53 protein-coding genes (1 of these 53 running past the window's edge) are annotated in these 57,524 nt (G+C 63.0%); 27 read left to right on the forward strand and 26 right to left on the reverse strand.

The features are described 5' to 3' along the window. Positions 1–198 (reverse strand): hypothetical protein (locus L1075_RS07535; protein ID WP_246895658.1); only part of this gene is annotated, 198 nt, incomplete at its 3' end. Between the two features lie 743 nt (positions 199–941). Then, complete coding sequence (locus L1075_RS07540) at positions 942–1,589, reverse strand: TetR/AcrR family transcriptional regulator (RefSeq protein ID WP_040242998.1); 648 nt, start codon at positions 1,587–1,589, stop codon at positions 942–944. A 113-nt stretch (positions 1,590–1,702) separates the two neighbouring features. On the opposite strand from L1075_RS07540, the gene fabF reads away from it, so the two are divergent. Further along, a complete protein-coding gene (fabF, locus tag L1075_RS07545; RefSeq protein ID WP_178999210.1) occupies positions 1,703–2,968 on the forward strand; it encodes a beta-ketoacyl-ACP synthase II in 1,266 nt (421 codons plus the stop codon). A gap of 129 nt (positions 2,969–3,097) precedes the next feature. Here the strand turns inward: fabF and adhP are convergent, their stop codons facing one another. Both adhP and exaC read right to left on the reverse strand, forming a co-directional pair. Next, a complete protein-coding gene (gene adhP / locus L1075_RS07550; RefSeq protein ID WP_178999209.1) occupies positions 3,098–4,126 on the reverse strand; it encodes an alcohol dehydrogenase AdhP in 1,029 nt (342 codons plus the stop codon). Positions 4,127–4,259: 133 nt separating this feature from the next. Then, positions 4,260–5,780 carry an acetaldehyde dehydrogenase ExaC gene (exaC, locus tag L1075_RS07555; RefSeq protein WP_040242999.1) on the reverse strand — a complete coding sequence of 507 codons (1,521 nt, stop codon included), beginning with the start codon at positions 5,778–5,780 and terminating at the stop codon, positions 4,260–4,262. A 225-nt stretch (positions 5,781–6,005) separates the two neighbouring features. On the opposite strand from exaC, the gene L1075_RS07560 reads away from it, so the two are divergent. Further along, positions 6,006–6,968 (forward strand): AraC family transcriptional regulator, encoded by a 963-nt coding sequence (locus tag L1075_RS07560; protein WP_178999208.1) that lies wholly within the window; start codon positions 6,006–6,008, stop codon positions 6,966–6,968. A 272-nt stretch (positions 6,969–7,240) separates the two neighbouring features. Beyond that, positions 7,241–8,047 carry a hypothetical protein gene (locus L1075_RS07565; protein WP_246941234.1) on the forward strand — a complete coding sequence of 269 codons (807 nt, stop codon included), beginning with the start codon at positions 7,241–7,243 and terminating at the stop codon, positions 8,045–8,047. A gap of 110 nt (positions 8,048–8,157) precedes the next feature. Here L1075_RS07565 and lptG read toward each other — a convergent pair whose 3' ends face one another. Both lptG and lptF read right to left on the reverse strand, forming a co-directional pair. Next, on the reverse strand, positions 8,158–9,222 hold the full coding sequence (gene lptG / locus L1075_RS07570) for an LPS export ABC transporter permease LptG (RefSeq protein WP_246894422.1): 1,065 nt from the start codon (positions 9,220–9,222) through the stop codon (positions 8,158–8,160). Further along, positions 9,219–10,301 carry an LPS export ABC transporter permease LptF gene (gene lptF / locus L1075_RS07575; protein ID WP_040243003.1) on the reverse strand — a complete coding sequence of 361 codons (1,083 nt, stop codon included), beginning with the start codon at positions 10,299–10,301 and terminating at the stop codon, positions 9,219–9,221. Before lptF ends, lptG begins: the two co-directional genes overlap by 4 nt. Positions 10,302–10,509: 208 nt before the next feature. Here lptF and L1075_RS07580 point away from each other — a divergent pair, with 208 nt between their 5' ends. From L1075_RS07580 to L1075_RS07600, 5 genes are all read left to right on the forward strand, one after another. After that, positions 10,510–12,033 carry a leucyl aminopeptidase gene (locus L1075_RS07580; RefSeq protein WP_246941236.1) on the forward strand — a complete coding sequence of 508 codons (1,524 nt, stop codon included), beginning with the start codon at positions 10,510–10,512 and terminating at the stop codon, positions 12,031–12,033. A 121-nt stretch (positions 12,034–12,154) separates the two neighbouring features. Then, complete coding sequence (locus L1075_RS07585) at positions 12,155–13,255, forward strand: branched-chain amino acid aminotransferase (RefSeq protein ID WP_040243005.1); 1,101 nt, start codon at positions 12,155–12,157, stop codon at positions 13,253–13,255. A gap of 108 nt (positions 13,256–13,363) precedes the next feature. Next, positions 13,364–14,104, forward strand: a complete 741-nt coding sequence (locus L1075_RS07590; protein ID WP_040243007.1) for an SDR family oxidoreductase — start codon at positions 13,364–13,366, stop codon at positions 14,102–14,104. Between the two features lie 97 nt (positions 14,105–14,201). Further along, entirely contained in the window at positions 14,202–14,642 is a 441-nt protein-coding gene (locus tag L1075_RS07595; RefSeq protein WP_246894425.1) for a DNA polymerase III subunit chi, read from the forward strand. 102 nt (positions 14,643–14,744) lie between these two features. Next, entirely contained in the window at positions 14,745–17,588 is a 2,844-nt protein-coding gene (locus L1075_RS07600; RefSeq protein ID WP_246941239.1) for a valine--tRNA ligase, read from the forward strand. A gap of 295 nt (positions 17,589–17,883) precedes the next feature. Here the strand turns inward: L1075_RS07600 and L1075_RS07605 are convergent, their stop codons facing one another. The 6 genes from L1075_RS07605 to L1075_RS07630 form a co-directional block, all read right to left on the reverse strand. Then, positions 17,884–19,701 (reverse strand): aminopeptidase P family protein, encoded by a 1,818-nt coding sequence (locus tag L1075_RS07605; RefSeq protein ID WP_246941241.1) that lies wholly within the window; start codon positions 19,699–19,701, stop codon positions 17,884–17,886. A 3-nt stretch (positions 19,702–19,704) separates the two neighbouring features. Further along, positions 19,705–21,288: a peptide MFS transporter gene (locus L1075_RS07610; protein WP_246894428.1), complete on the reverse strand. Its 1,584-nt coding sequence runs from the start codon at positions 21,286–21,288 to the stop codon at positions 19,705–19,707. Positions 21,289–21,502: 214 nt separating this feature from the next. After that, positions 21,503–24,547, reverse strand: a complete 3,045-nt coding sequence (gene glnE, locus L1075_RS07615; protein ID WP_246941243.1) for a bifunctional [glutamate--ammonia ligase]-adenylyl-L-tyrosine phosphorylase/[glutamate--ammonia-ligase] adenylyltransferase — start codon at positions 24,545–24,547, stop codon at positions 21,503–21,505. A gap of 100 nt (positions 24,548–24,647) precedes the next feature. Further along, positions 24,648–26,123: a sodium:solute symporter family protein gene (locus tag L1075_RS07620; RefSeq protein WP_246941245.1), complete on the reverse strand. Its 1,476-nt coding sequence runs from the start codon at positions 26,121–26,123 to the stop codon at positions 24,648–24,650. 2 nt (positions 26,124–26,125) lie between these two features. Next, entirely contained in the window at positions 26,126–26,305 is a 180-nt protein-coding gene (locus L1075_RS07625; protein WP_246894431.1) for a hypothetical protein, read from the reverse strand. Between the two features lie 67 nt (positions 26,306–26,372). Then, positions 26,373–26,744 (reverse strand): diacylglycerol kinase, encoded by a 372-nt coding sequence (locus tag L1075_RS07630; RefSeq protein ID WP_246894432.1) that lies wholly within the window; start codon positions 26,742–26,744, stop codon positions 26,373–26,375. A gap of 224 nt (positions 26,745–26,968) precedes the next feature. Here L1075_RS07630 and L1075_RS07635 point away from each other — a divergent pair, with 224 nt between their 5' ends. Then, on the forward strand, positions 26,969–27,946 hold the full coding sequence (locus L1075_RS07635) for an MDR family oxidoreductase (protein WP_246894433.1): 978 nt from the start codon (positions 26,969–26,971) through the stop codon (positions 27,944–27,946). 13 nt (positions 27,947–27,959) lie between these two features. Here L1075_RS07635 and dacB read toward each other — a convergent pair whose 3' ends face one another. The 3 genes from dacB to trmB all read right to left on the reverse strand — a co-directional run bounded on the left by dacB (position 27,960) and on the right by trmB (position 30,609). Then, positions 27,960–29,438 carry a D-alanyl-D-alanine carboxypeptidase/D-alanyl-D-alanine endopeptidase gene (gene dacB, locus L1075_RS07640; RefSeq protein WP_040243021.1) on the reverse strand — a complete coding sequence of 493 codons (1,479 nt, stop codon included), beginning with the start codon at positions 29,436–29,438 and terminating at the stop codon, positions 27,960–27,962. 109 nt (positions 29,439–29,547) lie between these two features. Continuing rightward, positions 29,548–29,880, reverse strand: a complete 333-nt coding sequence (locus L1075_RS07645) for a DMT family transporter (RefSeq protein ID WP_175575822.1) — start codon at positions 29,878–29,880, stop codon at positions 29,548–29,550. Between the two features lie 45 nt (positions 29,881–29,925). After that, the gene (gene trmB / locus L1075_RS07650; protein ID WP_040243025.1) at positions 29,926–30,609 is read right to left on the reverse strand and encodes a tRNA (guanine(46)-N(7))-methyltransferase TrmB; all 684 of its coding nucleotides are present in this window, start codon (positions 30,607–30,609) and stop codon (positions 29,926–29,928) included. A 318-nt stretch (positions 30,610–30,927) separates the two neighbouring features. Between trmB and L1075_RS07655 the strand changes: the two genes are divergently transcribed. The 8 genes from L1075_RS07655 to L1075_RS07690 all read left to right on the forward strand — a co-directional run bounded on the left by L1075_RS07655 (position 30,928) and on the right by L1075_RS07690 (position 38,845). Further along, on the forward strand, positions 30,928–32,805 hold the full coding sequence (locus tag L1075_RS07655) for a beta-ketoacyl synthase (protein WP_040243356.1): 1,878 nt from the start codon (positions 30,928–30,930) through the stop codon (positions 32,803–32,805). A 79-nt stretch (positions 32,806–32,884) separates the two neighbouring features. After that, the gene (gene coaD / locus L1075_RS07660) at positions 32,885–33,388 is read left to right on the forward strand and encodes a pantetheine-phosphate adenylyltransferase (RefSeq protein WP_040243026.1); all 504 of its coding nucleotides are present in this window, start codon (positions 32,885–32,887) and stop codon (positions 33,386–33,388) included. 11 nt (positions 33,389–33,399) lie between these two features. Further along, complete coding sequence (locus L1075_RS07665; protein WP_011508227.1) at positions 33,400–33,648, forward strand: YfhL family 4Fe-4S dicluster ferredoxin; 249 nt, start codon at positions 33,400–33,402, stop codon at positions 33,646–33,648. Positions 33,649–33,772: 124 nt separating this feature from the next. Next, entirely contained in the window at positions 33,773–35,128 is a 1,356-nt protein-coding gene (locus tag L1075_RS07670; RefSeq protein ID WP_246941247.1) for an MATE family efflux transporter, read from the forward strand. 66 nt (positions 35,129–35,194) lie between these two features. Further along, positions 35,195–36,505, forward strand: coding sequence for a short-chain fatty acid transporter (locus tag L1075_RS07675; protein WP_040243030.1), 1,311 nt, complete (start codon positions 35,195–35,197; stop codon positions 36,503–36,505). A gap of 108 nt (positions 36,506–36,613) precedes the next feature. Beyond that, positions 36,614–37,129 (forward strand): acyl-CoA thioesterase, encoded by a 516-nt coding sequence (locus L1075_RS07680; protein WP_040243032.1) that lies wholly within the window; start codon positions 36,614–36,616, stop codon positions 37,127–37,129. A gap of 82 nt (positions 37,130–37,211) precedes the next feature. Continuing rightward, positions 37,212–38,216 (forward strand): ion transporter, encoded by a 1,005-nt coding sequence (locus tag L1075_RS07685; protein WP_246941249.1) that lies wholly within the window; start codon positions 37,212–37,214, stop codon positions 38,214–38,216. A gap of 23 nt (positions 38,217–38,239) precedes the next feature. Beyond that, positions 38,240–38,845 (forward strand): LysE family translocator, encoded by a 606-nt coding sequence (locus L1075_RS07690; protein ID WP_040243034.1) that lies wholly within the window; start codon positions 38,240–38,242, stop codon positions 38,843–38,845. Positions 38,846–38,856: 11 nt separating this feature from the next. Here L1075_RS07690 and L1075_RS07695 read toward each other — a convergent pair whose 3' ends face one another. Continuing rightward, complete coding sequence (locus L1075_RS07695) at positions 38,857–39,168, reverse strand: I78 family peptidase inhibitor (RefSeq protein WP_246941250.1); 312 nt, start codon at positions 39,166–39,168, stop codon at positions 38,857–38,859. 153 nt (positions 39,169–39,321) lie between these two features. Between L1075_RS07695 and osmF the strand changes: the two genes are divergently transcribed. The 4 genes from osmF to L1075_RS07715 are packed head-to-tail and all read left to right on the forward strand — an operon-like array spanning position 39,322 to position 43,301. After that, positions 39,322–40,254, forward strand: coding sequence for a glycine betaine ABC transporter substrate-binding protein OsmF (osmF, locus tag L1075_RS07700; RefSeq protein ID WP_246941252.1), 933 nt, complete (start codon positions 39,322–39,324; stop codon positions 40,252–40,254). A gap of 9 nt (positions 40,255–40,263) precedes the next feature. After that, positions 40,264–41,475, forward strand: coding sequence for an ABC transporter permease (locus L1075_RS07705; protein WP_052445050.1), 1,212 nt, complete (start codon positions 40,264–40,266; stop codon positions 41,473–41,475). 9 nt (positions 41,476–41,484) lie between these two features. After that, positions 41,485–42,534, forward strand: coding sequence for an ABC transporter ATP-binding protein (locus L1075_RS07710; protein WP_040243039.1), 1,050 nt, complete (start codon positions 41,485–41,487; stop codon positions 42,532–42,534). Continuing rightward, positions 42,531–43,301, forward strand: coding sequence for an ABC transporter permease (locus L1075_RS07715; RefSeq protein WP_052445051.1), 771 nt, complete (start codon positions 42,531–42,533; stop codon positions 43,299–43,301). The genes L1075_RS07710 and L1075_RS07715 overlap by 4 nt, the downstream gene beginning before the upstream one ends. A gap of 135 nt (positions 43,302–43,436) precedes the next feature. Here the strand turns inward: L1075_RS07715 and L1075_RS07720 are convergent, their stop codons facing one another. Both L1075_RS07720 and L1075_RS07725 read right to left on the reverse strand, forming a co-directional pair. Beyond that, positions 43,437–43,568 (reverse strand): entericidin A/B family lipoprotein, encoded by a 132-nt coding sequence (locus L1075_RS07720; RefSeq protein WP_040243041.1) that lies wholly within the window; start codon positions 43,566–43,568, stop codon positions 43,437–43,439. A gap of 138 nt (positions 43,569–43,706) precedes the next feature. Next, the gene (locus L1075_RS07725) at positions 43,707–43,838 is read right to left on the reverse strand and encodes an entericidin A/B family lipoprotein (protein ID WP_052445052.1); all 132 of its coding nucleotides are present in this window, start codon (positions 43,836–43,838) and stop codon (positions 43,707–43,709) included. 111 nt (positions 43,839–43,949) lie between these two features. Here L1075_RS07725 and L1075_RS07730 point away from each other — a divergent pair, with 111 nt between their 5' ends. Then, a complete protein-coding gene (locus L1075_RS07730) occupies positions 43,950–44,360 on the forward strand; it encodes an HIT domain-containing protein (protein WP_040243042.1) in 411 nt (136 codons plus the stop codon). Between the two features lie 8 nt (positions 44,361–44,368). Here the strand turns inward: L1075_RS07730 and L1075_RS07735 are convergent, their stop codons facing one another. Further along, positions 44,369–44,740, reverse strand: coding sequence for a hypothetical protein (locus tag L1075_RS07735; RefSeq protein ID WP_040243043.1), 372 nt, complete (start codon positions 44,738–44,740; stop codon positions 44,369–44,371). Beyond that, positions 44,737–45,279 (reverse strand): hypothetical protein, encoded by a 543-nt coding sequence (locus L1075_RS07740; protein WP_040243044.1) that lies wholly within the window; start codon positions 45,277–45,279, stop codon positions 44,737–44,739. Before L1075_RS07740 ends, L1075_RS07735 begins: the two co-directional genes overlap by 4 nt. Positions 45,280–45,507: 228 nt before the next feature. On the opposite strand from L1075_RS07740, the gene L1075_RS07745 reads away from it, so the two are divergent. After that, positions 45,508–46,656: a glycerate kinase gene (locus tag L1075_RS07745; protein ID WP_040243045.1), complete on the forward strand. Its 1,149-nt coding sequence runs from the start codon at positions 45,508–45,510 to the stop codon at positions 46,654–46,656. Between the two features lie 217 nt (positions 46,657–46,873). Continuing rightward, positions 46,874–47,347, forward strand: coding sequence for a Dps family protein (locus tag L1075_RS07750; RefSeq protein ID WP_040243047.1), 474 nt, complete (start codon positions 46,874–46,876; stop codon positions 47,345–47,347). A 57-nt stretch (positions 47,348–47,404) separates the two neighbouring features. Here the strand turns inward: L1075_RS07750 and L1075_RS07755 are convergent, their stop codons facing one another. Beyond that, the gene (locus L1075_RS07755) at positions 47,405–48,883 is read right to left on the reverse strand and encodes a DNA recombination protein RmuC (protein ID WP_040243048.1); all 1,479 of its coding nucleotides are present in this window, start codon (positions 48,881–48,883) and stop codon (positions 47,405–47,407) included. A 240-nt stretch (positions 48,884–49,123) separates the two neighbouring features. Between L1075_RS07755 and L1075_RS07760 the strand changes: the two genes are divergently transcribed. Next, positions 49,124–49,687 (forward strand): type 1 glutamine amidotransferase domain-containing protein, encoded by a 564-nt coding sequence (locus tag L1075_RS07760; RefSeq protein ID WP_246941254.1) that lies wholly within the window; start codon positions 49,124–49,126, stop codon positions 49,685–49,687. 92 nt (positions 49,688–49,779) lie between these two features. Further along, positions 49,780–50,874, forward strand: a complete 1,095-nt coding sequence (locus L1075_RS07765) for an App1 family protein phosphatidate phosphatase (protein WP_040243363.1) — start codon at positions 49,780–49,782, stop codon at positions 50,872–50,874. A 1-nt stretch (position 50,875) separates the two neighbouring features. On the opposite strand, the gene L1075_RS07770 is transcribed toward L1075_RS07765, so the two are convergent. The 5 genes from L1075_RS07770 to L1075_RS07790 form a co-directional block, all read right to left on the reverse strand. Beyond that, complete coding sequence (locus L1075_RS07770) at positions 50,876–52,339, reverse strand: aminoacyl-histidine dipeptidase (RefSeq protein ID WP_246941256.1); 1,464 nt, start codon at positions 52,337–52,339, stop codon at positions 50,876–50,878. A gap of 149 nt (positions 52,340–52,488) precedes the next feature. Next, positions 52,489–54,711: a tRNA(Met) cytidine acetyltransferase TmcA gene (locus L1075_RS07775; protein ID WP_246941258.1), complete on the reverse strand. Its 2,223-nt coding sequence runs from the start codon at positions 54,709–54,711 to the stop codon at positions 52,489–52,491. 150 nt (positions 54,712–54,861) lie between these two features. Then, positions 54,862–55,815 (reverse strand): thioredoxin-disulfide reductase, encoded by a 954-nt coding sequence (gene trxB, locus L1075_RS07780; protein WP_075367726.1) that lies wholly within the window; start codon positions 55,813–55,815, stop codon positions 54,862–54,864. Positions 55,816–55,977: 162 nt separating this feature from the next. Then, positions 55,978–56,580 (reverse strand): peroxiredoxin, encoded by a 603-nt coding sequence (locus L1075_RS07785; protein WP_246941260.1) that lies wholly within the window; start codon positions 56,578–56,580, stop codon positions 55,978–55,980. A gap of 165 nt (positions 56,581–56,745) precedes the next feature. After that, the gene (locus L1075_RS07790) at positions 56,746–56,955 is read right to left on the reverse strand and encodes a zinc ribbon domain-containing protein (RefSeq protein ID WP_246941262.1); all 210 of its coding nucleotides are present in this window, start codon (positions 56,953–56,955) and stop codon (positions 56,746–56,748) included. Positions 56,956–57,294: 339 nt separating this feature from the next. Here L1075_RS07790 and acnA point away from each other — a divergent pair, with 339 nt between their 5' ends. Further along, positions 57,295–57,524, forward strand: partial view of an aconitate hydratase AcnA gene (gene acnA, locus L1075_RS07795; protein ID WP_246941264.1) — the start only. It continues 2,503 nt past the right edge of the window; the window shows 230 of its 2,733 coding nt (coding positions 1–230); its start codon is at positions 57,295–57,297; its stop codon lies off the right edge, out of view.

The raw sequence follows: 57,524 nt of genomic DNA on the forward strand, positions 1-57,524 counted from the left end.
GCCGAACAAAAACGCCAATATGTTGAATGAAACCTTACTCCTCTCTCTGAAACTAAGATCTTTGTATTCAGCAGACCCCATAGCTTTATAGATGAATTGTTCGTCCGCACCAATCCTTTGGAGGATATCGAACTTTTTCTTCCAGGCTTCGCTCACGCTTGGCGTGCTACTGTTTTCCGTAGAAACGGCTTCACTCATTTTAGCTCTCCATTCATTTCGTTGCTGCACCCATGTATGTCTGCTAGTGGCGTGGGTGAGACGCACCTAACAGGTATTAGATAGCACGCTTGTTTTGCCCCTTGAACGAGCGCGCGCACTCAATAATCTTATCCAGCCCCACCATTTCGCACCTAACCCTTTTATTTTTAATCATACTTAGAACAATTCGGCGCGTTATGCAGGATTCGTACGCTTGCAAACTTGGTTGGAGCTAAGAGTGAGGGGTTACCGCCCATGCGCCGCGCAGATCGCCTGCCTACTGGCTACGTTACTTCATTCGTTTCTGTGGTCACGCGGCATCAGGCCCTGGAAGCTCTTGTTTCCTCTATCGGCATGTACTGGGAAAAGCTTTATAGGAGTGGGGGATATATCGAAATGAGGGCCAGAACCTTCAGAAACGCTACCGCCCCTACCTGTGCATGCGGCGATGAGCGACTGTCATCCATGCGGTAGTCCCATCATCATGATTTATCACCGGCTTTCTTAAGTAGCCTTTGCTGTACCGTAACTAGCCGTTACGTGGAGAGCAATGCCCACGAAAGCATTACGCTTTGCCTGAAAAATGCCTGCGCTCGCCTATACGGCGTTAAAAATCGCCTCAAAATGCTCATTTACACCGTGTAAACTCTGCTTTCTCACCGATTTTTGCCTTGTCTAGCCATCGCTCGCCGATTTTTCAGACAAAGCTTGGGGGAAAACATTTCACGCTGGGGGTACTAGAGCTACTGGCTGACGTCGCCCAGCATGCTGTCCAGTTCGTCCTGGTCGACGCCGAGCATCTGCAGGATGTTGCGCTGGGCGGCTTCGAGGATGTGCTGGCGTTCTTGCTCGCCAGGCAGGCTCTTGGCAAGGGCCACGGCGCCCACCAGGGAGGCGAGAATGACGCGGGACTTGTCGGCGATGACGTCGCGGTCGGGTTCGAAGGGGAGTTTTTTGAGGCGGCTGAGAGCGATGAGGCGGGTTTCCAGCATCTTCTTCATGCGCAGATAGGAGGCTTCGAAGAGCGTGCGGATCTCGGCGTTCTCGTTGCCGATCTCGTTGAACAGCACGGTCTCCGGCCCGGGCTGGTGCTTGCGTTCCAGCTCCTGGAGATTCCAGCAGTTGGAGACCAACTCCGTGAGGTGCTTCACCGAAAGCGGCCCCTTGACCAACCTGGCCGCGCGACTGCTTTCCAGGGTGTCTCGCACCGAGGCGTGGTAGAGCGCTTCTTTGGAGGCGAAGTGGGCATAGAAGGCGCCGTGGGTCATCTTGGCCAGTTTCATGATCTGGCCGATGGAGACCTTCTCGAATCCTTGGCGGCTGAACAGTTCAACGGCCGATTTAAGGATTCGCTCGCGCGATCTGGCCTTGCGATTCGTCGAGTCGGACATGGCGACCTCACGCTGCTACTCAGAATAGGTGCTGAATACACGCTGAATATTATCTTGATCATATCAAGCCCGGTGCTAGCGTGGCGTAAATTCCAACAGTTCAGGACACTCGCATGTCATCACCGCTCGTTATCACCGGCATGGGCATGGTCAGTCCCCTTGGTTGCGGCGTCAATGCCAGTTGGGAGCGCCTTCTGGCGGGCCGCTCCGGCGTTTCCTCGATCACGCGCTTCGAGACCGGCGAGCTGCCGATCAAGGTCGCGGGCTCGGTTCCCGGCATGGAGAGCGACCCAGAGGCGGGCTTCGACCCCGACCGCGTGGCCGATGCCAAGGAACGCCGCAAGATGGAGCTGTTCAGCCTCTATGCCATGGCCGCCGCCGACGAGGCGCTGACCCAGGCGAACTGGTTCCCCTCGAGCGATGAGGACCGGCTGGCAACCGCCACCATCGTGGGCTCCGGCATCGGTGGCTTCCCGACCATCACCCAGGCGCAGAACACGCTCACGACGCGCGGCCATCGCCGACTCTCGCCGTTTACCGTGCCGGCCTTTTTGGCCAACTTGGCGGCGGGCAATGTGTCGATTCGCTATGGTTTACGCGGGCCGTTGGGCTGCCCGGTCACGGCCTGCGCGGCGGGTGTGCAGGCCATCGGTGACGGCATGCGCCTGATCCGCAGCGGCGAGGCTGAGGTGGCCCTGGTGGGTGGCGCCGAGGCCTGTATCGACCCGCTCTCGCTGGCCAGCTTCCATGCCATGAAGGCGCTCTCCACCGAGCAGGAGGCGCCCGCCAAGGCATCGCGTCCTTTCGATCAGGCCCGCAACGGCTTCGTCATGGGCGAAGGCGCGGGGTTATTGGTGATCGAGACCCTGGCCCACGCCGAGGCGCGCGGGGCGACGCCACTGGCTTTTCTCAGCGGCTATGGCACCAGCGCGGACGCTCACCACATCACGGCCGGGCCGGAAGATGGCGCCGGTGCCGCGGCGGCCATTCGGGCCGCGCTGAGGATGGCGGGGCTCGCACCCGAGGCCATCGATCACATCAACGCCCACGCCACCTCGACGCCGGTCGGCGACCGGGCGGAGATCGCATCATTACGCAATGCGTTTGGTGACGCTCTGCCCGGCATTCCGATCTCCGCCACCAAGTCGGCCACCGGCCACCTGCTCGGCGCCGCCGGCGGCGTAGAGAGCATCTTCTCGGCCCTGGCGGCCATCCAGGATCGCCTGCCCCCGACCCTGAATCTGGAACACGTCGACGCGGACCTGAGCGATCTGAACTTCGTCTCGGGCGAGGCACGCGAGCACCGCTGCCGGCACGTGCTTTGCAATGGGTTCGGCTTCGGTGGGGTGAATGCCGCGCTGATCGTCAGCAAGGCCTGAGCGCTTTTCGGACTCGGTCCAGGCACTTCGGATCAGGCTCAGCCATCACCCACAAAAATGCCGCTTCCGGGGAAGCGGCAAAGCATGAGTCGGACGCGACTCAGTACGTGGAAGCGAAGGCATGGCGGCTCAGCCCGTCATGTCCAACACGATCCGCCCTTCGATCTTGCCATCGATCATGCGCTGGAAGACGTCGTTGATATTTTCCAGCTTCTCGGTGGCGATGGTGGCCTCGACCTTGCCTTCACCGGCGAAATCGACCGCTTCCTGAAGGTCTTGTCGAGTGCCGACGATGGAGCCGCGTACGGTGATGCCGTTGAGCACCGTATCGAAGATCGGCAACGGGAAGTCGCCCGGCGGCAGGCCATTGAGCACCAGGGTGCCTCCGCGACGCAGCATGCGTTGGGCCTGATCGAAGGCCTTGGGTGACACCGCGGTGACCAGCGCGCCATGAGCACCGCCGACCTCGCGTTTGAGGGTCTCGGCCGGATCGGCCTTCAAGGCATTGACGACAACGGTGGCCCCCAGGCGCTCGGCCAGCGCCAGCTTGCCGTCGTCGATATCCACCGCGGCCACGTTAAAGCCCATGGCCTTGGCATATTGCACCGCCATGTGACCGAGACCGCCGATACCCGAGATCACCACCCACTGGCCAGGACGGGCATCGGTCATCTTGAGTCCCTTGTAGACCGTCACGCCGGCACACAGCACCGGCGCGATCTCCAGGAAGTCGACGTTGTCGGGCAGCCGCCCCACGTAGCCGGCATCGGCCAGGGTGTAGTCGGCGAAACCGCCGTTCACCGAGTAGCCGGTGTTCTGCTGTGACTCGCACAGGGTCTCCCAGCCCCCTAGACAGTGTTCGCAATGGCCGCAGGTAGAATAGAGCCACGGCACGCCGACACGGTCACCCTCCTTGACGTGCTTGACCCCCTCGCCCACCGCCACGATATGGCCGACGCCCTCGTGACCGGGTATGAAGGGTGGGCTGGGCTTGACTGGCCAGTCGCCGTGGGCGGCATGCAGATCAGTGTGGCACACGCCCGAGGCGGCTATCTTGACCAGGATCTCACCCTGCTGCGGTCGCGGGGTCGCGACCTCCTCGAGCGCCAGCGGTTCGCCGAACTGGCGTACCACGGCAGCTTTCATCGTCTTGTCCATTGTCATTTCTCCTCGGTTGGCGGGCAGCCGAACGCTGCGCGCCTTTGAGTGCGCCGAAGCCGTGATGGAGCGGTGACTCCACTATTGATGAAACGGGAATGCCGTTCGGGGCAGTGCCCCGAACGGCCCAGGCTCAATAAAGCCCCATCGGGTCGTCGCTGTAGGAGACCAGCACACACTTCACTTGCTGGTAGTGGTCGAGCATAAGTTTGTGGGTCTCACGGCCGATGCCTGATTTCTTGTAGCCACCGAAGGCGGCGTGCGCGGGGTATTGGTGGTAGCAGTTGGTCCACACGCGTCCGGCTTGAATGCCCCGGCCCATGCGGTAGGCGCGGTTCATGTCGCGGGTCCAGACCCCGGCGCCCAGGCCAAACTCGGTATCGTTGGCGATGGCCAGCGCTTCTTCTTCGTCACGGAAGGTGGTGATGGCAAGCGTGGGGCCGAAGATTTCCTCCTGGAAGACGCGCATGTCGTTGCGGCCCTTGAGAATGGTGGGCTGCACGTAGAAACCACCGGCCAGCTCGCCCTCGAGCGTGGTCTTGCCGCCGCCCAGCAGGCATTCGGCGCCCTCCTCGCGGCCGATGTCCATGTACGAGAGGATCTTGTCGTACTGCTCCTTGGAGACTTGCGCGCCGATCTGCGTTTCGGTGTCCAGCGGATCGCCCTGGCGGATGGTCTTGGCGCGTTCGATGGCGCGGGCCATGAACTCGTCGTAGATCGACTCGTGGACCAGCGCGCGGGAGGGGCAAGTACACACTTCGCCCTGGTTGAAGAAGGTCATCAGCAGGCCTTCGATGCACTTCTCGGCGAAGGCGTCGCCATGCGAGAGCACGTCCTCGAAGTAGACGTTGGGCGACTTGCCGCCCAGTTCCAGCGTGGCCGGGACGATGCGCTTGGCGGCATTGGCCATGATATGGCTGCCTACCGGCGTGGAACCGGTGAAGGCGATCTTGGCGACACCTTCATGCGTGGTCAGCGCCTCGCCGGCTTCTTCACCGAGGCCATGCACGACGTTGATCACGCCCGGCGGCACCAGGTCGGCGATGAGTTCGAGGAAGATGTTGATCGAGGCCGGGGTCTGCTCGGCCGGCTTGAGCACCGAGCAGTTGCCGGCAGCAAGCGCGGGCGCCAGCTTCCAGGTCGCCATGAGGATGGGGAAGTTCCAGGGAATGATCTGGCCCACCACGCCGTAGGGCTCGTGGTAGTGATAAGCGACGGTGTTCTCATCGACTTCGCTGATGGTGCCTTCCTGGGCACGCAAGCAACCGGCGAAATAGCGGAAGTGATCCGCCACCAACGGGATGTCGGCACCGCTGGTTTCGCGGATCGGCTTGCCGTTGTCCCAGGTTTCGGCCACGGCGAGCTTGTCGATGTTCTGCTCGACACGGTCAGCGATCTGGAGCAGCACCTTGGCGCGCTCGGCGGGTGGCATCTTGCCCCAGGCCGGAGCGGCTTTCTGTGCCGCCTTCACCGCACGGTCGATATCCGCTGCCGATGAACGCGGCACCTGACAGAAGACTTCACCGGTGACCGGGGTGATGTTGTCCAGATAGCGACCATCAGCGGGCGCCACCCACTCGCCGCCGATGAAATTCTCGTAACGCGACTTGAAGTCGACGACGGCACCCGGGGTGCCGGGACGTGCATGAATCATGGCGTGTCTCCTTGGGTGAATGCGCCGGGGCGAATCGTCTGGTGTGCGACCCTGCCCCTTGGAAAATGAGTACGCATCGCCCTCAGCATGGCCTGTCAGCCAGGCGTCGGTTTGCCTGCCAGTCTCCGACGTTTGTCTGCCAGTCTCAGATACTGAATTTGCCTACACTGCAAGGTAACGGGCGTCATCCACGCCCATACCGTCGGTACCGCTGAGGAGTTCGCCATGCACGCTGTCACGCCTCCCGATTCGCGCTCCCGGGCATCCCAAGTGGACAACGCCAGCGCGCTCGAGCAACTGGCGGACACGCCCCGCACACGGCGCTTGATCGAGAATCGCATCTGTTATGCCGGCCCGCATGCGGAGCTTTCGATCTACGACACCTGGTGGCCCGCGCAGGATGTCGCCCTGAGCGCCGAGCGGGTGCTCTACTGCGGCATGCTGCAAGGGCGCAAGGTCATGAATGGCGCCACCGAAGGACCGGAAACTTTCTTGCCAGGCGAGAGCTTCGTACTGGCGCCGCACCAGGAAGTGCGCATCGACTTCCCCGATGCGCACCCCGATGCGCCCACTACCTGCCTGACCATCGATCTCGATCCCGCGCGCATTCACGCCCTTAGCGAACGCCTCAACCAGACCCAGCCACGCGAGCGGGAGCTCGGCGAGTGGCACTATCATCCCCAGGCACTGCACGTACCGCACAGTCCAACCACCCAGGCGCTTATCGAACGCTTGATGGGGCTCTTCCGCGAGAATCACCCCGACCGCGACGCGCTGATCGGGCTGGGCATCGACGAGTTGATCGTACGTTTGCTGCGGACCCAATCGCGTGAGTTGCTGCTCGCCGACGCCCGCCAGGCGCCGCCGCGTCACGGGCTCGCGGCGGCGCTTTCCTGGCTGGAACGCCACCCCGAGCTGCCTCTGGATGGGGCGCAATTGGCCCGCGAGGCCTGCATGAGCAAAGCGCGCCTGTACCGGCTGTTTCAGCGCGAGGTCGGCTATACCCCCGGCGAGTACCAGCAGCGCCTGCGCCTGGCACGCGCCCGGCAGTGGCTGCGCGAGGCCGACGCCCCCATCACCGAAATCTGCTACTCGCTGGGCTATCGCAGCCTCAGCCACTTCACGCGGCGCTTCAAGGCAGCCTATGGGCTCACACCGGGCGACTATCGCCGTCTACTCATCGCCTGAGCGCGCGGCGCCCCAAAGACGCTTAAAACGCATCTTCTATCAGCGCCTCCTCAAGGAGTGTGCTTGCATTTCAGCGTCAATCCGATAAAGTAGATAACGAAATTTTATTCTACCCGCGCAAGGCAAGAATTCCTCGTGATGCACGTTCATAGTACTAAGCCATAAGTACTAGGCAATATGAGTGTCACGCGGAATTCGTGACCGGGGTAGGCATTTCCTGCATCGCGCCGCGATGCACATAGACAATGCCTAGTGTTCACAAGAGAGACATCATGACATTACGTCACGCCGAAAGCGGCGACGCTCCGCGATTGCACCTCGACCTCACTCCCTTTCAGGAAGACGGCCAGTGCTACGGCGACTACCACCGCCTGCCACTCAACCCGATGCTCAAGCGCCTGTGCATAGAAGCGCGCCGCGCCGGCCTCGCGGATGCATCGCTCGAGGCTCGCGACCTGATGAGCCATATGGCACTCGACGAAGACCATATCGTCACTCAAGAGATTTCCGGACGCGTGTGGCGCTATAACGTTGGCTACTCGGAAGCGCCCAGCCAGCTCGACTCGGCGCTGGACTCGCTCGGCGAGCGCATGCTCGAGGAACCACTGCCCACCGGCTTGGCACAGCTCACCGAGTCATGGGTGTACATGCCCGGCCAGCTCGATGCCGCCACGACCCAGAGCACCGACGTGCTGTGGATGGATAAGCCCGCATGGGCACGCTATCGCCTCGAACAGGTTCAGCTCTGGTTTCGCGCCCTGCGCGACGATGCCGAGCGCCTCGGCGACGGCTGGCTGGCCTGGCACTTGACCCATCTACCGCTGACACGCGCACCGGTGTTCGATAGCGTCGATGCTTTCAGCAAGCTGGCGCGCCTCGATCTCGGTGGCCGCGACGCCCTCGGAGAGCTTTCCTTCGTGCGTTATCAACATGGGGAATGCCACGAGGGCATGGGGCTGGCGATCACGCAACTACCGCACCGCATCGAGACGCTGGCGTCGTTGGACGACGCTCTGGTGGTTCCGGCACGCCAGGTCGACACCATCCTCACACGCCTGGATCGCGCGCTCGCCGACTAGGCTTTTTACGAAAGCGGCCTGTGCGACACGCGCGTCAATGAACGAAAACGCCCCCGGTGCCGAATTTACGGCGCCGGGGGCGATGCGTTGGGGCCTGCGTGTCGTTTCCGTCAGCCGGTGCGTCTGAGCAATACGATGCCCAGCACATAGCAGGCCACAGTGGGTACGAGCACCGCGAACACCGGCGAGAAGCCGAACAACATCGACGCCGGCGCCAGCAGGTCCTGCAGGTACTTGAACGAGACACCGACGATGATGCCGTAGAACACTCGCGTACCGGCGGCCACGGTGCGCAACGGGCCGAACACGAAGGAGGCAGCCACCAGCATCAGGCCCGCCAGGGTGAAAGGCAGCAGCATTTTCTGCCAGAAGTACAATAGCGGCTGCGTGGCCTCGAGCCCCTGGTTGCCCAGGTAACTGGCGTAACGCCACAAGTCGCTGGGCGACTGGCTATCCAACGGACGCAACAAGCGATTGAGCTGTTCGGGGGTAAACGTGGTCTCCCAGGTACGCTTGTCAGTGGTGTCGACGACGGTCTGGCCGCCCTCGAAACGCGTTTCCTCGATGTTTTGCCATTGCCAGCTACCGTCTTCCCAGATCGCGCGGTCGGCATGCTCGGCACTCACCAAGCGGTTGCCGTCGAAGTGATAGCGCGTGACATCGATGACCACATCATCCGCGCGGATGGTGCCGAAGCGATAGAAGTCATCGCCCTCGCGCTGCCAACCGCCACGCTCGGAGAGAATCGCGCCCTCGCCTTCGAGTTGTTCCAGACGCCAGGCCTCTGCGTATTGCTCGGTCACCGGGCTGACCCATTCGCTGACCGCCATGGTCAGGATGATCACCAAGCCCAACGGCTTCATGGCGCCCCATAGAATGCGGGCCAGCGAACGCCCGGAGGCGCGCATCACCGTCAGCTCGTTGCTCGATGCCATGCTGCCCAGGCCAATCAAGGCGCCGATCAACACGCCTACCGGCGCATACTGATAAAACCGCCACGGCAGGCGCATCAGCAGATAAACGAAGACGTCCAGCGCGCCGTAGTTACCCTCGACGTCACCGAGGTCGTTGATATAGGAAATGACCAGATCCAGCCCCAGGATCATGACCTGCACGACCAGCATGGCCGCCAGCACATTGCGCGCGATGTAGCGATCGAAACGGTCGAAAATCATGTGCGGCCCCCTCGGCGCTGATCACGGCGTGTCATCCAGACTCCCAACAGCAGGTATCCCAGGTGGATCGGCCACATGCCGATGGAGGGCGCCAGCGAGCCACGCGAGATAGCATCCTGTGCCGCCAACAATAAACTCAAGTAACTGATGTGCAGGAAAATCGCCGGCATCAGCTTGGCGAAACGCCCCTGGCGCGGATTGACGCGCGACAGCGGCAGCGCCAGCAAGGTAAGGATCGGCACCATCAAGGGCATCGATAGCCGCCACTGCAGATTGGCCCAGGCTTCGTTATCGCCGCGCTCGATGAGCTGCGGGGTCGAGGTCAGCTCGGCGGCATCGAGATCGACTCGCTCGCTGGCGCGCGATAGGCGCACCGCATAGGTGTCGAACTGCAACCGCTCGGCGACGTTATTTCCTGGCTCGACGCTGTAACGCTCGCCATCGGTCAACACCAAAAAGCGGCTGCCGGTATCCTCGTCAACCGTCTGATAGCCACCTTCGGCGCGGGTGACCACCGTCTCCGGCGTGCCATCGTTGCGTGGCTGGCGCTCGCTGATGAAGACGCTTTCCATGCGCGAGCGGTCATCGTTGAGGCTTTCGGTATAGGCGGTGCGCCCGCTGCCGAACTCCTGGAAACGCCCCGGTTGCAGCACCGAGAAATCGAGCCGGCTTTTCTGTTCCTCGAGCACCATCTCGTTGTGGCGGGCACCGCTCGGGGTCAGCCACAGGCTGCACACCGCCACCAGTATGGCCACCAGCACTGCCGGCCATAGCGTCACCCGCAACAGCCGGTTGGGGCTGATGCCACAAGCCACCAGCACCGTGATCTCGCTATTGAGATAAAGCTGACCGAACGCCAGCAGAATGCCGAGAAAAAACGACAGCGGCAGCACCAGCTCCATGAACCCGGGCAGATGAAAAAGCATCAAGGTGCCGAGAATGTTGGCAGGAATATCCCCTTGCGCGGCATCGCCAAAATAGCGAATGAAGCGACTGCCCATGATCACCAGCAATAGCACGCCGGCCACGGCAGCCATGGTGGCGAGGATCTCGCGCGTCAAATAGCGGAATACGATCAAGCGTCTTCTCCCGGGTCGGTTCCCTGGTCCACGACGGCCCCTTGCGGGCCCAATGCAGCCTTCGACCACCCTCCCCATGCATTGCGTTCCGGCTTTGCGTACACTGGAGTACGTTCAGCGCCGGCATCCTTGTCGGCATTATCCAGAATACCCGGACACTTGTCTCGCCACGAGACAAGTCATGTCAGCTCAGTCGTGTGGAGACTTCATGGAATCCCCCGTAACCAACGTCAACCCGGCCAAGGTCGAAACGGCATGCCTGATCGTGCCCGTCTTCAAGGATGGGGACCTGCTGCCGGCGGCGGACAAGCTCGACGACGCCAGTGAACGCCTGATCGGCCAGCTTCTCGACCGGGGCGACTTCGACCCCAGCCTCGGCAATGTGCAATTGATTCCCTTCGCGCCGGGGCTCGGTGCCGAGCGTCTGCTGCTCGTCGGCCTCGGCGAGCGCGCCAAGTGTGGCGAAGGCCAACTCATCAAGGCCCTCGATGCCGCCTTCGCCACCATCGTCAAGCTGCCGCTCGATGACGTGGCTGCCGCCTTCACCGACGTGCCGATCGGCGAACGCGACACCGCCTGGAAGGCGCGCGTCACACTGGAAGCCGCGCATCGTGCCTGCTACCGCTTCGACGACTTCAAGTCGCAGCCGGCCCCCGCACCGCGCCTCAAGAGCCTGACGCTGCTGGTCAGCGACCAGGACGAAACGCCTCAGGCCGAGCTAGGCGCGCGCATCGGTTCCGCCGTCGGCGAAGGGGTCTCGCTGACGCGTACCCTGGGCAACTTGCCCAGCAATGTCTGCACGCCGCGTTACCTCGCCGAGCAGGCGCAAACATTGGCAGCAGACGCCGACGGCGCGCTGAACGTCGAGATCCTCGACGAAGAGGCTTTGCAAGCGCTGGGCGCGAACGCCCTGCTCTCTGTCGGTCAGGGCAGCGAAGAACCCTCGCGCCTGATCATCATGCAGTATCGCGGCGCCGAGGACCCGGACGAAGCCCCGCACGTCCTCGTCGGCAAGGGCATCACCTTCGATTCCGGCGGCATCTCGCTCAAACCCGGGGCCGGCATGGACGAGATGAAGTTCGACATGTGCGGCGCCGCCAGCGTCTTCGGTACCATGAAGACGGTGCTCGCGCTCAAGCCCAAGATCAATATCATCGGCGTGGTGGCAAGCGCCGAGAACATGCCCGATGGCCGCGCCTTCAAGCCCGGCGACATCGTCAAGACCCTCAAGGGGCTCAACGTCGAAGTCCTCAACACCGACGCCGAAGGGCGCATGGTGCTGTGCGACGCGCTGAGCTACGTCGAGCGCTTCAAGCCCGCCAGCGCGGTGGATATCGCCACTCTGACCGGCGCTGCGATCATCGCGCTGGGCCATCATGCCTCGGGGCTACTGTCCAACGACGACGATCTCGCACTGGACCTGCTCGACGCCGGCGAGAATGCCTGGGACCGCGCCTGGCACCTGCCCTTGTGGGACGAGTACCAGAGCCAGCTCGATTCCAACTTCGCCGACTTGGCCCACATCGGCGGTCGCCCAGCCGGCACCATCACCGCGGCCTGCTTCTTGTCGCGTTTCGCCGATGCCTATCCTTGGGCGCACCTGGATATCGCCGGCACCGCCTGGAGTTCGGGTGAAAAGAAAGGCGCCAGTGGCCGCCCCGTGGGCCTGTTGACCCAATACTTGCTCGACCGCGAAACCGAGGCCAACGAGACGCGTCCCAGCGTCGAGTGACCCTTCGCAGCAAACAATTTGCATGCTAACGTAAGTAGCAGGCGCGCCGGCCTTTCCTCATCCGACGCGCCTGTGCCATTCTCGGCATCCGACCGAGCGCCAGATTTGACGGAGAACTTCAGTGACCCCTTCAGGCTTCGATATACGGCCTAACGCGCATCCCAAGGATGCCGCCCTGCGCGAGACGATTCTCGAGAACCCCGGTTTCGGTCGTCATTTCAGCGATCACATGGCTCATATCCGCTGGACGAGCGATGTCGGCTGGCATGGCCACGAAGTCCGCCCCTACGGGCCGTTGACGCTGGACCCGGCAGCGGCGGTGTTGCATTACGCTCAGGAAATCTTCGAGGGCATCAAGGCCTACCGCCATGCCGACGGTTCGGTATGGACCTTCCGTCCCGAGAAGAACGCCGAGCGTTTCCGCGCTTCCGCGCGGCGCCTGGCACTGCCCGAGCTCTCCGACGAGGACTTCATCGGCTCGCTCAAGGCACTGCTCTCTCAGGACAATGTCTGGGTACCGACGCCAGCCAGCGCCGCCGAGGAGTCGAGCCTTTACCTGCGTCCGTTCATGATCGCCAGCGAGACCTTCCTCGGCGTGCGGCCCTCCAAAGAGGTCGATTACTACGTCATCGCCTCGCCGGCGGCGGCGTACTTCAAGGGTGGGGTGAATCCGGTCTCCATCTGGCTGTCCTCGCATTACAAGCGGGCCGCATCCGGCGGTACGGGTTATGCCAAGTGCGGAGGCAACTACGCCGCCTCGTTGGCAGCCCAGAAAGAAGCCGAAGCGCACGACTGCGCCCAGGTCGCCTTCCTCGACGCCGCCGAGAACAAGTGGATCGAGGAACTCGGCGGCATGAACCTGTTTTTCGTCTACAAGGACGGGCGCATCGTCACGCCCAAGTTGACCGGCACCATCCTCGAAGGCGTCACCCGTGACTCCATCCTGGAACTCGCCCGGGATCAGGGCCTGACGCCCGAGGAACGCCACATCAGTATCGACGAGTGGCGTGCCGGTGCGGCGTCCGGCGAGATTACCGAGGTCTTCGCCTGCGGCACCGCCGCCGTCATCACTCCCGTCGGCGAGCTGCGCAGCGAAGACGAGGGCATCCGTCTCAAGGCGGATAGCGGCGGCGAAGTCGGCAAACGCCTGCGCAAGGAACTGCTCGACCTGCAATACGGGCGCAGCGAGGACACACGCAACTGGCTGACGCGTCTGGCCTGAGACGTCTAGGCTGACTGAATCGGTTCGGCTGAATCAGTCTGACAAGAGTCCCTCATACGACGACACGGCCCGGCCGTGTCGTCCGGTTTTTACGGCAAGGAGGTCACGATGACGAAAGTGATGCTGATTACCGGCGCCGGACGTGGCATCGGTGCCGCCACCGCCAAACACGCCGCGCAAGCAGGCTATGCCGTTGCCATCAACTATCGCAGCGACAAGGCATCAGCCGAGGGTGTCGTGAGTGACATCGAAGCGGCAGGCGGACGCGCTATCACCATTCAGGCCGATGTCGCCAACGAGGCGGACATCGTCGCCATGTTCGAGACCATCGACCGTGAGTTCGGGCGCCTCGACGTGCTGGTCAACAATGCCGGCATCGTCGATCAGATCAGCCGCGTCGACGAGATGAGCTTCGAGCGTGTCGACCGCATGATGCGCATCAACGTGACCGGCCCGTTCGTCTGCGCCCGTGAGGCAATCAAGCGCATGTCCACCCAGCACGGCGGACAAGGCGGCGCCATCGTCAACGTCGGCTCGGCAGCCTCGCACTTGGGCGGTGCCAGCGAATACGTCGATTACGCCGCCTCCAAGGGCGCCATCGACACCATGACCGAAGGCCTCGCCAAAGAAGTCGCCGGTGAAGGCATTCGCGTCAACGGCGTGCGCCCCGGCGTGATTCGCACCACCATTCACGCCAGTGGCGGCAACCCCGACAAGCCCGATGTCGCCGGCTCGGTGATTCCCATGGGCCGCATCGGCGAGCCCGAAGAAATCGCCAACGGCGTGCTATGGCTGGCCGAGGCCGGCTTCACTACTGGGGCGTTGATCGATATCGACGGCGGCGTTTAGTCGCCATCGATTGGCTGCGCGTCGCCGGGATTGTCTTTCTTCCAGCTTCCAGGCGCGTAGCGCCGCTCTGACAACTTACGACTCCCCGAAGGGGCCCATGACTCAAGTCGATTTCTACATCTTGCCCGACACCACGCTCGGCGCGCGGCTGGACTTCGCTTGCCGGCTGGCGGAGACCATCCACCGCAAGGGCTATCGGCTGCATATTCACACCGAGGACGAAGCCATGGCGCGCGAGCTCGACGATCGGCTGTGGACCTTCAAGCCCGAAAGCTACCTGCCCCACGCGGTGCTGGCCGACGAAGTCGATCCCCTGCCGCCCGTGACCCTGGGCTGGGAAACGCCGCCGGCGCCCGGTGTGGAGGCGATGCTCAACCTGCATCCCGAGATTCCCGAGTGGTTCTCGCGCTTCGAGCGCGTCGCCGAGATCATCAACCAGCATCAGGACGTGCTGACCGCCAAGCGCGCCTGCTGGCAGACCTATAAAAAGCGCGGCTACCCCGTCAAAGCCAACGACCTCACCGGCACCGCGGGCTGAGCGCCGCCATGACGTCACCCCGCTTACGGGGTTATACTTGTCGGCATTTTTCGCCACGGCCATGCGCCGTGATGACCGTATTTCAAGAGCCGACCAACGCCCATGGACAAGACCTACCAACCCGATCAGATCGAAACCCGCTGGTATCAGCGCTGGGAAGACGCCAACCGTTTCGCCCCCTCGGGCCAGGGCGAGCCCTACTCGATCATGATTCCGCCGCCCAACGTGACCGGCAGCCTGCACATGGGCCACGCCTTTCAGGACACCATCATGGATACCCTGATCCGCTGGCGCCGCATGCAGCAATACAACACGCTGTGGCAGGTGGGCACCGACCACGCCGGCATCGCCACGCAGATGCTGGTGGAACGCAAGGTCGCGGCGGAAGACGGCAAGAGCCGCCACGACCTGGGGCGCGAGGCCTTCACCGACAAGATCTGGGAGTGGAAGCACGAATCCGGCGGCCATATCACCCGGCAGCTGCGCCGCATGGGCGCCAGCGTCGACTGGTCCCGCGAGCGTTTCACCATGGACGACGGCTTCTACAAGGCAGTGCAGGAAGTCTTCGTGCGGCTGTTCGACGAGGGCCTGATCTACCGCGGCAAGCGCCTGGTCAACTGGGACCCGACGCTGCATACCGCGATCTCCGACCTGGAAGTCGAGAACAAGGACCAGCAAGGCCAATTCTGGCATTTCCGGTATCCACTGGCCGACGGCGTGACCACCGATGACGGTCAGGATCACCTCATCGTCGCCACCACACGTCCCGAAACCCTGCTCGGCGACACCGGCGTGGCCGTCAATCCCGAGGACCCGCGCTACGCCTCGCTGATCGGCAAGTTCGTCGAACTGCCGCTGGTGGGCCGGCGGATTCCGATCGTCGCCGACGAGCATGCCGACATGGACAAGGGCTCGGGCTGCGTGAAGATCACCCCCGCCCACGACTTCAACGACTACGAGGTCGGTCGCCGTCAGCAACTGCCGCTGATCAACGTCTTCACCCTGGACGCCAGCATCCTGCCCCGCGCCGAAGCCTTCGATATCCAAGGCCGCCCGCTCGGCGAGATCGACACCGCCTTGCCGTCCGCCTATGTCGGGCTCGATCGCTTCGCGGCGCGCCAGGCCATCGTCGACGATATGCAGGCCGCCGGGCTGCTGGTACAGATCGAAAACGTCAACAACACCCTGCCCTATGGCGACCGCTCCGGCGACGTCATCGAGCCACTGTTGACCGACCAGTGGTTCGTGGCCGTCGAGGAACTGGCCAAGCCGGCCATCGCCGCGGTGGAGAACGGCGACATCGAGTTCGTGCCCAAGAACTACGAGAACATGTACTTCGCCTGGATGCGCGATCTCCAGGACTGGTGCATCTCGCGCCAACTGTGGTGGGGGCATCGCATTCCGGCCTGGTACGACGCCGAAGGCAACGTCTTCGTGGCGCGCAGCGCCGAGGAAGCCCACGACAAGTACGGCCTCGCCAACGATGTGGCGCTCACCCAAGACGAAGACGTTCTCGATACCTGGTTCAGCTCGGGCCTGTGGACCTTCGGCACCCTGGGCTGGCCAGAGCAGACGCCGGAACTCGAGACCTTCCACCCTTCCAGCGTGCTGGTCACCGGCTTCGACATCATCTTCTTCTGGGTCGCGCGGATGATCATGATGACCCTGAAGTTCACCGACGAGGTGCCCTTCAAGAAGGTCTACGTGCATGGCCTGGTACGCGACGGCCAGGGCCAGAAGATGTCCAAGTCCAAGGGCAACGTGCTCGACCCCATCGACCTGATCGACGGCATCGGCCTAGACGCGCTGATCGACAAGCGCACCGGCAACATGATGCAGCCGCAGAAGGCCAAGGCCATCGCCAAGGCCACCCGTGACGAGTTCCCGCAAGGCATCGAGCCCCACGGCACCGATGCGTTGCGCTTTACCTTCCTCTCGCAGGCGACCACCGGGCGCGACATCAAGTTCGACATGGGCCGCCTGGACGGCTATCGCAACTTCTGCAACAAGCTGTGGAACGCCTCGCGCTACGTGCTGATGAACGCCGAGGGCGAGGACTGCGGCCACGAGGGTGAAGTGGAGCTGTCGCTGGCCGACCGCTGGATCGTCTCGCGCCTGCAGCAGACCGAGGCGCAGGTGACCCGCGCGATGGAGGAGTTCCGCTTCGACCACGCCTCGCAGGCGCTCTACGACTTCGTCTGGAACGAATATTGCGACTGGTACCTGGAACTCTCCAAGCCGGTGCTGTGGGACGACAACGCCACCGCCGCCGCCAAGCGCGGCACACGCCGCACGCTGGTGAGGGTGCTGGAGACCATCCTGCGGCTGGCGCACCCGATGATGCCGTTCATCAGCGAGGAAATCTGGCAGCGTGTCGCGCCCCTGGCCGGTACCCACGCCGGCGGCGACGACTCGATCATGGCCCAACCCTGGCCGAAGGCCGACCAGAGCCGCATCGACGAGAACGCCACGCGCGATATCGAATGGCTCAAGGGGGTGATCGTCGCCGTGCGCAACATCCGCGCCGAGATGAACATCGCCCCCGGCAAGCCGCTCGAGGTGCTGCTCACCAAGGGCGACGAGACCGACCGGGCGCGCCTGGAAGCCAACCGGCTGTTCCTCTCCAAGCTGGCCAAGCTCGACAGCGTCACCTGGCTCGACGACCCCGACCAGGCTCCCCTGTGCGCGACGCAACTGGTCGGCGACATGGAAGTCCTGGTGCCCATGGCGGGGCTGATCGACAAGAACACCGAACTTGCGCGCCTGGCCAAGGAAATCGACAAGCAGGACAAGTTCATCGGCGGCATCGAGAAGAAGCTCGGCAACGAGGGCTTCATCAGCAAGGCCCCCGCCGACGTCGTCGAGAAAGAACGCGCCAAGCTCGCCGACGCCCAGGCCAGCCGTCAGCACCTCAGCGAGCAACGCGACAAGATCGCCGCGCTGTGAGCGCCGCTGTCACAATGTCGGCACAACGCCGGCGCAAGCCAATCACGCCCATGCGGTTCACGCCGCATGGGCGTTTTCATGTCAGGGGACACAGCACATAAAAAAACCCGCGCCAGGGGGCTGCGCGGGTCGAGGCAGGGTACTACTAGGGGTGCATCGCGAAACGATGCAGGGGTGAAACATCTGATGAGCACCAGATGCCGCTTACTTTATTCCTACGCGTCTCATACCACCAATAAATTGTTAGCATGATAGCGATAGGAAAGCTCAATTTTTGCCCCGGCACCAAGAGCGTTTAGCGGGCGATGGGCGTCGTACGCCGCTCGAGCCAATCACGAGCCGGCCCCTCGACCTTGGGCATCAAGCGTTGACGAACCTCGTCATGGTAGGCGTTGAGCCAGGCGATTTCCGCATCATCGAGCAGCGCAATATCGATGGCTCGGGTATCGATGGGGCACAGCGTGAGCGTCTCGAAACGCAGGAACTCGCCGAAGTCGCTGGGCTGAGCCGAACGATTGACCACCAGGTTCTCGATGCGCACGCCCCACTGCCCCGGCCGATAGGCGCCCGGCTCGATCGAGGTGATCATGCCGGGCTGCATGGCTGACTGCGGCGTAGGTGACGCGTACCACGCGATCACCTGCGGTCCCTCGTGGACATTCAGGAAATAGCCCACACCGTGCCCGGTGCCATGCCCATAGTCGATGCCCGCGGCCCACAGCGGCGCGCGGGCGATGGCGTCCAGCTGCGGCGATGGGATGCCACGCGGGAACTGGGCACGCGACAACGCGATGGTGCCCTTGAGCACCTGGGTGAAATCGCGCCGGTGCGCCGCGTCGATCTCGCCCACCGGCACCACACGGGTGATGTCGGTAGTACCGCCCAGATATTGGGCCCCCGAGTCGATCAGCAGCAAACCATCGCCCTCGATCACGGAATGCGCCGCCGGAGTGGCATGATAATGCGGTAGCGCGCCGTTGGCATTGAAGGCAGCGATGGTCGCGAAACTCCGCGAGACGAAGCCGTCGCGCTCAGCGCGTGCGGCGGTGATACGCTCGTCGACGTTCAGCTCGGTCACCGTCTCGTCGCTGGCCAATGCGTCTTCCAGCCAGGCGAAGAACGCGCACAACGCGGCGCCGTCTTCCTCCATGGCGTGGCGCACATGCTCGATGTCGCGGTCGCTCTTGCGGCTCTTGGCAAGCGTGCTCGGCTGAAAGGCCTCGACGACGTTCACGCCTTCCGGCACGGCCTCCGTCAGCGCCAGGCTGACCCGTGCCGGATCGATCAACAGGCGCGCGTCGGCAGACAGCCCAGCGAGACGCTCCGCCACCCACGCGTAATCGGCGACATCAATGCCGTCGTCGGCGAGCTTGCCGACCAAGGCGTCATCCAATTTGCCCGGGGCGACGAACAAGGTGGCACGCGTCGCCTCGACGAGCAGGTGCGATAAGAACACCGGATTGAAGTCGACATCCGAACCGCGCAGGTTAGTCAGCCAGGCAATGTCGTCGAGGGTCGAGACTAAGTGCGTATCGGCGCCTTGGGCCTCCATTTCCTCGCGCAACGTCGCCAGCTTTTCGCGCCGCGCGGTATCTACGTAATCGCTCGGGTGGGCACGCACCGGCGCCTCGGGCAACGCGGGGCGGTCCGGCCAGATGGCATCAAGCAAATCCCGGTGGCCTTCCCAGCGGATCCCTTTCGGCGCCAGATGCGCCTCCATCTGACGCACGTTGGCCGCCGACACCACGGCGCCGTCGAAGCCTACCGTGGCGCCTGCGGGAAGTTGCTCGGCGAGCCACTGCATGGGCCGCTGCGCCTGGCCGGGCTGGAGTTTCATCAATTCGATGCCGCTCCCGGCCAGTTGCTGCTCGGCCTGTACCCAGTAGCGACTGTCCACCCATAGCCCGGCCGCCTGCTGGGTGATCACCAGCGTGCCCACCGAACCATCGAAGCCCGAAAGCCAAGCGCGACCCTGCCAGTGATGCGGCAGATATTCGGAACTGTGCGGATCGGACGATGGCAACCACCAGGCATCAACGCCCTGTTCGCGCATGGCATCGCGCAGCGCGGCCAGGCGGGCGGCGGGCGTTTGGGAAGGTTCACTCAGCGGCATGATTCAGGCTCCGGTCGTATCGTTGGAAGAGGTCGGGGCACCGGCTGGATCGACGGTGGGATTGCCCTTCAGCATACGCTTGATGAACGGCGTCAGCAGCGCCAAGACGATGGCACACAGCACCAACGCCACCGCGCAGCGCCCGAACAGTTCCGGCAACTGTTCCAACTCCTCGGCGTTGACGTGGCCGCCGATCAGCCCGGCGACCAGGTTCCCCAGCGCCGAGGCGGTGAACCACAGCCCCATCAACTGGCCTCGCAGCTTGACGGGGGCCAACGCGCTCATGGTCGAGAGCCCGACCGGGCTCAGGCACAGTTCGCCGATCGTCAGCAGCAACAGGCTGGCAGTAATCCACAGCGGTGAGACCTGATCGATCCCACCTGCTACGCGCATCGCCGCGAACATCATCAAGGCAAAGCCACCGGCCGCAAACAGCAGCCCGAGCACGAACTTCACCGGGCTGCCGGGCTCCAGGCGGCGGCGGCCGAGTGCCGGCCATAACCAACCGAAGAGCGGCCCCAGCAGAATGATGAAAACCGGGTTGAACGACTGAAACCACACCGCCGGCACTTCCCAGCCGAACAACATGCGGTCGGTGTAGTCGTGGGCGAACAGGTTATAAGACGTCGGCTGTTGCTCGAAGGACGCCCAGAAGAACGCCGCCGCCATGATCAGGATGAAGCACACGACGATACGCGCGCGCTCCTGCTTATCGAGCCCGTTAAAACCGAAGAGAAAGACGGAATAGCCAAGCGCACAGACGATGATGATCGTGGTCATGGCCTCGGCGATCGCCACGGCGTTCAAAGTGATCACGTCGTTCGCCACCAACGCGATGAAGCCCGCCAGCGCGATCGCCAATCCGGCGACGTAATACCCCACGCCGCGACGGTGGACCGACGGCGCATCCCAACTGGCGGCGCGGCCCCGCAGGCTGTCGGCGCGGCGCATGGAAGGAATGGCCGATAGGCGAAAGATCAGCAAGGCCACCAACATGCCCAGCCCACCGATGCCGAAGCCCCAATGCCAACCGTACTCGCGCATCAGCAAGCCGGTGAACAACGGGGCCAGCAAGGCGCCGATATTGATGCCCATGTAGAAGATGGCGAAGCCGCCGTCGCGGCGCACATCGCCCTGGTCATACAGGCTGCCCACCATCACCGAGATGCAGGACTTGAAAAGCCCCGAGCCGAGCACGATCAGCACCAGCCCGATGAAAAACCAGGTCGCGCCCCAGACGGCGGAAAAAGCGATGGAAAGGTGTCCCAAGGCAATGAGGACCGAGCCGTACCAGACGGCGCGTCGCTGGCCCAGCCAATTGTCCGCCAGCCAGCCGCCGGGCAAGGCCGACAGATAGACGGCGCCAGCATAGATACCGACGATGGCCGAAGCCGTTTCACGCGTGAAGCCCAGCCCACCCTCGAAGACCGTGGCGGCCATGAACAGTACGAGAAGCGGGCGAATACCGTAGTAGGAAAAGCGCTCCCACATTTCGGTGAAGAATAACGGCCCCAGCGCTCGCGGGTGACCGGCGAAACCCCGGTCCTCTTGGGAGCGGAGCGATGCTACATCCGTGGTAGAGCGCATTGACTATCTGCCTCGTTGAGAACTTTCAGGTTGTGCCTGACGTTCGCCGTGCCTTGTGGGCGAGCGGCTAAACAAAACGGCGATGGCACGTATGCCATCGCCGGAGGCGGACTATAAAGTTTTCACGCGAATGATCAATACTCAACTTTTGTCGTACTAACCATTCACCGGGTTATCGTGAGCACGAAAAGTAACAGCTTGTTTCCAGCACAGCTCATCGCGAGGCATCGTCATCTTGCATCCATTGCGCCCAAATGGCGCGAACCCGGCGGCGATGGTCGTCGATATCGGCGATATCGACCTGGCTGCCGGCCTTGGTCAGCGAGGCGCGATGACTGATGCCACGATAGGTGAGATACGCCTCACGCAGTTCGCGCGCCTGCTCGGAGGGAAGACGGCCGCTTTCCTCCAGCGTTTCGAGAATGCGCATGTTGTCGCTAAAGGCGAGCATTTCCGGCGCCTCGTCGCCCAGTCGCAGCACTGCGTACTGACACAGGAACTCGATATCCACCATGCCACCGGGATCCTGCTTGAGATGGAACGTACCCTGGCGGCCGGCCTGATCACTGCTGCCCAGATGCGTACGCATCTTGCGGCGCATGGCGACGACCGACTCGCGCAGTTGTTCGGGCTCGCGTGGCTGCCCCAGCACCTCACGGCGCACCATCTCGAATCGCTCGCATAACGCCGCATTACCCGCAATCGCGCGTGAACGCACCAGCGCCTGATGCTCCCAGGTCCAGGCTTGTTGGCGCTGATAGTCGGCGAAGGCGTCGAGCGTCGTCACCAGCAGCCCGGCGTTGCCGGACGGCCGCAGACGCATGTCCACCTCGTACAGCGCGCCGCTAGGCGTCATGGCCGTCAGCAAATGGATGACGCGCTGACCGAGGCGCGTGAAGAAGACCGCATTGTCGAGGGCCTTGGCGCCATCAGTGGCGCCCTTGGGATCGGCATCGTGCAAAAACACCAAGTCCAGGTCCGAGCCATAACCCAACTCGATGCCGCCCAGCTTGCCGTAACCGATGATCGCGAAATTGGCGTCGTCGCTGTCGCGCTCGCCGGGACGGCGCGAGGGGCGACCATACTTACGTGTCACCTGCTTCCAGGCCATCGCCAGTATCTGCTCGAGAATCACCTCAGCGATGAAAGTAAGGTAATCGCTGACCTTCATCAGCGGCCGCGCACCGACGATATCCGAGGCCGCGACGTGCAGCACCTGGGCGTGCTTGAAGATACGCAGCGCATCGAGCTGGCCTTCTTCGTCGTCCTCGGGCACCCGCGCTAGCGCCTGGCGCAGTTCATCGGCGAGTTCGTCCTTGTCGGCAGGCGAATACAGCGTGGCGGGGTGCAGCAATTCATCGAGCAGCACGGGATGGAGCGCCAACTGCTCGGCGATCCAGGGGCTCGCAGCGCAGAGCCGAATCAACTGACGCAGCGCATCGGGATTCTCGCGCAGCAATGCCAGGTACGCGGTGCGCCGCAGCACCGCCTCGATCAGCGGCAATACGCGCTCGAGCGCGACATCCGGTGCGTGACTCTCGCCGACGGCCTCGAGCAGCAACGGCATCAAGGCATCGAGACGCTCGAAGCCGATGCGTTGCATGGCCGTCACGGCACGCGAACGATGCAAACCGGCAAGTCGCTTGAAGATGGCCTCGGGCGTCTCGAACCCCAGGGTCGTCAGCGTCTCGCGGGCCTCTGCCGGGGTCAGCTCCTCGCGCCAGAGCGCGCCCAACTCCTCGTGTGAGGTCTCCTCGGGGACGCTCTGCTCATCGTCTTCCTCCTCGGGCGGCGCGATAACGGCATCGAAATGCTCGCGCACCCGCCCTCGCGCCTCGTCCAAACGCGCCACGAGCGCCGGCCAGTCGGCCATGTCGAGCGCCAGCGCCAAACGCTCACGCCCTAGGCTATCCTCCGGCAGGGTCTGGGTTTGGCGGTCCTTCTGGGCCTGCAAGGCATGCTCGAGATCGCGCAGAAAGGCGTAGTCTTCCCGCAGGGCAGCGGTCACCTCGCCCGGCAGAAGTTCCAGGTCCGTCAAACAGCGCAAGGCCGACGCCAACGAGGTCAGTTGGAGTTCGGTATCGCGCCCACCACGAATCAACTGAAACGCCTGGACCACGAACTCCACCTCGCGGATACCGCCAGGGCCGAGCTTGATGTTGTCGGCCATGCCCTTGCGCTTGACCTCGCGATTGATGAGCCGCTTCATCTCGCGCAACGATTCGATGGCGCCGAAATCCAGGTATTTGCGATACACGAACGGCCGCAGCGAGGCGAGCAGCTCGGCGCCGGCTTCGAGATCGCCGGCTACTGGACGCGCTTTGAGCATGGCGTAGCGTTCCCATTCGCGCCCTTGATCTTGATAGTAGCTGGCCAGGGTCGCGAAGTTGCCGACCAGCGGGCCGCCATCGCCGAGTGGGCGCAAGCGCATGTCGACACGAAACGCCATGCCTTCGTCGGTCACCGCGTCCAACGCACCGATGAGTTTCTGGCCCAGCTTAGTGAAATATTCCTGATGCGAGAGCGCCCGACGACCGCCCTGGGTTTCGCCCTCTTCGGCGAAAGCGAAGATCAGATCGATATCCGAGGACAGATTGAGCTCGCCCGCACCAAGCTTGCCCATGCCCAGTACCACCAAGCGTTGCGGTGTGCCGTCAGCCCGGAGAGCCGGTTGCCCCCAGCGCGGCGCATAGTAGTCCTCGAGCCAGCCCAGAGCGCCATCGAGGCAGATCTCCGCCAGGCTGCTGACATCACGTGCCGTGCCCCACATGCCAGCCTCATCACCCTGACCGCGCGGCGCACGGCATAAATCGCGCCATACGATGCCCAGCATGCGCAGCCGCCGGAAGCGGCGTATCGCGGCCTGCATGGCCGCCTCATCCTCGGCGGCCTCGAGGCGCTCGGCGAGTTCCGCCTCCCAGGTCTCGCGCGACGGCGACTCATCCAGTTCGCCTTCGGCATCCAGCACCGGCAACCAGCCAGGATCGCGCGCAAGCGTCTCGGTGGCGAAATCGGAAAGTGCTACGACCCGCGCCAGTTCGGCGCGGCGCAAGTTCGAGAGCGCTAGCCAGGTAGCACTCGGCATCTCCTCGGCATCAATATCCGCATCGGCGTCCGCTTCGCTCGACGACCGCTTCGCCTGAGCGACGCGATCGGCCAGGCACAGCGCATCGTCGAGCCGCTCGGTGGCTTCACCCAGCGCCTCGTGCAACGGTGCGGGAATATCGGCGTCGGGTAGGAATCCTTCGGGCAGGGCCATGACACTCTCCTGGAACGTCCCGGCACCAGACGCCGGGCAAGCATGATGGCCCCAGCTTAGCGGAGCTGATCGCCTGGAAGCTACACACAAGCGGTCCTCATCACCGCCACGGCAAACCACGCTCGGCGGCGGCGATGAACGTCTCGGCACTGCGACGCGGCGATGACGTGATCAGGCTAATACCGACGAACAACACACACGCCACCGGCAGTGCCCAGATGCCCGGCGGCCAGCCCAACGGCTTGGCGTCTGTGACATACAACGCCACGACCCAGGCGCCACCGCCGAGGATGCTGGCCAAGGCCCCCGCCGCACTGCCGCCCCGCCAGAAGAAGGCGCCGATAAGCGCCGGTACGGTGACTACCAGGCCAGTCGAGGCAGCAACCGAGAGCACTGCGATCAGATCGAGGCGCAACTCGGCGAACGCCAGTGCCAACAACGCGATCAACGGCAACACGGCCTTGCCGACCCACAGTTGGCGGCGTTCGTCGCTTCCTTGGCGGGCCACCGCGTAGACATCCCGTGACAGCATCGACGACAGCGTCAGCATGATCGAGTCGATGGTCGAGACCGCCGCCGCCAGGATGCCGACCATGACCAGCACGCCGAGTAACGGCGGCACGTGCGCGGAGGCCAGCAGGGTCGGCGTAGCGAGATCCGAGTTCTCCAGATCGGGAAATGCGATCAGCGCCGAAAAGCCCCACAGTACCGAGACGGCGGTATATACTAGGCCGAAGCACAGAAACCCCAGCAGCATGCGGCGCATGGCCTGGAGCGAGGCCGGCATGAAGAGTCGCTGGCTAACCTGGGGATTGGAAAGGCTGAAGAAGAACCATGGAATCGTCAGGCCGAGGAAGGTCGCCGGCGTGAACAGGCCCGCGCCCGGCACGGTGAGTGACTCGGGATGCTCATCGGCAAGCGTCGCGAACAGCGTCTCGAAACCACCCAACGAGGCCACCACCAGCAGCGCCACGGCCGTCGAGGCGACGATCATCAACAGCGCCTGCAGCGCATCGGTCCACATCACCGAGCGAATCCCGGCAATGAAGGTGAAGACCAGCGCCAGCACGGTGGCGACCGCCACGCCGGTGGTGAAGCCGATCGCACCGTCGGTCATGCCACTCAGCAGATACCCCACGCCCGCCAGTTGCACCGCCGCATAAGGGATCAAAAACAGGCTGCTGACCAGCGCCGTGGCCGTCGCTACGCCACGATTCGCATAGCGGTACCCCAGCATTTCGCTGGGCGTGACGAAGCCGAACGCCTTACCCACCGCCCAGAAGCGCGGCCCGAAGATCGCTACCAGCGACACGCCGGCGAAGTAGACGATTTCAAAACCCAGCGCCCCGACCCCGCCGGCGTAGGTCAAACCGGCCAGCCCCACCATCATGAAAGCACTGTAGGTCGTCGCGCTATAGCTAAGCGCCGACACCAACCCGCCCATGCGCCGCCCACCGAGGAAATAATGCGCCATGCTGGTCGTCCTACCGGGACCGCGCTCGCGTGACTGCCATGCCACCCCCAAGGCGACGACGACATACACCAGCACCGACGTCCACACGAGCGTCGACGACATGCTCACTTCTCCTTGAAATCGGCAGTGACCAACAGATTGAGAACGATCACGGCGAGTCCAATCGCCCCCCAGAACAGCAGGCTGCCGTACCAGGCCTGAACATCGCGCAGCAGTGTATAGGGGACAATCACGGCCGCCATCACCAGCACGCCAAGCAGTGCAAATCCTAGGCGTCGGAACATGATGATCCTCACGCGCGGCGTGCCATGCCGGAGCACATCGCATAGTCGAAAAGCTGCCACGCAGGCATCAGCCGAAGAATTTCTGCCAGGCCAACAATCCCCAGGTCAGACCGGCCATGATCAGCGAGATCATCACCGCGGCGGAGCCGATGTCCTTGGCGCGTCCGGACAGTTCGTGGTGCTCGGGACCGATACGGTCGACGACGGTTTCCACCGCGCTATTGAGCAACTCGACGATCAGTACCAGCGCGCAACTGCCCACCAGCAGCAGCCATTCCACCGGCGTGGCACCGATCCACCACGCCAAGGGCAGGAGTATCACGCAAATCCCCACTTCCTGGCGAAACGCCGCTTCGTTGCGAAACGCGGCACGCAGCCCCTTGAGCGAATAACACGTGGAACTGGTCAAGTGGCGCAAGCCGGTCTGGTGGGATTTCATCGCGCTCGGTCCTCAACTCAGGGGTTCTCGATGGCCGCTCACGCAACGACCCGGACGGCGACGCACACGGCAAACTGGGATGGTAACAAAGGCGCTACCCAAGGCAACGCCATGCAAATGGGACGGTATCCCGCCAAGGTCGCGTTGTCGACACTCTTGGCTCAACGCTAGGCTAATGATTCATGCTCGCTACAGCGCTTTCCCTCTAACCGCAGGAGTCTTCCATGCCCCGTGCACTCATGCTCCACGACGAATCCCCCCGCGCGCGCCTCGACACGCTCGATGAAAGCCAGTTGCCGGAACGTGCGGTACGCGTCGCGATCGACTATTCGGACCTCAACTACAAGGACGCCATGGCGATCACCGGCCAAGGCAAGATCGTGCGCGAGTATCCGCTGGTACCGGGCATCGATTTCGCCGGCACGGTGACGGACTCCACAGATGCGCGCTTCGCCGCCGACGACCGCGTCATCCTTACCGGTTGGGGCGTCGGCGAGCGTCATTGGGGCGGCTTCGCCGAGGCCATGCGGGTCGATGCCGACTGGCTGGTACCCTGTCCGCAACCGCTCAGCACCCGCCAGGCAATGCTCTTCGGCACCGCCGGGCTGACCGCCATGCTCAGTGTCATGCGACTGAAAGAAGCCGGGCTCGGGCCCGGCGATGGACCGGTCGTGGTGACCGGCGCTAGCGGCGGCGTGGGCAGCTGGGCCGTGTCGATCCTTGCCCATGAAGGGTTCGAGGTTCACGCCATCACCGGCAAACCCGAGCAGAATGCCTGGCTCGAGACTCTCGGCGCCCATGCCATCCTGCCCCGCGCCGACTTCGAAGCCCGCGGCCGGCCCCTCGAATCGACCCAGTGGGCGGGCGCCGTGGATACCGTCGGCGGCCAGATCCTGGCCAACCTCCTGGCGCAAATGAATTACTCGGGCAAGGTCGCTGCCGTGGGACTGGCCGGCGACGCCGCGCTCTCGACCACGGTGATGCCATTCATCCTGCGCGGCGTGTCGCTGCTCGGCGTGGACAGCGTGTATATCCCCTTCGACCGGCGCCGCGCAGCATGGCAACGCATCGCCGCCCTGCCCAATGCATTGTTTTCGCACATGCATGTCGAGGAGATTGGTCTCGAAGACGTCACTGACCGCGCCCAAGCCATGCTCGAAGGCCGCACCCACGGGCGTGTGCTCATCGATCCACGACGCTAGCGGATGCGGGCTCTCAGTGGGCCTCGATCATATTCGTCAAGTCCGCCGCTACCAGGGGCAGTACTTGTCGCCAAGCGAGATACGGCGTTTGCGAGGTGCCGTTGACCAGCACTGCGAAGCTGCCCCAACGCCCGGTTTGGGTGCGGAAATAGCCGGCCACCGCACGCACCGTGACCGGCTCGTTGAGCGTACCGGTCTTGAGCATGACGCTCTGCTGGAAGGTGTCGCTGCCTCGGCGAATGAAATGCATGGGGCCGTTGGTCGGCAGTTGCAGGCCGGCCACGAAGGTCGGAAACAGCGCCGAGCGCTGATACATCGCTGACAACAAGGCATTGAGATCACGCGCCGAGACGCGGTTCTCGGGGGTCAGGCCACTGCCGCTGGCGAGCGTCGGCACGCCGTGGCCCGGTAGCTTTTGAGCGAAACGCATCAGGGCGTCACCGGCGTCCTGTAGCTCGGCGCGCGGCTTGGCGACGAGGTCCAGCGCCAGGGTATCGGCCATGAAGTTATTGGAATAATTGAGCATGCGCAGCAGCAATTCCTGCAACGGCTTGCCATCCACCGCCGCCAAGCGTTTGGCGGTGGTCGGCGGCGGTGTCGTGCTGGTTGCGTAGCCCTTGACTTCGACCCCTGCCTGTCCGAGCAACGCCATCAAGGTCTTGGCGGTCTGTTCGGCGGGATCGGAACTGCCGCGATAGATTTCGCGCGAGAAGCTATCGCGCGCGATCTGCCCACTGACGCGCAACGTATCGCCGCGCTCACTGCTGATGCGCTCGGCATTCAGGCGCGTGTCTCCGCCATGCGCCACGGTCTTGACCTGATTATCGAGGCGTATGAGAGGGGCCACCGTCGCGCAATCGCTGATGGAGGCCGCGTCGCCCACAGCTGCGCCGGGCTTGACCCGATTGCACCAACTGCCGTAATTCACCGCCGCCGATGACAATGAGGCGCTATAGGCATTGTCGGAGCGCGTGCGCGCCTTGCAGCGGTCGGTAGTCACACAGGTTACTGGACCAAAGCGCCATTGGCTGACCACCAATTGGCCATCGACGGCACGCACGCCGCGTTCACGCAAGCGTTGCACCAGGCGCCATAGGTTTTCGCTGGTCAGGGCGGGGTCGCCGCCGCCATCGAGCACCAGATCGCCATGCAGCACGCCCTGGGCATCGACATCGCCGGTGGCCATCAACTGCGTGGTGAAACGATGCTGCGGTCCCCAGCGGTCGAGGCTCGCGGCGGCGGTATAGAGCTTGGTCACCGAGGCCGGCGAAAGCCGTCGCGTAGGATCGAGCGCACCCAGGCTTTCGCCGCTCCCCAACAACTGCGCCTGAGCGCCGATGACGAAGCCCTTGTCGGCCAACGAGGAGAGATTGTCGAACCCTTCGGCCTGCGCGGCTAGCGGCAAGCTCATCAAGACCAGAAGCGTGAGCACACGACGCCCGACACGCTGCGAGGAGCGCAGGCGTCGGCATTGGAATAGCCTACTCAGCATGAGATTTTTCCTTCCCTGGACGAACGTACATCGTCCGCCAGGCTAGCAGGGCTCCTCGTCGAGTGCGATGGCGACGCACGTTCGAGCATAGGCACTTTTCGGATAGCGCCTAATGCGCGGACATACGCGAAAACACCTGGATGATGGCAACCCCGGCGATGATCATTCCCAGACCGAGAATCGCGGGTAAATCGGGTTTCTCACCATACACCACCACCCCAATCAGGGTGACCAGCACGATGCCAAGCCCGGCCCAGAACGCATAGGCGATGCCCACCGGCAAATCCCGAAGCGCCAGCGTGAGCATGTAAAACGCCAAGGCGTAGCCCACGACCACGGTCACGCTCGGCCACAAGCGAGTGAACTCCTGGGACGCCTTGAGCGCGCTGGTGGCCACGACCTCGGCGATGATCGCGATGGCCAAGAATACATACACCATAATCGGTCTCCTGAAAGCCCATGCTGCCTACTCGCTACGTGGGCTACGCTACGTGGGCAGCAACGCAGGGCGGTGCGCCAGCGTCACCGTCAATCGCCATAGTGGTTGGCCGCTGGCGTGATATTTGTGTTCGAAAGGCGTGAGATACTCGCCCGACGGCTCGCAGGGCTCGAGATGCGGTTCGCGCCCCGTGGCTTGCGCCAGCGCCAGGGCCAATTCCTCGAGATAGAGTCGCCAGTTGGAGCGCGCTTCCAGTTCGCCCCCGAGCCCCGCCAGGGCCGGAAACACCGGGTGGCCGTGCCAGCGCATCTTGAGATGCGCTGGCTTGGGATACGGATTGGGATAGAGCAGATAATGACGTGCCGGCTGCCATCCTTCTTGTAGCGCCAAACGCCAGAAATCCACCAGATCGGCACGTATCAACAAGGCGTTGTCCGGTAGTTCGCCGTGTTCGCGGGACAGGCGGTCGGCGCTGCGATCGATGCCGATCACCGCATGACCGGGAAAACGCGCGGCCAGACGTCGGGTGGACAGCCCCACGCCACAGCCCGCGTCGAGAATCAGCGGTTTGTCCTGCTCATGCAACCATGTCCGCGCCGCGCCGAACGCTATCCGTGTGTGCGATGCCAACGGTTTTCGCCAGGGGTGCGTCAGCGCCCGCGACACACGCCGCGAGAGATCCTCGTGCGGCGCGGTCTGCTGGGTGACGATGGCGCGGGAATTGGCATGCATGGACGACTCTGTAAACGACTGAACGAAATGCCATTCTAGCAGACTGCCGAGGCTGATCGAGCGTCATGACATCGCCCCGTAGGGGGATCGCAGTGGGTGTCGTTTCCACTTTATCGGACAGTGTTCGCATGACGCCACTCGCACCCGGGTGCTATCATTCCCAGGCTCATTAAGATGCCACGCGCCCTATCTATATCCTATATCGTACGGGAGGGCGCGACATATCCGGCCGACGCGTGCCGGTCACGAATCATGACGCATCGTCATCCACAGCATTACGAGGAACGCGGCTTGTCACAGTTACCGGTGATCGTCGGCATGGGCGGTGTTAACGCCGCCGGCAGAACCTCGGGCCACCAAGCTTATCGCCGAACGATTCTCGACGCTTTGCCCGATACCCTTCAGGCACAAACCATTCTCGCCCTGGCCGCCATGATGCAGCTCGTTTCGCGCGAAGAAAGCGGCGGCTGGCAGGACTCCCAGGGCGAGATTCTCGACGACGCCGACGTCGTCGCACGCTATCGCCAGCACGTGCTCGACCATACCCTGATTCGCCGTATAGAGGACGAGCGTTTTGGCAGCGAAGGCATCCCCGCCAATCGCGCCGCACAGCTCGATCTCAATGCCGAGCTGACCTTTCGCGTGCGCCGCCGCCAGCTTCCAAACGACGTGCCGGCTACTTGGCAAGTGCGCGAGATCGACAAACGCATGGTCGAAGTCGTGATCCCGCCGGGAGCGCTGGACGTGCTGCTCCCCGAACGTCGCAGCGCTCTGGTGCGCTCGGCTGGGCAACTGCCCAGCGGCTTTTCGCCGGACACGCTGTATCGCAGCGTGCACCATCCGCGCGGCTTGGCGATGACGATCTTCGGCGCCTCCGACTGCCTCGGCCAAAGTGGTCTCGACTGGGCAGCGCTGCGCAATCGGCTCGACCCGGACGCCATCGCCGTGTATGCCGGCAACTCCATCGGCCAGCTCGACAACGAGGGCTGGGGTGGCCTGCTGCAGAGCTTCGTCGGCGGCGGACGCGCCACCTCCAAGCAGATGCCGCTGGGCTACGGGCAGATGCCCGCCGACTTTCTCAACGCCTACGTGCTGGGAAGCGTCGGTGCCACCGGTGCCGTGCTCGGCGCCTGCGCCAGCTTCCTCTATAACCTGCGCCTGGGGCTGGAGGACATTCGCAGCGGGCGGCGGCGCGTGGTCATGGTAGGCACCAGCGATGCACCGATCACCCCGGAAATCGTCGAGGGCTTCCGCACCATGGGGGCGCTGGCCGATGACGAAAGCCTCAAGGCGCTCGATGCCCTGACGCTGCTCACCGACAGTGATTATCAGCGTGCGTGCCGCCCCTTCGCGCGCAACTGCGGCTTCACCATCGCCGAGTCGACCCAGTTCTTGTTGCTGATGGACGACTCTTTGGCGCTGGAAACAGGCGCGCAGATTCTCGGCGCCGTGCCGGGTGTCTTCGTCAACGCCGATGGCTGGAAGCGCTCGATCTCCGCACCGGGCATCGGCAATTACATCACCCTGGCCAAGGCGGTCAGTCTTGCCAGCGACATGCTCGGCGAGGAAGCGGTACGCAAGCGCAGCTATCTACACGCGCACGGCACGAGCACCCCCAAGAACCGCACCACCGAGTCGCATGTGTTCGACATGGTGGCGCGCGCGCATGGCATCGAGTCGTGGCCGGTGACCGCCGTCAAGGCATTCGTCGGCCATTCACAAGGTGGCGCAGCGGGCGATCAGATGGCCAGCGCACTGGGCACCTTCGCCCACGGCATCATTCCCGGCATCTTCACCCTGGATGCGGTGGCCGATGACGTCTTCGCCGAGCGCCTGCGCTTCTTCCGCGACCCGATTCCCTTCGAGGCCGATGCGGCTTTCATCAATGCCAAGGGCTTTGGCGGCAATAACGCCACCGGCCTGGTCATTTCGCCGGCCGCCACCGAGCGCTTACTGACCCAGCGCCACGGCCAGCGTGCGATCGACGACTGGAAGCAGCGTCGCGAAACGACCCTAGCCGCTTCCGAGGCATACCTGGCGACCTCCGACAGCGGCCAATTCGAGGTCACCTACCGTTTCGGCGAAGGTGTTCTCGAAGGACCGGAACTCTCGATGACACGCGACACGCTGCATATTCCTGGCTTCGATCAGCCGGTCTCGCTGGCGGTCGACAACCCCTACGGCCGACTGTCCTAGGCACATCCGGCCGGCGGCACGATTGCCGCCGGCCTTGGGCAACCACTACCCTGTTGGTACCTCGGCACAGGATGTATCCATGAATATCGTGGTCTACCCCGGCACCTTCGACCCCGTCACCCATGGTCATTACGACCTGATCGAACGTGCCGCACGTATGTTCGACAAGGTCGTGGTGGCGGTAGCCGCGAGCCCGCGCAAGCAACCCGCATTGTCGCTGGAGACCCGCGTCGCACTGATCGAAGAGATCACCGCTGATCTCGACAACGTCACGGTCGTCGGCTTCAGTGGGTTGCTGACGCAGCTGCTGGATCAGCAAGGGGCACGCATCATCCTGCGAGGATTGAGAGCAGTATCCGATTTCGAATATGAGTTACAATTGGCCAATATGAATCGGGCCCAGGCACCCCATATCGAGAGCTTGTTCCTGACGCCCGCGATAGAAAACTCGTATATTTCTTCCACCATCGTGCGCGAGATCGCGCGTCTCGGGGGAGATGTCTCCAAGCTCGTGCATCCTTGCGTAGTCGACGCATTGAGCCGGCATTTCGCCCCAGACCCCGCGTCGCCCGATACGCAGTAGAGGACACTTTTATGGCCCTGATGATCACCGATGAGTGCATCAACTGCGATGTCTGCGAACCCGAGTGCCCCAATGGCGCCATTTCCCCGGGTGAGGAGATTTACGTCATCGACCCCAACTTGTGCACCGAGTGCGTCGGTCATTTCGACGAGCCTCAGTGCCAGCAGGTGTGCCCGGTCGACTGTATTCCCCTCGATCCCGAGCGCAGCGAAACCCACGACCAGCTCATGCACAAGTATCGACTGATTACCGCCGCCTGAGCGCGGCCATGCACGATACGCAGCGTCGACGGCCCGCGAGGGCAGTCTCCGCACCCCTCCGTTCTTTTCATGTCTCGCGGGCGACTCGCCAGGCGTAAACGTCCAACGCAAACAACGGAATTCCGTGTCCACTTCACGCTCCCCGACACGCATCTGGCCACTCGCCTGGCCGATCATTCTTTCCAACATCACCGTGCCATTGCTGGGGCTGGTGGATACCGCCGTGGTCGGGCACCTGCCGGATTCGCGCTACATGGCCGCCGTAACCCTCGGCGCCACGCTGTTCAGCTTTCTCTACTGGGGATTCGGCTTCCTGCGCATGGGCACCACCGGTTTGACCTCTCAAGCCGCGGGACGCGAGGACGACAGCGACATACGTAACCTGCTGGGGCAGTCGTTGTTGCTGGCGCTGGGTATCGGCGTGATGTTGATCCTGCTCGCCGAACCGCTCATCAGCTTCGGCCTTTACCTGCTCGACGGCAGCGAGGCCGCCATGTCACTGGCGGCGAGCTATGCCCATATTCGCATCCTCTCGGCCCCGGCGGTGATGGCCAATTACGCGATTCTTGGCTGGTTCCTCGGCCAGCAGAATTCGCGGGTCACGCTGGCGATCATGGTGCTCACCAATAGCGTCAACATCGTGCTCGACCTGTTGTTCGTGGTTGGGCTGGGCATGACCAGCGACGGCGTGGCCTGGGCCACGGTCATCGCCGATTACACCGCGCTGGCCGTCGGCCTGTGGCTAGTGGCGCGTCAACTGAAGCTGCTCAAGGGGCACTTCCTGCGCCAGCGACTGCTGCGCCTTGCCGCCTACTCCGAGCTGTTCCAGGTCAATCGGCACTTGTTCGTGCGCACGCTGGGGCTGCTGTTCGCCATGGCCTTCTTCACCGCCCAAGGCGCCAGTCAGGGCGATACGGTGCTCGCCGCCAACGCCGTGCTGATGCAGTTCATCATGATTACGTCTTACGCGTTGGACGGCTTCGCCCATGCCGCCGAGGCCTTGACCGGCCGTGCCGTGGGACGCCGTGACTGGCCGCTGTTCGGGGCCTCGGTGCGCGCCGCCGCGCGGTTCTCGCTGATGACCGCCGGCGTCGCCATGGCGGCATTCTTCTTCGGTGGCGACTATTTGATTGCCCTGCTCACCGATCTTCCGGACGTGCGCGCCACGGCGGGGGACTATCTACCCTGGATGATCGTCATGCCGGCCATCGCGGTATGGAGTTACCTGCTCGATGGTGTCTTCATCGGCGCCACCGCGACCCGCGAAATGCGCGATACCATTCTGCTGGCGCTCGCCGTCTACCTGCCGGTGTGGTGGTTCACGCAACCGCTGGGCAATCATGGCCTGTGGCTCGCCTTCACCGCGTTCACTCTGGTGCGCTCGGCAAGCCTCGCCGGTGTCTACCTGCACTATCGGCGAACGCGCTGGACAAGCGCCGTGCCGCCCAGTTGCGACCAAGGGATACAGGACCAAGGTTGAGTAATAGGAGATCCTCTTGAGAGGTTATCGTTATCTCCATAACAACAACCTCTTAGGGAGACTCCCATGTTAAAGCTGTTATCGCGCCCTGCGGTACGCTTGGTCGAACGCTACCTACCCGATCCCTATATCTTCGTACTGCTGTTGACCCTAGTGGCCGCCATCGCCGCCATGCTGATCGAGCGTCAGTCACCCCTCACCATTATGCGCTATTGGGGCGATGGCTTCTGGGGGCTGCTGTCCTTCTCGATGCAGATGCTACTGGTGCTGGTCACCGGCTTCATGCTGGCCAGCAGCCCACCCGTCAAACGCCTGCTCGACAAGATCGCCAGCTTGGCCAAGGGACCCGCCAGTGCCATCGTGCTGGTGTCGCTGGTCTCTCTGGCCGCCAGTTGGATCAATTGGGGCTTCGGCCTGGTGATCGGCGCCTTGTTCGCCAAAGCCTTGGCAAGGCAAATACGGGTCGACTACCGCCTGTTGATCGCCAGTGCGTATTCAGGGTTCGTGGTATGGCATGGCGGGCTGGCCGGCTCGATTCCCTTGACCATTGCCACCGAAGGCCATTTCACGGCTGACCAGATCGGCGTCATCCCTACTTCCGAGACCATCTTCGCTTTCTTCAACCTGGCCATCGTCCTGGCGATGTTCATTGCCGTGCCGCTGGTCAATCGCTTCATGCTTCCCGACGAGCGCGACAGCATGTACGTCGACCCCGCACTGCTCGATGAAGCTCCGCGCGACCTGAGCCCGGCCAATCGACCGGCGGAACGGTTGGAGAAGAGTCCCTGGCTAGCGTGGCTGGTCGGCATCCCCGGATTGCTGTTCCTGCTCGACTATTTCGTGTTCCGAAGCGGCAGCCTGAACCTCAACATCGTCAACTTCCTGTTTCTGTCTCTAGCCATCGTGTTGCACCGCACGCCCCGCAGCCTGCTGGACAGCTTGCATGAGGCCATCAAGGGCGGCACCGGCATCGTCATCCAGTTTCCCTTCTACGCCGGTATCATGGCGATCATCATGCAGTCGGGACTGGCGCAGACGCTTTCCGAGGGATTCGTGGCGCTCTCCACCGCCCAGACGCTGCCTTTCTGGTCGTTCATCAGTGCCGGCATCGTCAACCTGTTCGTTCCTTCGGGTGGCGGGCAATGGGCCGTCCAGGCCCCGGTCATGCTGCCCGCTGCCGCCTCGCTGGGCGCGGACATCCCTCGCGTCGCCATGGCGGTCGCCTGGGGCGATGCCTGGACCAACCTGCTGCAGCCATTCTGGGCGCTTCCCATGCTGGCCATCGCGGGTCTCAAGGCCAAGGACATCATGGGCTTCTGCCTGATTCAGTTGGTGGTGACGGGCATCATCATCGCGCTTGGGCTGACCTTTCTGTAAACCGGCCCCGCCCGCGCATCGAACGGCAAACGGAAGCGACAAGGCGGGGCAAAACATGGTACATCTTGCGCCTCTATTCATTCCGCGACCTCAGTAGGACTGTGACCCATGGCGCCTGACGACCTCCCCCGCCAGCATGAACTCACCATGACGGTGCTGATGACCCCTGACATGGCCAACTTCAGCGGCAAGGTGCATGGCGGCGCGATTCTCAAGAAGCTCGACGAGGTCGCCTATGCCTGCGCTAGCCGTTACTCCGGTTCCTATGTCGTCACGCTGTCGGTGGACCAGGTACGCTTCAAACAACCCATCCACGTTGGTGAGCTGGTCACCTTCCTGGCCTCGGTCAACTATGTCGGGCATTCCTCGATGGAGATCGGCATCAAGATCATCGCCGAGTCGATCCAGGATCGCGTGATTCGCCACACCAACAGCTGCTATCTGACCATGGTCGCGGTAGATGGCGAGGGGCATCCCAACCCCGTGCCACAGCTACAACTCGATACGCCATTGCAGAAGCTGCGTTTCGAGAAAGCCAAATTACGCAAGAAAATGCGCAAGCAAGAGGAGCAGGAAGAACAGCGCGCCCAGGCGCATCTCAATGAGACCCGCGAGGCACCCTGACGCGACACCGCGAAACTGGTAGCGTGACCACGTGCATGACGCCTGCCGCCGCCTTGGCGCGGCGCCGCCGACGGAGAATTTGATGAGCGCACCTTCCACCGCTGGCTCGCGCCGACGCGAGCGCCTTTATCTCGTCTGGGACATCGCCATCGTGGTGCTGGTCTCGGCGAACCTGTTGCTGCTGCTCGTCGATAGTCTGTTTCTCTTGCCGCCCCTGAATGCCGGGCTGGAAGCGTTGGCACCGAGCCTCCACCAGGCTTATGGCAGCGCCATTCATCAGCGTTTCATGACCATCGACCTGGTCTTCGTGAGCATCTTCCTGCTCGATGTCCTGGCCGGCTGGGCGGTGGCCATTGCCGAACGCCGCTATGCCCGCTGGTTTTTCTATCCGTTCGTGCACTGGTATGACGTGCTGGGGTGCATTCCGATCAGCGGCTTCCGTATCCTGCGTGTACTGCGTCTCATCTCGCTGCTGATTCGGTTGCAGCGCCTGGGGGCGATCGACATTCGCCGCTGGGGTCTATACGCCTTCTTCGAGCGCTACTACCGCGTACTCATGGAGGAGCTTTCCGATCGCGTGGCAACGCGCCTGCTGAGCAGCTTGCAAGAGGAAGTCCGACGTAGCGACGACTTCACCAAACGTCTCTCAGAAAAGGTGATTCAGCCACGCAAGGAGGCGCTTGTCGACGAGATTGCCAAGCGCCTCGAAACCATCGTCGACAAGAGCTACGCCGAGAATCATCAGGAGGTGCACCGCTACGTGGCGACCTTAGTTACCCGTACGCTCGAGGAAAACCAGGAACTCGCCCGGCTGAGACGCCTACCCATGGGCGAACAAATGGCCCAGGCCATGGAGCGCAGCCTGAGTGACGTTGCCAGCCGCGTGGTCCACGAGGTCATCGATGGACTACGTTCGCCGCGTTTCAAGAGTCTCATCGGCGACCTGGCGGGAAGCGGCATCGATGCCTGGCTATACGTCGACCAGCGCACCGATCGCGTTACCGAACAGGTGTTGATCGAAACGCTGGAAATGCTCAAGGACGAGATCGCCGTACAGCGCTGGAGAGACGAACTCGACCTCCGGTGAAAACCATCTTGAGTGAGAACCACATGCTGGAAGGATGGATCTCGCTGGGCCCCGCTGCGCTGTACATGATTTCAATGAGCATCACGCCGGGTCCTAATAACGTCATGCTGACCGCCTCGGGCGCCAATTACGGCTACCGACGCACGCTGCCGCACCTACTGGGTATCGCGGTGGGCTGTTTCGTATTGTTTACGGCCATCGCCCTAGGGTTGGGGGTGCTCTTCGAGCGTTATCCGATGGTACAGAACGCGCTACGCCTGATCGGCAGTGCCTATCTGCTTTATTTGGCCTGGAAAATCGCCACCGCACCTCCGCCTGAGTTCCGCGAAGATGCTGCGGCAAAACCGCTGAGTCTCTGGCAAGCGGCGGCGTTTCAGTTCGCCAATCCCAAGGCGTGGGTGATGGGTCTGGCATTGATGGCGGGCTTTCTGCCCGAGGGTGGCCCCGTATGGCTGAATGCCTTACTCCTGGCCGGGCTTGCCGAAATCGTGGCTTTCCCATGCATCTCGCTATGGGCCGGGTTCGGCATGGCCATCCGCCACTGGCTAACCACGCCCCAAGCGTGGCGACGCTTCAACGTCGTCATGGGTGTGCTCACCGCCGCCTGTGTGTTTTTCATCCTCCGCTAGGTGCCGGTTCCTCAGCCACAGGTCAGCTCATCGATCGTATCCTGATCGTCCAGTTTGATGTTGAGGCGATCCTCGCGGTAATCCATCGTCACCGCCTCGCCGGGGCGAATCACACGCACCCGGTCGGCATCGCTATCGGTTTCCAACTGGGCCAGTGTCGCTTCGTCGGCATGCTGGCCGATGTAGTCTTGCAACGCGCCGGCGCCACAGACGTCGTCTTGCGACATCGGCGGCGGTGAGGGTGCCTCGTCCGGCGTCGGACCGCCGGTACATCCCGCCAGTAGCAGCGCCATCATTGCCCCGCCCAGAATGCATTTGCTCATGTCGTTTCCTCTTCGTTCGGCTGACTCGCGGTACAGCGTATCCAAGCAACGCGCTAGAGACCAGGCGCATTCCCTCTCGCTGCACAAGCCGAGAATGCTAGACTCAAGGCTGGAGCAGTCGCAACGCCTGTTACTTCCAAGGAGCCAGGAACCATGCAAGGAACCTTCAAGTATTTCTCCACCGCCGTGCTCGGCCTGGCTGCCGGAGCGGCATTGTCGTTGACGCCGGCGTTCGCCGACGAGCCCGTGCGCGTCTCCTCGAAGATCGACACAGAAGGGGCCTTGCTCGGCAATATGATCGTCAAGCGCCTGGAGCACGCCGACATTCCCGTCGAGGACAAACTGCAGCTAGGTCCGACCAACATCGTGCGCAGTGCCTTGCTCGAAGATGAGATCGACCTGTATCCCGAATATACCGGCAACGGGGCGTTTTTCACGCAAACCACCGATGATGCCGCATGGAAACGCGCAGGCGAGGGTTACGAGAAGATCCGCGCCTACGATAAAGAACACAACGACCTGATATGGCTCACCCCGGCACCGGCCAATAATACCTGGGCCATCGCGTTGCGCCGTGACGTCGCCGACGAGCACGATCTCTCCACTATGGAGGATTTCGCCGCATGGGTACGTGATGGCGGTGAGATCAAGCTAGCTGGCTCCGCCGAATTCGTGGAAAGCGATGCCGCTTTGCCCAGTTTCCAGCGTGCCTACGATTTCAAGCTCGACCAAGACCAGTTGCTGGTACTCTCTGGGGGCAATACTGCAGCGACCATTCGCGCCGCCGCCGAGAACACCAGCGGTACCAACGCCGCCATGGTCTACGCCACCGATGGCGCTATCCCCGCCGCCAATCTCAAGGTCATGGATGACACCCAAGGCGTGCAGATGGTCTACGAGCCGGCACCGGTGATCCGCCAAGCCACGCTCGATGCTTACCCGCAGATTCCCGAACTACTCAAGCCCGTTTTCGAGGGGCTCGACCGGGAAACCTTGCAGTCGCTCAATCGCCGAATCCAGGTCGATGGTGAACCGGCTGGCGATGTCGCCGAGGATTACCTGGAATCACAAGACTTGCTCGACTGACGGCTGCCGGTGTCTGTTCCTCACTTTCCCACGAGCGACACGGCCAGTGCTCGCCTGGTGGCCAATCGTGTCCTGGTCACGCTGCTAGGCGCGGGGCTCCTGGCGGCTTGGCTATTGCCCTTCGCCACGATGTCGCCCAACCGCCTGGCCTCTGGGCAAACCGTCGGCCTGAGCGAGGCGTTATCAGACTGGCAGGTGATCGCTCTTCTAGCCCTGAGCGCGGCGCTGGCCGTGGCGGCGCTGAGACGCCCGCTACCGCGCGAGCTCGCCCATGGTGTGATCTTACTGGCCAGCCTGGGGCTGTTGCTGGTCACGCTGTATAGCCTGGGCGACTTCGCGCAACGCACGCTGGTCGAAAAATCGCCGTCGGCGCGGGTCTCGCAAGGTTCAGCCTTCTGGGTGATGGTCTTCTGCTGCGCCCTGGCGGCCATTGATGCCTTTCAGCGCGCCTCCAGCGGCTGGCTACTGCGTCTGGGTTACATGCTGATCGCGGGAGGCAGCGTGGCGATGTTGTTCGCCAGCGGCCATTTCGACGATCTGTCGATCATGCGCGAATACGCCAACATCCGCGACAATTTCAGTGATCAGTTCATCACGCACTTGGTGTTCGTAGGCTCCGCGCTGGGGCCGGCGTTGCTCATCGGCGTTCCACTGGGCCTGCTGGCTCATCGCCGCGTACGCCTGCAGGGAACGCTGTTCAGCGTGCTCAATTTCTTCCAGACGATTCCCTCGATTGCCCTGTTCGCCCTGCTTGTCGCGCCGCTTTCGGCACTCGGCAACGCCTTCCCATTGCTCGGCGAATGGGGCGTCAAAGGCATCGGCGCTGCGCCGGCCATCATCGCGCTGGTGATGTATGCGCTACTGCCTGTAGTGCGCAATACCTACGCCGGGCTCAAGGGCGTGCCGCCCGCCACCGTGGAAGCCGCACTCGGTATGGGCATGACTGCGCGTCAGGTGCTGTGGCGCGTGGAGATCCCTTTGGCACTGCCGGTCATTCTCTCGGGGCTGCGCATCGTCACCGTGCAGGCCATCGGCCTGACGGTGGTGGCGGCGCTGATCGGTGCCGGGGGCCTAGGCGCCTTTATCTTCCAAGGCCTCGGCCAATATGCCATCGACCTGGTCCTGCTCGGCGCGATCCCGACCATCGTGCTGGCGGTGATCGCCGATTTCACGCTGCAGATGCTGGTCGTGCTGAGCAAGCCGGCCGGCACCCGCCGATAGGTAACACCGATGATCGAACTACAGGGACTGACCAAGCGGTATGGCGAAACACGCGTCGTCGACGACATCTCGCTGACCGTGGAACAGGGCGAATTCTGTGTCCTCATCGGCCCATCGGGATGTGGCAAATCGACCACGTTGAAGATGATCAACCGCCTGATCTCGCACAGCGAGGGGAAAGTTCTGGTGGGTGGCGAAGATATTACTACCCTGCCCCCGGAACGCCTACGGCGCCGCATCGGCTATGCCATCCAGTCGATCGGGTTGTTTCCGCACTGGCGGGTCGCGGATAACATCGCCACCGTGCCCAAGCTGCTCAAGTGGCCGTCGTCACGCATTGCTGCGCGCGTCGAAGAATTGCTGGCACTGTTTCAGCTCGATGATGAAGGATTGCACGACAAGTATCCGCATCAACTCTCGGGCGGTCAGGCGCAGCGTGTCGGTGTGGCCCGTGCTCTGGCCGCCGACCCTGACGTGCTATTGATGGACGAGCCCTTCGGGGCCGTCGACCCACTGACCCGCGATACCTTGCAGGCCGAGTTGGCACGCGTGCACCGCCAGACCGGCAAGACCATCGTCTTCGTCACCCATGACATGGACGAAGCCTTGCGCCTGGCCTCTCGCGTGGCACTACTCAATGCCGGCCAGTTGGTGCAATACGACCGCCCCGCGGAGCTTCTCGTCGCACCCGCCAACGATTTCGTGCGCGACTTCATCGGGCGCGCCGACTTAGGCCTCAAGCTGCTCTCGCGGCGCCGGGTCGAGGAGTATTGTCGGCCCGCCCAGCGCACGCGCAACAATGCCATCGCCAGCGCGCCCATCACCTGGCAGGTAGACGCCAACGACCGCCCCATGGCACTGCTGGGCGGCCGCCTAGGCGAGCCCGAGACAGCACGCACGGTGGTCAACCCCGAGTGGACCGCCACGCCGGAGATGTCGATGAAAGAGGCCTTGTCACGCATGGTGTGGTTTCGCGTGACGGCCTTACCGGTGCTCGATGGCGAGGGGCGTCTACTAGGCGAAGTAACGATGTCGGGCGTCATGGGGCATCGCTCATGAACGTCGGCGCACTGTCCCGTCCGCGCTCCTCGCGTCGTGCCTTGCTGATCTCGCTCAGCGTCTTGCTGATCGCGCTGGTGGTGGGTATGGAGCAGTTGGCGCCACTGTTTCGAGCATTGTTTCCCGATCAAGATCCGGCGATGTATGAGCGCGAGAGCTTTCTCAACCTGACGCTCGCCCATCTCGCCCTGGTGCTGGTGTCGTCGCTCGTCTCGGTGAGTGTCGGCGTTGCAGCAGGGCTTTTTGTCACGCGGCCGGCGGGGCGCGAGTTCGAGCCCTTGGTGTCGACGCTGGCCGCCATTGGCCAGACTTTCCCTCCGGCGGCGGTGCTGGCCATCGTCGTGCCCGTCGCCGGTTTCGGCTTCGTTCCCACCTTGGTGGCGCTGGTTCTCTATGGCCTCTTACCCGTGGTGCAGAACACCATCGCTGGGCTGGGCACGGTGCCCTCGCAAACGCTCGAGGCCGCACGCGGCAACGGCATGAGCGCCTGGCAGATCCTGTGGCGCATCGAGCTTCCCCTGGCGATGCGGGTCATCATCGCCGGCGTACGTGTCTCGGTGATTATCAACATCGGCACAGCAACGATCGGCTCCACGGTCGGCGCCAAGACACTAGGCACACCGATCATCGCCGGCTTGGTGGGCAACAACCTGCCTTACGTGGTTCAAGGTGCGGTACTGGTGGGTCTTCTGGCTATCGTCACCGACCTGGCGTTCGAACGCTTGGAGCAACGCTTTTCATTCGGTGAGGGTGGCAATGCCGAGTGACGAGAATCATGCCTCGCCGGGCATTTTTACTAGCGGGTGAGAAAACAGCGCGGCAAGCGTCATCAGGGAAGGGCGGGCAAGCCTGATAACAGCATAGATGAACCGCCGCCCCCTGCGGGACGGCGGTAGCAAGCGTCAATCGGCAGCTTCTTGAACTTCTTCACCGCCTTGCTCGATATCTTCACCTGCGCCTTCAAAAGTATTGCAGCCACTGATGGCACCAGCAGAAAACATCAGCAGCAGGGAAAAGGCCAATATTCTTTTCATAGTCGTGTCTCCTTCACGGTATCAAGCGGGAACGTGCCCGCGGGTCCAAACCCATTTCCTGGGTAATCTTATCCGCCATTACTGGCGGTACGTCCACAACGTAGCAAAGCTGGTAGCGCTATGCATCCTTTCCAGGATTCAGTTGGTTGCGGCGTCCTGCATCGCCTCACCGCCACGTTCAATATCCTCACCCGCACCGTGGATGGTGTTACAGCCGCTCAACACCACCAACAACAGCAGACCCAGGATCGCAATCGATGTACGCTTCATGCGTTTTCTCCGGAAAGCACCGCTTACCTAGCGGAAGGCACGGCCCCATGCCGTGTTACATAACGTTAGCATAGCCACGCCATTTTACGCCGCGTTTCAGGAGGGCTCCACATGACCGACTTCACCCTGCATCCACGCCTTACGGCCGATTCGCATTACGTCGCCGACCTGCCCCTTTGCCAGGTGCGCCTGAACGACGACGCGCGCTATTCCTGGCTAGTGCTGATACCCCGTCGCGACGATATTCGCGAAGTCTACGAACTTTCCGCCGACGATCAGGCCACTATGTGGCAGGAAGCAACCGAGGCGGGGCGCCGCTTGATGGCACACCATGACGGCGACAAGCTCAACCTGGCCACGCTCGGCAATCAGGTCGCGCAGTTGCACCTGCATGTCATCGTTCGCCACCAGAGCGACGCGGCCTGGCCGGGGCCGGTGTGGGGACAAGGCACGCCGCAGCCGTATGACGACGCGACGCTCAAAACCCACCTGACGACACTGCGCGACCTGTTGGCGCCATAGGCCAACGTTCAAGGCAGCTCGCCGAGCCGCTCCTGCACATCGATCAAAAGCGTATCGAATACGTAAGGCGGCACCGATTGACCGCCACGCTGCCCCGATAGCGTAATGCGCGTGCCCTGTTCGGTCGCCTCGATCCGATAGCGCACCTCGAGCGTGGGGCGCGCGGCCAACACGGCCTCGACATCACCAAGATCGACATCGGCGCGACGAATCACGAAGCCACGTGCCGTCAGCATCGCCACCCCTGCTTCCAACGCGCTCGTCGGCTCGGCCTCCACGACCAATGTTCGGGTCTGCGGCGGCGTCGACGTGGTCGCGCATCCGCCCACGCTCAATACCACGAACGATGCCACCAGCAATACGCCCAGCAGCCGACTCATGATGTGCTCCCCTCGCGCATGCGTGCGTCGATGTCATCGTGTAAAGCGGCGCAGAACGCCGCGCTGTTGTCCGGACGCGCATCGATCAAATATCCATCGGCATCGACTACGCGCGAATCGCGCGTCACCCGCACGACGCCTTCGGCGACTACTGTCGAGACCCGCTGGATCCGTACCGGATCGCCGCCAAAACGCTGGGAGTACCCCAGCGAATAGCCGTGGCGACTACCTATGCCATAGTATCCCCAGAAGCCGCTGCGCCCCCAGGGCGGTCGATCCACGGCGCCTAACCCCGGCTGCGCCTTGGCCCGTTCGGCACTCACCAACCCCAGCGCGACCTCTGTCTGTTCGATACGATACCCCTGTGCCTCCAAGGCATCTGCCGTTGCCCTTACGCGTGCCTTGGCGTCGCCCTCGGCCGCCCAGTGGCACGCCTCGGGCAACGGTGAGGCCACATCGCGGCCCAGCGGATCGTAAGAAGTCAGGCTCTGACAACCGCCGAGCCCCAATGCCACTACCAGCAAAAGAGGTTTCATCATCGCGTTCTCGCCTGAAAGGAAAAGGCCACTCGGCTGCGGCGAGCGAAATCGTGCGTCTCGCCTCACCGTTACCGCCGCACGGGCACCTCGTTGAGAGCGTAGTTGAGCGCCACGGTTCCGTCAGCGTGGCACATCCCGTGACTCCCGCCTGACGCCTGCATGCGTTAGGCTGGCAATTCGACCACGAAGCCCCGCCCTCGGGTTTGGATCATGCATAAAGGTTCGCTCATGAAGATCGTCATCGCCCCGGATAGCTACAAGGACGCGCTTTCGGCCCGCGACGCCGCCGTCGCCATCGCCGTGGGCTGCGGCCGCGTCCTTCCCCAAGCGCAGCTAGTCCAATGCCCCATGGGCGATGGTGGCGAAGGCACGTTGGATGCCTTGCTGGCCGCCACGGGAGCCGAGCGCCGCGTCACCGAGGTCCACGACGCCCTGGGGCGCCCCATCAGCGCCAATTGGGGATGGCACGCTGCGAGTGCCACGGCCTACGTCGAGCTCGCCGAGGCCAGCGGCTTGCAAGCGCTCGCCGACGCCGAGCGCACCGCGCTGCACAGCACCACCCTTGGCGTCGGCGAGCTGATTCGCGATGCGCTCGATGCTGGAGCCAAGCGTTTGATTCTCACCCTGGGCGGCAGCGCCACCAACGATGCCGGTGCGGGAATGCTCGCAGCGCTGGGCGCGCGACTGCTCGATGCCGAGGGCCAGCCGCTGCCGCCCGGCGGTGCGGCACTGGCACGGCTGACCGAACTCGATCTGAGCGACCTGGACCCGCGCCTGGCGACGCTCAAGGTGGACACCGCCGTGGACGTCGATAACCCCTTGCTCGGCGAGCGCGGAGCCAGCGCGATCTTCGGACCGCAGAAGGGCGCTACGCCGACGGATGTCACACAGCTCGACGCGGCCTTGGCCCATTTCGCCGACCACGTCGCCAACGCCCTCGGCACAGATCACCGCACGCTACCGGGTGCCGGCGCGGCCGGCGGCATGGGGTTCGCAGCCGCCGCTTTTCTGGGTGCGCGACTGCAGCCCGGCATCGAGCTGGTCATGAACCAGGTCGACTTCGACCGCCTGCTGGAAGGGGCCGACCTGGTCATCACCGGCGAAGGCCAGCTCGATGGCCAAAGCCTTGCCGGCAAGACGCCGGTCGGCATCGCCCGGCGCGCGCGACAATACGGCGTGCCCACGCTCGCACTCGCCGGGCGCTTGGGGGATGGCTGGCGGGCCGTGCACGACGAAGGTATCGAGGCAGCCTTCGCGCTGGCCGATGGCCCCTTGGCCTTGCCGGAAGCTCTAGAACGCACCGCCGAGCTGCTCGCCGACCGTGCCGAGAGCCTCCTGCGTGTGTGGCGACTCGCCGGCCGCCAGGCACCACGCTAATCCTCGTCTAAAAAGTGCCTAATCGCAGGGCGCCGGCACAATGCCGCACCCTCCGCCCTTGAAAAACCACTGCGTCGTGGGCATTTCATATGTAGACTCTATATCGTCGATGGGAAAGATTCGTTACCCAATCCCCAGACGACACTCTAGACTGGGTTCATTGACGATTTTGACCACTGACGACGTTCAGTCCATCGCTTTACGAGGGAGTGCTTTCATGTCCGACATCAATGCCATCGGTTTGCATACCAGCAGCGCCAATCAACTGGCCGAGAAGCTCAACGAACTGCTGGCCAACTACCAGATCTTCTACATGAACGCGCGCGGCTACCACTGGAACGTGAAAGGCCCGCATTTCTTCGAACTGCACACCAAGTTCGAGGAAATCTACACCGACCTGCTGGCCAAGGTCGACGAAGTCGCCGAGCGTATCCTCACCCTGGGTCATGAGCCGCTGCATGCCTACAGCGATTACACCAAGATCTCGCGCATTCAGGAAGATACGCACGTGCACGAAGGCACCGAATGCGTACGCGGGCTAGTGCAGGGGTATCAGGCACTGCTCGAACTGCAGCGCGAGCTCAATTCCATGGCCGCCGATGCCGACGACGAAGGCACCGCCTCGCAGATGAGCGACTACATCCGCGAGCAGGAAAAGACCGTGTGGATGCTCAGCGCCTATCTGGGCTGATTCCCACCGAGTCGCTCAGTCCGATAGTACCGCCCGGCCTTGTGCCGGGCGGTGTCGTTAGGGCTCCCCGCGCGCCTCGTCATCGGGAGCGCTCTCTGCGGCATCGGGCTCGTCGTCCGCCATGTCGTCCAGTTCTTCGGCGTCCACCTGCTCGGTCAGATGCGTTGGCAGGTCACGCTTCATGCGCACGCCAAGGCGCTTGAGCATCAACGCCTGGCTGACCAAGCTCCCCTGCCCCGTTGAAAGCCGCCCCATCGCCTGGCGATAGCTTCCGTCGGCGCGTTCCAGATGGCGGCCGACGTCCTCGAGGCTATCCACGAAGCCACGAAACTTGTCGAGCAACTTGCCCGCCCGTGCGGCGATGACGCGGGCGTTATCGTTCTGGCGCTCCAGTGTCCAGAGGCTGGCCACGGTTCTCAGGCTCGCCAGCAGCGTGGTCGGCGTGACCACCACGATGTCCCGCGAAAAGGCGTCCTGAAAGAGCGTTTCGTCATGCTGGAAAGCCACTGCGAACGCCGGCTCGACGGGCATGAACAGGAACACGAAATCCGGTGAGTTGAGCCCCGGCAAGCGCGGATAGTCACGCCCGGAGAGCGCGTCGATATGCGCGCGCACCGCCTGAACATGTGCCTTCAATGCCTGCGCGCGCGTAGCGTCGTCCTCGGCATTGACGTAGCGTACGTAGGCGTTGAGCGAGACCTTGGCGTCGACGATCAGATGGCGATTGTCGGGCAGGTAGATGATCGCGTCGGGACGCTGACGACCCGCCTCACCTTCTATCGAGACCTCGCGTTTGTATTCGATATCGCGGCGCAACCCGGAGCGTTCGAGCACCGATTCGAGTATCACCTCGCCCCAATCGCCCTGCATCTTCTTGTCGCCCTTGAGCGCTCGCGTCAGGTTGGCGGCTTCCTCGGTGATCTGGCGGTTCAGCGTGGACAGATGTTCGATCTGCGTCTTGAGGGTCGAGCGCTCGCGCAGCGACTGGCCATGAATCTCCTCCAGTCGCGCTCGGAAGTCGCCGACCTGCTCACGAAACGGCGCCAGCATGGCCTCGAGATTCTCACGACTCTGAGTATTGAACGTTTGCTGCCGCTCCTCGAAGATCCTTCCCGCCAACGCCTCGAAGTCCTTGGTGAGCCGTGTTCGCGCTTCCTCGAGAAGGGCGAGCTTCTCAGCATGATGTGAGCGCTCCTGCTCGAGCTGGGTTTCCAGGCGACCGTGACGTTCGCGTAGCGCTGCGAGGCGTTCCTGGCGATCGTCGAGCTCGCGTTCGCGTTGCCCCAGCAGGCGCTGTGTCTCGAGCCCTTGTTCGCGCACGGCGTCCAGTTGAGCATCGCTCTGGGCCAGCTCGCGCTCCAGCCGAGCACGTGTCTCCTCGGCCTCGTCATAGTGACGCTGTGCACGTTCGGCCTCGTGCTCGGTCGCCGCACGGCGTGTGCGTTCACGCCGCCATGCCACGCCAAGCATCAGCGTGGCGAGCGCCAGGACGACCGCAAGGGCAAGGAGATAAAAGGCAGGAAACGTGCTGGACATGTGCGGATACCGGCGATGGGAGATTTTCGCTTGAAACCTTCAATGAAAACTCGCGATTAACACTTCGATTAAACACTTCGCGCGCCACCTTCCCCCACTGCGCGTCGCGACGCAAGCGCCCGGGGCTTGAAGTCCTGCGCCAATGACCCAAAATCAATTAGTGAAGCCGCCTGATACCGGACTAGGATCGCCCGGTAGCGGCTGCTGTCATCCATGAAGCATCACGACCAGGAGGTCACGATGAGTCAAGCACAGTCAGGTAAACGTGTCGCCATCCTCGCCACCGATGGGTTCGAGGAATCCGAGCTTTCCGCGCCGCGTGCAGCTCTGAAAAGTCAGGGCGTCGAGGTGCAGGTCGTCTCTCCCGAAGGCAAAGGTATCCGTGCCTGGGCCGAAACCGACTGGGGCGACACCTACGAGGCTGACAAGGCATTGAGCGATGTCGACGTCACCGACTATCACGCACTGGTGCTGCCCGGCGGCCTCTTCAACCCCGACGAACTACGCCTCAACGAAAAAGCGCTCGCCTTCGTGCGTGGCTTCTTCGAGGCGGGCAAGCCAGTGGCTGCGATCTGCCATGCGCCGTGGATCCTGATCAACGCCGGTGTCGTCGACGGGCGCCAGATGACCTCGGTCGCCTCCGTGGGGCAAGATCTCAAGAACGCTGGCGCCCACTGGGTCGACGAGCCGGTCGTCGTCGATAACGGCTTGGTCACCAGCCGCACGCCCAAGGACATGGACGCCTTCAACGCCAAACTGATCGAGGAGCTGGCCGAAGGTCGCCATAGCGGACAACACGCCTGATGGCTCCCCACCGACCACAATCGACGTCCGCCTCGCGTGAGGCGGACGTTTTGCGTACCGCCGAGAGCGAGGGCCCGCGACGCGGCATTCGAATGCCTTCACGGCGCCTGCATTTCGCCCTCAAGGGTCTGTTACGGATCTTCGCGCGGCCGATGAAGTCGGATAGCGGCCGCGGCGGCCCGGTCGTCCATCCTTACCGTGGTTACGGCACGAATCGCGAGGCGTTCCTGATGGGGAGGGTCTTCCGTCAGGTGGGGTTGGCGCGCGTAATCCCCAGACGCGGGGCACTACGCGACGCCGCGGATGTAACCCGTCGCTTGGCGCGACGCGGCTTTGCCGACGCCGAGGTGCGCATTCGTCTGGGCGACAATAGCGCCACCGTCACCACTGACCACGACGGCTATTTCGATGTCCGCCTGCCGCTCGACATTCCGCTCGACGAGCACGTTTCGTGGCATCGTGCCGAGCTTGAGGTCATCACCGCCGACCGCGACAACGTCCTCTCGCGCGCCGATGTCTATATTCCGCCACCGCATACCGACCTGATGGTGATCAGCGACATCGACGACACGGTGATGTACACCGGCGTCGCCGACAAGCTGCGCATGCTGTATCGCCTGTTCGTCGAGAAGGCGCATCGACGCACCGCCTTTCCCGGCGTCGCCGAGCTTTATCAGGCCTTGCACGCGGGTACGGCAGGCGACTTACGGCGGCCGATCCTCTATGTTTCGCGCGGCCCGTGGAGCATCTACGAAGTGCTCGAGGCGTTCTTCCAGCTCAATCACATCCCCGTCGGACCGATCCTGTTTCTGCGCGAATGGGGTATTTCCTGGCGCCATCCCTGGCCGCGCCGTGCCGAGGATCACAAGTACGACTTGATCACCCAGATGCTCACGCTGTTCGACACGCTGCCCTGCGTGCTGATCGGTGACAGCGGTCAGCACGACCCGGAAATCTACACACGCATCGTCAAGGAAAACCCGGACCGCGTGAAGACGATCTACATTCGCCGCGTCGACCGCAAGCCCGATCGCGAAGCGGCCATCGCCCGGCTGCGCGAGGAGATCGAACATACCGACTGCGAATTACTGCTGAGCGATGACAGTGCTGCCATGGCCGCGCATGCGCGCGACCGAGGCTATATCTCCGAGACGGGGTTGGAGGCGGTGCGTCAGGCGTCGCGCTGATTCACGCCGCGCGTGCCGTGGCCAAGTCTTCGATCACGGCACGCAGCACTTGCCAGAACTCGCTCACGGAGTCGATCTCGACACGCTCTGCGGGCGAGTGGGCACCGCGGATCAAGGGGCCGAAGGAAATCATCTCCAGGTGCGGATACTTGCCCCCGAGAATGCCGCATTCCAACCCGGCGTGGATGACCTTCACGTCCGGGTCGACTCCGGTCTGCTCGAGGTGCAGACGACGAAAACGTGCCAGCAGCGTGCTTTCAGGGTCCGGCGTCCAGCCGGGATAAGCATTCTCGACCCGAGTTTCGGCACCGATCAGCGAGAACAAGGCCCGGAAGCGGTCGGCGAGATCCTGCGTGGCGCTATCGCGCAACGAGCGTACCAGGGCACATAAATGAAAGCGCCCAGCCTCGAGCTTGACCACGCCCAGGTTGTTGGAAGTTTCCACCACGCCCGGCACTTCAACACTCATACGCTCGACGCCGTACGGTGCTACATGCAGGGCCGCGATCAGCAGGCGACTAGCAGCCTCGGTGAGTGGCGCATCGGGCTCGGCGGACTCGAGGGCAAGTTGTACGTCTTCGTCGATCCCCGCCAGTTCGCTGGCAAGTTCGGCCTGTAGTTCGACCAGCCGCTGCGTGACCGCTTCTTCTTCGTCGGCGGGTAGCGCGATGCTGGCGAAGGCCTCGCGCGGCAACGCATTGCGCAGCGTGCCGCCGTGATAGGCGACGAGACAGGCACCGAACGGCTCCAAGGCGCGCAGCACCCGTACCAGCAAGCGATTGGCATTGCCTCGCCCCTTGTGGATATCGATGCCCGAGTGGCCGCCCACCAGCCCGGTCAGGGCGACACGACGCACGATTTCGTCCTCGCCGAGATCTCGCGTGGGCAGTCGCGCGCCGACGACCACATCGGCCCCGCCGGCGCAGCCGATATAGACCTGGCCGCGATCCTCGGAATCGAGGTTGAGCAGGTAGCGCCCCTGTAACCAGCCTTCGTCGAGTTCCAGCGCGCCGCGCATGGAAGCTTCTTCCTCCAGCGTAAACAACGCCTCGAGCGGACCGTGGCGCAGGGAGTCGTCCTCAAGAATCGCCAACGCGGCGGCCACGCCCATGCCGTTATCGGCACCCAAGGTGGTCTCGCGAGCATGCAGCCATCCGTCTTCGACGTAGGTGTCGAGCGCATCGCGAGTAAAATCATGCGGGTGACCGGCGTTGGCCTGGGCGACCATGTCCAAGTGCCCCTGCAGGATGACACCGGGCAGCGCCTCGCATCCCGGCGAGGCCGGCTTGAGAATCTTGAGGTTACCGGCGGCGTCACGTTCATGCGCAAGCTCGCGCTCGTCGGCCCAAGCTGTGAGCGTCTCGACCAGGCGCTGTTCATGACCGGAGGGGCGCGGCGTATTGCACAACGTGCGGAAATGGCGCCATAGCGGTTCGGGAGAGAGTTGCAGAAGGTGATCGTTCATGGGGAATCGTTCCTGTTGGGAGCCGCCGACATCGCGCGCCACGTCTCCCGGTAACGACAAACGATCAAGGAATGACGACGCGGCACGTGTCGGGCGTCATGACACCTTACGCACTGCATCGCGCAACGCAAGTCCGCTAACGGCGACAGTCATGGCGTCGGCATCAGGCGACAACGCAAGAGGCCTGCCAAACGGCGCCAGTGGGCGAGTCGGGCCTGTCGCCCCATCACGCGCATCGCCTCGACATCACTTCCCTGGAATAACGTCGCGGCCCAATCGTGCAGTGCTCTCGTGTCTTCATCCAGCGTCTCGTCACAAGTTTCTTGCGGCTGGCGGCGCCACCAGGCCAGCCAGGCCCGACACAGCCAGGGCCGCGCGAGCGACAGCTCACCGCTGCCCTGCGCGAAACGCTCCAGGCGTGCGCATAGATCGGCATTCACCTCGGGCACCGCTCCCTCATGCAACAACGCCGTGACGACATCGATATCCAGATGCGCCAGCTCGAAAGCCAGCAGGCTCGGCAGCAGATGCTGGAAGTCATTCGTCCAAGGTGACAACGATGTTTCCGCTCGGCTCGTCAGCGCCTGCCCCATCATCAGGGCGTGCTCGCCGCTTGCCGCTTCGCGGGTCAGCCCCAGGCGTAGCGAGATAAAGCCCAAACGCCGCCAGAAGGCGATCAGTGTCGCCTCGGCGCCGAAACTCACGCCCAGATGCACGATGCCATGCGTGCGGGCCGCCGTAGCTACGGCTTCGACCAATGCCCGCCCCACACCGCGCCGCCGCGCGGCGGGATGCACGGCGATACGCATGATGCGCCACCAGCGCGATGTCAGCGCCGTCTGCCAGCCACCGTGCGCCGCCAACGATTGCGCCAGCAAATGACCGCGCGGTCGACGCTCGCCGAGCACGACGCGCTCGGCCAGATCGTCGGGAAAACCGCCCTCCGCCTGCACCTGGCAGACCCCGAGACAGGTATCGCCGGCATAGGCCACCGCGATTCGCACATCGGGGCCGTCGAGCAGTTGGCGCAAATCGCTGGGCGTGGTGCGGTAATGGGCCTGCACCAGCAGGCCGAACAACGCCTTGAGGGCATGCTCGTCATGGGCCAGTGCCTCGCGATCGAGCCAGCGAATGTGCAGTGGCTCGGCAGCCAGCGCTGCGTCGGCCTCGCCATCGTCGGCCGGCACGGCATCGAGCAGCAACATATCGCGGGTAAGACGTTCGAGGGGATCACCATCGGCCCAGCGCACTGGCTCGTGTAGGTGGATTTCGCGCCAGTCGGGCGTGCGGCGGGAAAGACGGGCGTAAAAACGAACCTGAAAGCCACGTCCGGTGCCTTCATAACCGTGCACGGTAGTGGCAAAAGCGAGACGTGGGAAGGCGTCCAGCCAACGTGCCAACAGGGGGGTGGGAATGGCCGCTGCTTCGTCGACGAACAGCGTCGGCGGCGCGTGGCGATCCACATCCGGCTCGCTCAGAGCCGCCATTACAGCATCCGGGGCGAGAAAGCGTACCTCGCACTCCCCCGCCTCCAGCGTGACGTGGAAGCGCGCCTCGGCGCGGTGTCCATGGGGGTACAAAGCAGCCAAACGCTCGAACAATGGCTCGACCGCTGCCCGACGCGGCGCGGTGACCCACAGCGTCGTCTCGCCTGCCGCCAACCGTCGCGCGGCAGCAATGCCCAGCGCGGCCGACTTGCCGCGACCTCGGTCGGCACTCAACACCACGGGGCGCCGACGACGTAGCCGCGTCAGTCGATGCACGGCCTCTTGCTGATCATGCGTCATACAGGCGTCGTCAGGAGCAGACTCTGCGGACGCACTTGCCTCGGGTAGGCGGCCAGGACACGGCGTGGCGTGCTCATCAGGCCAGCACCAAATGCTGGGCGCGCGGAGCAGGCTGCGTGCCAGGCGCGCCAGGTAATGAGCGCTCAGAGTCGTCGACGCGTGGGGCCAATGCGCCAGGCGCGCATAGTCGGCATCCGGGCGGGCCTGGCCGCCAGCCCATTCGGCGGGCGTCAGCACGACCAGCAGCCCACCGGCACGCAGCGTACCGCTCAACGCCCCGAAAGCGTCTGGATCGAAGCCCGACTCGGCGCCGGCATCGATAATGATCAGATCGTGCTCGCGTCCCAAGCGGGTGCGTGCCTGGCGCGGAGCAAGCACGTTAATGCTTTCTGAGGGGGCAGCCTGGCCGACCCACAAGGGCGCTTGCCATGTTCGAGCCCACCACAGGGAAAGTGCCAGCGCATGTGCCGTCTCGGGAGAAGCGGGTATCCAGATCACACCGCGATGCCGACGCTCACGGCAGGCGTCGACCAGATCATCCAGCCATGCGATGGAGGACGTCATATCCTCCGACGGGTCATTCATGGCGTCATCCCCCTTGCGGTATCACCCTCGACAGCCTCTCATAAACTCTTACAACGACCACGCCCGCGAATCGCTTCGCGGGCGTGGTCGGTCGGCGCCAGGGTGTCACCACATAGCGCGGCGAAACGGTTTTACTCTAGGCCGTCGGTTTTACTCTAGGCCGTCGAGATAGCGCTCGGCGTCGAGCGCCGCCATGCACCCGGTGCCCGCGGAGGTCACCGCCTGACGGTAGACGTGATCCATCACATCGCCGGCGGCAAAGACGCCCGGCACGCTGGTCATGGTGGCATTGCCGTCGAGGCCGGACTTGACCCGAATATAGCCGCTATTCATGTCCAGTTGGCCTTCGAAGATACCCGTGTTCGGCGAATGGCCGATGGCGACGAACAGCCCCGGCGCTTGAATCTCGCGCGAAGCGCCATCGACGGTGGAGATCAAACGCACCCCGGTGACGCCAGTATTGTCACCCAGCACTTCCTCGAGCGTGTGGTTCCAGACGATCTCCATGTTGCCGTTTTCGACCTTATCGAACAGCTTGTCCTGCAGGATTTTCTCGGCACGCAGGCTATCGCGGCGATGCACCAGCGTGACCTTGGTCGCGATATTGGAAAGATACAGTGCTTCCTCGACGGCGGTGTTACCTCCACCGATGACCACGACTTCCTGACCGCGATAGAAGAAGCCGTCGCAGGTCGCGCAGGCGGATACCCCCTGCCCCATGAACTTTTCTTCCGACGGCAGCCCCAGGTAACGCGCGCTGGCACCGGTAGAGATAATCAAGGAATCGCAGGTATAGGTGCCGTTTTCGCCCTTGAGCACGAACGGGCGCTCACGCAGCTCGACCTCGTTGATATGGTCGAACAGCACCTCGGTATCGAAACGCTCGGCATGGCTACGCATGCGCTCCATCAGTTCCGGTCCTTGAACGCCTTCGGCGTCGCCCGGCCAGTTGTCCACGTCAGTGGTGGTCGTCAACTGGCCGCCCGCCTGCATACCGGTAATCAGCAGCGGCTTGAGATTGGCGCGTGCCGCATAGACAGCCGCCGTGTAACCGGCAGGGCCGGAGCCGAGAATGATCAGTCGTTCGTGACGCACGTCGCTCATGGGGAAACCTCGCTTACGGGATACGCTGGCCGGCAGCTGGACCAAAAAATGCTGTGTGGCATGCACGCGTCACGCGCAGGCCACACACCATTCGCAGTAAATGCTTGCCGACACGGCAAAGGGCGGCCGATTGGCCGCCCTTCGTTGTAAACGTGTCAACGCTTACAGTTCGTCGGAGTGCGTGCCCAGATACTTGGCGACGCCTTCGGCGGTGTCTTTCATGCCTTCCTGGCCTTCGTCCCAGCCAGCCGGGCAGACTTCGCCGTTCTTCTGGTGGAATTTGAGGGCCTTGACCATGCGCAGCATCTCATCGACGTTGCGGCCCAGCGGCAGGTTGTTGATGGTCTGGTGCTGAACGACGCCGTCTTCGTCGATCAGGAAGGACGCGCGCAGAGCGACGCCGGCTTCCGGATGCTCAATGCCGAAAGCTTGCGTGATCTCGTGCTTGACGTCAGCCACCATCGGGAAGCCGACTTCACCAATGCCGCCCTTCTCGGGAGAGGTCTTGCGCCATGCGTGGTGAGTGAACTGTGAGTCGATGGATACCCCAATCACTTCGACGCCAAGATCACGGAACTGCGCCAGACGATTGTCATGCGCGATGATCTCGGACGGGCAAACGAAGGTGAAATCCAGCGGCCAGAAGAAGACGACACGCAGCTTGCCGTTGGTTTCGGACAGCTTGAAGTCTTCGACGATGGTGCCATCGCCCAGAACAGCTGCCGCTTCGAAATCGGGTACCTGACGTCCAACCAATACGCTCATTCATTTCTCCTGAAAAGTCGGGTGGATGACTATACTGAAACCCTGCCAAGGTTACCGGCGGGCTTCTTTTATGCCAATTTGATTGCCCCAATGGGCAATATAGGCGCTCCCTATCGGGTCGATATGCCACGTCCAACATAGCCGCATATCCAGCCCAGGAAGCGCTCAGAATACGTCGTCGTCTTGCCCTAGCATGACGTCTTCAAGTTCGCCGCTGAACGGCGAAACCGTCACACGCACTTGAATCGGCGCACAGCACTGAGGGCAATCCTCCCAAGTAGCGTGGCTACCCACACTGCTATCGATCAACATCTCGAAAGATGCGTCGCAATAAGGGCACTTCGCCGGCCATGACAACAACATCTCTTCGTTCATACCGACTCCTGCCGTCCTTGAGTACGGCGCATTACCGACTGAATGTCGGGTCGCCCTTGCCCTCTTTCAAGCCAAGGCGTCGAAATTCTCGCACAAGACTGGCATGCCAAGCTTCAGGCATTATCCAACTTGCCACCTTGGTGACATGGGCGCGCTTGAAATAAAGGCTTATCATGACAATGTCTCCGGTATCGATGATATTGTAGACATTGTCGAAGGAACCTGACTCGCGGCGAACCGAACCATCGAATGGTCTTCAGACCTTTCCAGCATGCCAAGGGCAACGTGGTTCGGCGTTCGCCATGAAAAATCGTCCAGCATTGATGAGGAGGGGGCCCCATGTCCGAAGCTCCACAGAATACGTTATCGACACTCGATGTCGGCGATCATACCTATCACTACTATAGTCTGGACAAGGCTGCCCAAGCGTTTGGCGACGCTTCGCGCCTGCCCATGACACTCAAGGTATTGCTCGAGAACCAACTACGCTATGGCGACGATGAAAGCGTCTCCTCCGACGACATGCAGGCACTCGTCGACTGGCAAAAGGAGGGGCGCTCCACTCGCGA

It is taken from the genome of Chromohalobacter beijerinckii (assembly GCF_023061185.1).
GTDB classification, from domain to species: Bacteria; Pseudomonadota; Gammaproteobacteria; order Pseudomonadales; family Halomonadaceae; genus Chromohalobacter; species Chromohalobacter beijerinckii.

Excerpts from the sequence above, each read along its gene's own strand:
- L1075_RS07785 (WP_246941260.1), bottom strand. The coding sequence starts at position 56,580 with ATGAGCGTATTGGTTGGACGTCAGGTACCCGATTTCGAAGCGGCAGCT.
- L1075_RS07655 (WP_040243356.1), top strand. The coding sequence starts at position 30,928 with ATGGGCGGTGTTAACGCCGCCGGCAGAACCTCGGGCCACCAAGCTTAT.
- L1075_RS07580 (WP_246941236.1), top strand. The coding sequence starts at position 10,510 with ATGGAATCCCCCGTAACCAACGTCAACCCGGCCAAGGTCGAAACGGCA.
- L1075_RS07710 (WP_040243039.1), top strand. The coding sequence starts at position 41,485 with ATGATCGAACTACAGGGACTGACCAAGCGGTATGGCGAAACACGCGTC.
- L1075_RS07590 (WP_040243007.1), top strand. The coding sequence starts at position 13,364 with ATGACGAAAGTGATGCTGATTACCGGCGCCGGACGTGGCATCGGTGCC.
- L1075_RS07620 (WP_246941245.1), bottom strand. The coding sequence starts at position 26,123 with ATGTCGTCGACGCTCGTGTGGACGTCGGTGCTGGTGTATGTCGTCGTC.
- L1075_RS07625 (WP_246894431.1), bottom strand. The coding sequence starts at position 26,305 with ATGTTCCGACGCCTAGGATTTGCACTGCTTGGCGTGCTGGTGATGGCG.
- lptG (WP_246894422.1), bottom strand. The coding sequence starts at position 9,222 with ATGATTTTCGACCGTTTCGATCGCTACATCGCGCGCAATGTGCTGGCG.
- L1075_RS07595 (WP_246894425.1), top strand. The coding sequence starts at position 14,202 with ATGACTCAAGTCGATTTCTACATCTTGCCCGACACCACGCTCGGCGCG.
- L1075_RS07630 (WP_246894432.1), bottom strand. The coding sequence starts at position 26,744 with ATGAAATCCCACCAGACCGGCTTGCGCCACTTGACCAGTTCCACGTGT.
- L1075_RS07610 (WP_246894428.1), bottom strand. The coding sequence starts at position 21,288 with ATGCGCTCTACCACGGATGTAGCATCGCTCCGCTCCCAAGAGGACCGG.
- L1075_RS07690 (WP_040243034.1), top strand. The coding sequence starts at position 38,240 with ATGCTGGAAGGATGGATCTCGCTGGGCCCCGCTGCGCTGTACATGATT.
- osmF (WP_246941252.1), top strand. The coding sequence starts at position 39,322 with ATGCAAGGAACCTTCAAGTATTTCTCCACCGCCGTGCTCGGCCTGGCT.
- L1075_RS07560 (WP_178999208.1), top strand. The coding sequence starts at position 6,006 with ATGCACGCTGTCACGCCTCCCGATTCGCGCTCCCGGGCATCCCAAGTG.
- L1075_RS07740 (WP_040243044.1), bottom strand. The coding sequence starts at position 45,279 with ATGATGAAACCTCTTTTGCTGGTAGTGGCATTGGGGCTCGGCGGTTGT.
- L1075_RS07790 (WP_246941262.1), bottom strand. The coding sequence starts at position 56,955 with ATGAACGAAGAGATGTTGTTGTCATGGCCGGCGAAGTGCCCTTATTGC.
- L1075_RS07765 (WP_040243363.1), top strand. The coding sequence starts at position 49,780 with ATGCCTTCACGGCGCCTGCATTTCGCCCTCAAGGGTCTGTTACGGATC.
- L1075_RS07695 (WP_246941250.1), bottom strand. The coding sequence starts at position 39,168 with ATGAGCAAATGCATTCTGGGCGGGGCAATGATGGCGCTGCTACTGGCG.
- fabF (WP_178999210.1), top strand. The coding sequence starts at position 1,703 with ATGTCATCACCGCTCGTTATCACCGGCATGGGCATGGTCAGTCCCCTT.
- L1075_RS07635 (WP_246894433.1), top strand. The coding sequence starts at position 26,969 with ATGCCCCGTGCACTCATGCTCCACGACGAATCCCCCCGCGCGCGCCTC.
- dacB (WP_040243021.1), bottom strand. The coding sequence starts at position 29,438 with ATGCTGAGTAGGCTATTCCAATGCCGACGCCTGCGCTCCTCGCAGCGT.
- L1075_RS07680 (WP_040243032.1), top strand. The coding sequence starts at position 36,614 with ATGGCGCCTGACGACCTCCCCCGCCAGCATGAACTCACCATGACGGTG.
- exaC (WP_040242999.1), bottom strand. The coding sequence starts at position 5,780 with ATGATTCATGCACGTCCCGGCACCCCGGGTGCCGTCGTCGACTTCAAG.
- L1075_RS07755 (WP_040243048.1), bottom strand. The coding sequence starts at position 48,883 with ATGTCCAGCACGTTTCCTGCCTTTTATCTCCTTGCCCTTGCGGTCGTC.
- L1075_RS07685 (WP_246941249.1), top strand. The coding sequence starts at position 37,212 with ATGAGCGCACCTTCCACCGCTGGCTCGCGCCGACGCGAGCGCCTTTAT.
- L1075_RS07770 (WP_246941256.1), bottom strand. The coding sequence starts at position 52,339 with ATGAACGATCACCTTCTGCAACTCTCTCCCGAACCGCTATGGCGCCAT.
- coaD (WP_040243026.1), top strand. The coding sequence starts at position 32,885 with ATGAATATCGTGGTCTACCCCGGCACCTTCGACCCCGTCACCCATGGT.
- trxB (WP_075367726.1), bottom strand. The coding sequence starts at position 55,815 with ATGAGCGACGTGCGTCACGAACGACTGATCATTCTCGGCTCCGGCCCT.
- L1075_RS07730 (WP_040243042.1), top strand. The coding sequence starts at position 43,950 with ATGACCGACTTCACCCTGCATCCACGCCTTACGGCCGATTCGCATTAC.
- L1075_RS07760 (WP_246941254.1), top strand. The coding sequence starts at position 49,124 with ATGAGTCAAGCACAGTCAGGTAAACGTGTCGCCATCCTCGCCACCGAT.
- L1075_RS07565 (WP_246941234.1), top strand. The coding sequence starts at position 7,241 with ATGACATTACGTCACGCCGAAAGCGGCGACGCTCCGCGATTGCACCTC.
- L1075_RS07735 (WP_040243043.1), bottom strand. The coding sequence starts at position 44,740 with ATGAGTCGGCTGCTGGGCGTATTGCTGGTGGCATCGTTCGTGGTATTG.
- adhP (WP_178999209.1), bottom strand. The coding sequence starts at position 4,126 with ATGGACAAGACGATGAAAGCTGCCGTGGTACGCCAGTTCGGCGAACCG.
- trmB (WP_040243025.1), bottom strand. The coding sequence starts at position 30,609 with ATGCATGCCAATTCCCGCGCCATCGTCACCCAGCAGACCGCGCCGCAC.
- L1075_RS07775 (WP_246941258.1), bottom strand. The coding sequence starts at position 54,711 with ATGAATGACCCGTCGGAGGATATGACGTCCTCCATCGCATGGCTGGAT.
- L1075_RS07745 (WP_040243045.1), top strand. The coding sequence starts at position 45,508 with ATGAAGATCGTCATCGCCCCGGATAGCTACAAGGACGCGCTTTCGGCC.
- L1075_RS07750 (WP_040243047.1), top strand. The coding sequence starts at position 46,874 with ATGTCCGACATCAATGCCATCGGTTTGCATACCAGCAGCGCCAATCAA.
- L1075_RS07720 (WP_040243041.1), bottom strand. The coding sequence starts at position 43,568 with ATGAAAAGAATATTGGCCTTTTCCCTGCTGCTGATGTTTTCTGCTGGT.
- L1075_RS07540 (WP_040242998.1), bottom strand. The coding sequence starts at position 1,589 with ATGTCCGACTCGACGAATCGCAAGGCCAGATCGCGCGAGCGAATCCTT.
- L1075_RS07715 (WP_052445051.1), top strand. The coding sequence starts at position 42,531 with ATGAACGTCGGCGCACTGTCCCGTCCGCGCTCCTCGCGTCGTGCCTTG.
- L1075_RS07605 (WP_246941241.1), bottom strand. The coding sequence starts at position 19,701 with ATGCCGCTGAGTGAACCTTCCCAAACGCCCGCCGCCCGCCTGGCCGCG.
- L1075_RS07665 (WP_011508227.1), top strand. The coding sequence starts at position 33,400 with ATGGCCCTGATGATCACCGATGAGTGCATCAACTGCGATGTCTGCGAA.
- glnE (WP_246941243.1), bottom strand. The coding sequence starts at position 24,547 with ATGGCCCTGCCCGAAGGATTCCTACCCGACGCCGATATTCCCGCACCG.
- L1075_RS07600 (WP_246941239.1), top strand. The coding sequence starts at position 14,745 with ATGGACAAGACCTACCAACCCGATCAGATCGAAACCCGCTGGTATCAG.
- L1075_RS07675 (WP_040243030.1), top strand. The coding sequence starts at position 35,195 with ATGTTAAAGCTGTTATCGCGCCCTGCGGTACGCTTGGTCGAACGCTAC.
- L1075_RS07725 (WP_052445052.1), bottom strand. The coding sequence starts at position 43,838 with ATGAAGCGTACATCGATTGCGATCCTGGGTCTGCTGTTGTTGGTGGTG.